At 41.8% G+C, this 57,671-nt stretch carries 52 protein-coding genes and 2 tRNA genes (2 of these 54 only partly in view); 23 read left to right on the top strand and 31 right to left on the bottom strand.

Translation table 11 applies throughout. The features are described 5' to 3' along the window. The 6 genes from J4N22_RS06475 to J4N22_RS06450 form a co-directional block, all read right to left on the bottom strand. Nucleotides 1-965: the 5' portion of a hybrid sensor histidine kinase/response regulator gene (locus tag J4N22_RS06475; RefSeq protein WP_207492983.1), read on the bottom strand. It extends 145 nt beyond the left edge of the window; the window shows 965 of its 1,110 coding nt (coding positions 1-965); it begins with the start codon at nucleotides 963-965; its stop codon lies beyond the left edge, outside the window. Further along, nucleotides 962-1,537, bottom strand: coding sequence for a chemotaxis protein CheB (locus J4N22_RS06470; protein WP_207492981.1), 576 nt, complete (start codon nucleotides 1,535-1,537; stop codon nucleotides 962-964). The genes J4N22_RS06475 and J4N22_RS06470 overlap by 4 nt, the downstream gene beginning before the upstream one ends. Next, the gene (locus tag J4N22_RS06465) at nucleotides 1,537-2,367 is read right to left on the bottom strand and encodes a CheR family methyltransferase (RefSeq protein ID WP_207492979.1); all 831 of its coding nucleotides are present in this window, start codon (nucleotides 2,365-2,367) and stop codon (nucleotides 1,537-1,539) included. The genes J4N22_RS06470 and J4N22_RS06465 overlap by 1 nt, the downstream gene beginning before the upstream one ends. A gap of 1 nt (nucleotide 2,368) precedes the next feature. Beyond that, the gene (locus tag J4N22_RS06460; RefSeq protein ID WP_207492977.1) at nucleotides 2,369-5,773 is read right to left on the bottom strand and encodes a response regulator; all 3,405 of its coding nucleotides are present in this window, start codon (nucleotides 5,771-5,773) and stop codon (nucleotides 2,369-2,371) included. Between the two features lie 125 nt (nucleotides 5,774-5,898). Next, on the bottom strand, nucleotides 5,899-6,468 hold the full coding sequence (locus tag J4N22_RS06455; RefSeq protein ID WP_207492975.1) for an RNA polymerase sigma factor: 570 nt from the start codon (nucleotides 6,466-6,468) through the stop codon (nucleotides 5,899-5,901). A 161-nt stretch (nucleotides 6,469-6,629) separates the two neighbouring features. Further along, a complete protein-coding gene (locus J4N22_RS06450) occupies nucleotides 6,630-7,655 on the bottom strand; it encodes an enolase C-terminal domain-like protein (protein WP_207492973.1) in 1,026 nt (341 codons plus the stop codon). 285 nt (nucleotides 7,656-7,940) lie between these two features. Here J4N22_RS06450 and J4N22_RS06445 point away from each other — a divergent pair, with 285 nt between their 5' ends. After that, entirely contained in the window at nucleotides 7,941-8,162 is a 222-nt protein-coding gene (locus tag J4N22_RS06445) for a YgaP family membrane protein (RefSeq protein WP_207492971.1), read from the top strand. Between the two features lie 103 nt (nucleotides 8,163-8,265). Here J4N22_RS06445 and pepE read toward each other — a convergent pair whose 3' ends face one another. Continuing rightward, on the bottom strand, nucleotides 8,266-8,970 hold the full coding sequence (gene pepE, locus J4N22_RS06440; protein WP_207492969.1) for a dipeptidase PepE: 705 nt from the start codon (nucleotides 8,968-8,970) through the stop codon (nucleotides 8,266-8,268). A gap of 101 nt (nucleotides 8,971-9,071) precedes the next feature. Further along, nucleotides 9,072-9,326: a hypothetical protein gene (locus tag J4N22_RS06435; RefSeq protein ID WP_207492967.1), complete on the bottom strand. Its 255-nt coding sequence runs from the start codon at nucleotides 9,324-9,326 to the stop codon at nucleotides 9,072-9,074. A 216-nt stretch (nucleotides 9,327-9,542) separates the two neighbouring features. Here J4N22_RS06435 and J4N22_RS06430 point away from each other — a divergent pair, with 216 nt between their 5' ends. After that, complete coding sequence (locus J4N22_RS06430) at nucleotides 9,543-10,394, top strand: DUF6089 family protein (protein ID WP_207492965.1); 852 nt, start codon at nucleotides 9,543-9,545, stop codon at nucleotides 10,392-10,394. A gap of 172 nt (nucleotides 10,395-10,566) precedes the next feature. On the opposite strand, the gene J4N22_RS06425 is transcribed toward J4N22_RS06430, so the two are convergent. Then, nucleotides 10,567-10,914, bottom strand: coding sequence for a 4Fe-4S dicluster domain-containing protein (locus J4N22_RS06425; RefSeq protein ID WP_207492963.1), 348 nt, complete (start codon nucleotides 10,912-10,914; stop codon nucleotides 10,567-10,569). Between the two features lie 62 nt (nucleotides 10,915-10,976). Here J4N22_RS06425 and J4N22_RS06420 point away from each other — a divergent pair, with 62 nt between their 5' ends. Further along, on the top strand, nucleotides 10,977-11,975 hold the full coding sequence (locus J4N22_RS06420) for an aldehyde dehydrogenase family protein (RefSeq protein ID WP_207492961.1): 999 nt from the start codon (nucleotides 10,977-10,979) through the stop codon (nucleotides 11,973-11,975). A 171-nt stretch (nucleotides 11,976-12,146) separates the two neighbouring features. Continuing rightward, nucleotides 12,147-13,664 carry a trypsin-like peptidase domain-containing protein gene (locus J4N22_RS06415; RefSeq protein WP_342450923.1) on the top strand — a complete coding sequence of 506 codons (1,518 nt, stop codon included), beginning with the start codon at nucleotides 12,147-12,149 and terminating at the stop codon, nucleotides 13,662-13,664. A gap of 62 nt (nucleotides 13,665-13,726) precedes the next feature. Here J4N22_RS06415 and J4N22_RS06410 read toward each other — a convergent pair whose 3' ends face one another. Continuing rightward, the gene (locus tag J4N22_RS06410; RefSeq protein ID WP_207492959.1) at nucleotides 13,727-15,016 is read right to left on the bottom strand and encodes an alpha-amylase family glycosyl hydrolase; all 1,290 of its coding nucleotides are present in this window, start codon (nucleotides 15,014-15,016) and stop codon (nucleotides 13,727-13,729) included. 124 nt (nucleotides 15,017-15,140) lie between these two features. On the opposite strand from J4N22_RS06410, the gene J4N22_RS06405 reads away from it, so the two are divergent. Further along, on the top strand, nucleotides 15,141-16,373 hold the full coding sequence (locus J4N22_RS06405) for a 4-hydroxy-3-methylbut-2-enyl diphosphate reductase (RefSeq protein ID WP_207492958.1): 1,233 nt from the start codon (nucleotides 15,141-15,143) through the stop codon (nucleotides 16,371-16,373). Here J4N22_RS06405 and cmk read toward each other — a convergent pair. Together cmk and J4N22_RS06395 are read right to left on the bottom strand one after the other, a co-directional pair. Beyond that, complete coding sequence (gene cmk / locus J4N22_RS06400) at nucleotides 16,366-17,067, bottom strand: (d)CMP kinase (protein ID WP_207492956.1); 702 nt, start codon at nucleotides 17,065-17,067, stop codon at nucleotides 16,366-16,368. The genes J4N22_RS06405 and cmk overlap by 8 nt on opposite strands. Nucleotides 17,068-17,388: 321 nt before the next feature. Further along, nucleotides 17,389-19,923 carry an ATP-dependent Clp protease ATP-binding subunit gene (locus J4N22_RS06395; protein WP_207492954.1) on the bottom strand — a complete coding sequence of 845 codons (2,535 nt, stop codon included), beginning with the start codon at nucleotides 19,921-19,923 and terminating at the stop codon, nucleotides 17,389-17,391. A 92-nt stretch (nucleotides 19,924-20,015) separates the two neighbouring features. On the opposite strand from J4N22_RS06395, the gene J4N22_RS06390 reads away from it, so the two are divergent. Together J4N22_RS06390 and J4N22_RS06385 are read left to right on the top strand one after the other, a co-directional pair. Further along, the gene (locus tag J4N22_RS06390; protein ID WP_207492952.1) at nucleotides 20,016-20,417 is read left to right on the top strand and encodes an STAS domain-containing protein; all 402 of its coding nucleotides are present in this window, start codon (nucleotides 20,016-20,018) and stop codon (nucleotides 20,415-20,417) included. A 124-nt stretch (nucleotides 20,418-20,541) separates the two neighbouring features. Further along, a complete protein-coding gene (locus J4N22_RS06385; protein WP_207492951.1) occupies nucleotides 20,542-21,447 on the top strand; it encodes a ribonuclease Z in 906 nt (301 codons plus the stop codon). On the opposite strand, the gene J4N22_RS06380 is transcribed toward J4N22_RS06385, so the two are convergent. From J4N22_RS06380 to J4N22_RS06365, 4 genes are all read right to left on the bottom strand, one after another. Next, nucleotides 21,444-22,598 carry a M28 family metallopeptidase gene (locus tag J4N22_RS06380; protein ID WP_242692078.1) on the bottom strand — a complete coding sequence of 385 codons (1,155 nt, stop codon included), beginning with the start codon at nucleotides 22,596-22,598 and terminating at the stop codon, nucleotides 21,444-21,446. The genes J4N22_RS06385 and J4N22_RS06380 overlap by 4 nt on opposite strands. An 80-nt stretch (nucleotides 22,599-22,678) precedes the next feature. Then, entirely contained in the window at nucleotides 22,679-23,815 is a 1,137-nt protein-coding gene (locus J4N22_RS06375) for an alpha/beta hydrolase-fold protein (protein ID WP_207492949.1), read from the bottom strand. Between the two features lie 72 nt (nucleotides 23,816-23,887). Further along, nucleotides 23,888-24,787 (bottom strand): 4-hydroxy-tetrahydrodipicolinate synthase, encoded by a 900-nt coding sequence (gene dapA / locus J4N22_RS06370; RefSeq protein WP_207492947.1) that lies wholly within the window; start codon nucleotides 24,785-24,787, stop codon nucleotides 23,888-23,890. Between the two features lie 9 nt (nucleotides 24,788-24,796). Continuing rightward, the gene (locus tag J4N22_RS06365) at nucleotides 24,797-25,786 is read right to left on the bottom strand and encodes an acetyl-CoA carboxylase carboxyltransferase subunit alpha (protein ID WP_207492944.1); all 990 of its coding nucleotides are present in this window, start codon (nucleotides 25,784-25,786) and stop codon (nucleotides 24,797-24,799) included. A gap of 137 nt (nucleotides 25,787-25,923) precedes the next feature. On the opposite strand from J4N22_RS06365, the gene J4N22_RS06360 reads away from it, so the two are divergent. Next, nucleotides 25,924-25,997: transfer RNA gene (locus J4N22_RS06360), tRNA-Asp, on the top strand. Between the two features lie 155 nt (nucleotides 25,998-26,152). Here the strand turns inward: J4N22_RS06360 and J4N22_RS06355 are convergent. The 7 genes from J4N22_RS06355 to J4N22_RS06325 all read right to left on the bottom strand — a co-directional run bounded on the left by J4N22_RS06355 (nucleotide 26,153) and on the right by J4N22_RS06325 (nucleotide 35,013). Then, nucleotides 26,153-29,290, bottom strand: a complete 3,138-nt coding sequence (locus tag J4N22_RS06355) for a DUF6298 domain-containing protein (protein WP_207492943.1) — start codon at nucleotides 29,288-29,290, stop codon at nucleotides 26,153-26,155. 151 nt (nucleotides 29,291-29,441) lie between these two features. Further along, complete coding sequence (locus J4N22_RS19915; RefSeq protein WP_242692077.1) at nucleotides 29,442-31,106, bottom strand: pectinesterase family protein; 1,665 nt, start codon at nucleotides 31,104-31,106, stop codon at nucleotides 29,442-29,444. Nucleotides 31,107-31,371: 265 nt separating this feature from the next. Beyond that, nucleotides 31,372-31,815 (bottom strand): OsmC family protein, encoded by a 444-nt coding sequence (locus J4N22_RS06345; RefSeq protein ID WP_207492941.1) that lies wholly within the window; start codon nucleotides 31,813-31,815, stop codon nucleotides 31,372-31,374. Between the two features lie 66 nt (nucleotides 31,816-31,881). Then, on the bottom strand, nucleotides 31,882-32,889 hold the full coding sequence (locus J4N22_RS06340) for a Gfo/Idh/MocA family protein (RefSeq protein WP_207492939.1): 1,008 nt from the start codon (nucleotides 32,887-32,889) through the stop codon (nucleotides 31,882-31,884). A 113-nt stretch (nucleotides 32,890-33,002) separates the two neighbouring features. After that, complete coding sequence (locus J4N22_RS06335) at nucleotides 33,003-33,701, bottom strand: DUF421 domain-containing protein (RefSeq protein ID WP_207492937.1); 699 nt, start codon at nucleotides 33,699-33,701, stop codon at nucleotides 33,003-33,005. 3 nt (nucleotides 33,702-33,704) lie between these two features. After that, on the bottom strand, nucleotides 33,705-34,400 hold the full coding sequence (locus tag J4N22_RS06330) for a DUF421 domain-containing protein (RefSeq protein WP_207492935.1): 696 nt from the start codon (nucleotides 34,398-34,400) through the stop codon (nucleotides 33,705-33,707). Between the two features lie 172 nt (nucleotides 34,401-34,572). After that, the gene (locus J4N22_RS06325; protein ID WP_207492933.1) at nucleotides 34,573-35,013 is read right to left on the bottom strand and encodes a response regulator; all 441 of its coding nucleotides are present in this window, start codon (nucleotides 35,011-35,013) and stop codon (nucleotides 34,573-34,575) included. Between the two features lie 395 nt (nucleotides 35,014-35,408). Between J4N22_RS06325 and J4N22_RS06320 the strand changes: the two genes are divergently transcribed. The 4 genes from J4N22_RS06320 (at nucleotide 35,409) to J4N22_RS06305 (ending at nucleotide 39,626) form a co-directional block, all read left to right on the top strand. After that, nucleotides 35,409-36,773, top strand: coding sequence for an erythromycin esterase family protein (locus J4N22_RS06320; RefSeq protein ID WP_207492931.1), 1,365 nt, complete (start codon nucleotides 35,409-35,411; stop codon nucleotides 36,771-36,773). Between the two features lie 131 nt (nucleotides 36,774-36,904). Next, nucleotides 36,905-37,612: a hypothetical protein gene (locus J4N22_RS06315; protein ID WP_207492929.1), complete on the top strand. Its 708-nt coding sequence runs from the start codon at nucleotides 36,905-36,907 to the stop codon at nucleotides 37,610-37,612. Between the two features lie 330 nt (nucleotides 37,613-37,942). After that, nucleotides 37,943-38,410, top strand: coding sequence for a DinB family protein (locus tag J4N22_RS06310; RefSeq protein WP_207492926.1), 468 nt, complete (start codon nucleotides 37,943-37,945; stop codon nucleotides 38,408-38,410). Between the two features lie 208 nt (nucleotides 38,411-38,618). Then, nucleotides 38,619-39,626 carry an aldo/keto reductase gene (locus J4N22_RS06305; protein WP_207492924.1) on the top strand — a complete coding sequence of 336 codons (1,008 nt, stop codon included), beginning with the start codon at nucleotides 38,619-38,621 and terminating at the stop codon, nucleotides 39,624-39,626. A gap of 278 nt (nucleotides 39,627-39,904) precedes the next feature. On the opposite strand, the gene J4N22_RS06300 is transcribed toward J4N22_RS06305, so the two are convergent. After that, a complete protein-coding gene (locus tag J4N22_RS06300) occupies nucleotides 39,905-41,857 on the bottom strand; it encodes an ABC-F family ATP-binding cassette domain-containing protein (RefSeq protein ID WP_207492922.1) in 1,953 nt (650 codons plus the stop codon). A gap of 173 nt (nucleotides 41,858-42,030) precedes the next feature. Here J4N22_RS06300 and J4N22_RS06295 point away from each other — a divergent pair, with 173 nt between their 5' ends. Continuing rightward, nucleotides 42,031-42,261 (top strand): DUF3072 domain-containing protein, encoded by a 231-nt coding sequence (locus tag J4N22_RS06295; protein WP_242692076.1) that lies wholly within the window; start codon nucleotides 42,031-42,033, stop codon nucleotides 42,259-42,261. A gap of 307 nt (nucleotides 42,262-42,568) precedes the next feature. On the opposite strand, the gene J4N22_RS06290 is transcribed toward J4N22_RS06295, so the two are convergent. Both J4N22_RS06290 and J4N22_RS06285 read right to left on the bottom strand, forming a co-directional pair. After that, complete coding sequence (locus J4N22_RS06290) at nucleotides 42,569-43,165, bottom strand: carboxymuconolactone decarboxylase family protein (RefSeq protein ID WP_207492920.1); 597 nt, start codon at nucleotides 43,163-43,165, stop codon at nucleotides 42,569-42,571. 49 nt (nucleotides 43,166-43,214) lie between these two features. Beyond that, on the bottom strand, nucleotides 43,215-43,775 hold the full coding sequence (locus tag J4N22_RS06285; protein ID WP_207492918.1) for a peroxiredoxin: 561 nt from the start codon (nucleotides 43,773-43,775) through the stop codon (nucleotides 43,215-43,217). Nucleotides 43,776-43,931: 156 nt separating this feature from the next. On the opposite strand from J4N22_RS06285, the gene J4N22_RS06280 reads away from it, so the two are divergent. Both J4N22_RS06280 and J4N22_RS06275 read left to right on the top strand, forming a co-directional pair. Continuing rightward, a complete protein-coding gene (locus J4N22_RS06280) occupies nucleotides 43,932-44,888 on the top strand; it encodes a DMT family transporter (RefSeq protein ID WP_242692075.1) in 957 nt (318 codons plus the stop codon). A 62-nt stretch (nucleotides 44,889-44,950) separates the two neighbouring features. Then, nucleotides 44,951-45,034, top strand: a tRNA-Leu gene (locus tag J4N22_RS06275). Between the two features lie 58 nt (nucleotides 45,035-45,092). Here the strand turns inward: J4N22_RS06275 and J4N22_RS06270 are convergent. The 3 genes from J4N22_RS06270 to J4N22_RS06260 all read right to left on the bottom strand — a co-directional run bounded on the left by J4N22_RS06270 (nucleotide 45,093) and on the right by J4N22_RS06260 (nucleotide 47,263). After that, nucleotides 45,093-45,710: a GNAT family N-acetyltransferase gene (locus J4N22_RS06270; RefSeq protein WP_207492916.1), complete on the bottom strand. Its 618-nt coding sequence runs from the start codon at nucleotides 45,708-45,710 to the stop codon at nucleotides 45,093-45,095. A 6-nt stretch (nucleotides 45,711-45,716) separates the two neighbouring features. Then, on the bottom strand, nucleotides 45,717-46,109 hold the full coding sequence (locus tag J4N22_RS06265) for a hypothetical protein (RefSeq protein ID WP_207492913.1): 393 nt from the start codon (nucleotides 46,107-46,109) through the stop codon (nucleotides 45,717-45,719). A 170-nt stretch (nucleotides 46,110-46,279) separates the two neighbouring features. Beyond that, nucleotides 46,280-47,263: an acyl-CoA synthetase family protein gene (locus J4N22_RS06260; RefSeq protein ID WP_207492911.1), complete on the bottom strand. Its 984-nt coding sequence runs from the start codon at nucleotides 47,261-47,263 to the stop codon at nucleotides 46,280-46,282. A 46-nt stretch (nucleotides 47,264-47,309) separates the two neighbouring features. Here J4N22_RS06260 and J4N22_RS06255 point away from each other — a divergent pair, with 46 nt between their 5' ends. From J4N22_RS06255 to J4N22_RS06235, 5 genes are all read left to right on the top strand, one after another. Continuing rightward, complete coding sequence (locus J4N22_RS06255; protein ID WP_207492909.1) at nucleotides 47,310-47,750, top strand: hypothetical protein; 441 nt, start codon at nucleotides 47,310-47,312, stop codon at nucleotides 47,748-47,750. Then, nucleotides 47,750-48,661 (top strand): UbiA prenyltransferase family protein, encoded by a 912-nt coding sequence (locus J4N22_RS06250; RefSeq protein WP_207492907.1) that lies wholly within the window; start codon nucleotides 47,750-47,752, stop codon nucleotides 48,659-48,661. The genes J4N22_RS06255 and J4N22_RS06250 overlap by 1 nt, the downstream gene beginning before the upstream one ends. A gap of 5 nt (nucleotides 48,662-48,666) precedes the next feature. After that, nucleotides 48,667-49,785 carry a M42 family metallopeptidase gene (locus J4N22_RS06245; RefSeq protein WP_207492904.1) on the top strand — a complete coding sequence of 373 codons (1,119 nt, stop codon included), beginning with the start codon at nucleotides 48,667-48,669 and terminating at the stop codon, nucleotides 49,783-49,785. 74 nt (nucleotides 49,786-49,859) lie between these two features. Continuing rightward, complete coding sequence (locus J4N22_RS06240; RefSeq protein ID WP_207492902.1) at nucleotides 49,860-50,381, top strand: hypothetical protein; 522 nt, start codon at nucleotides 49,860-49,862, stop codon at nucleotides 50,379-50,381. After that, nucleotides 50,372-51,196: a hypothetical protein gene (locus J4N22_RS06235; RefSeq protein WP_207492900.1), complete on the top strand. Its 825-nt coding sequence runs from the start codon at nucleotides 50,372-50,374 to the stop codon at nucleotides 51,194-51,196. The genes J4N22_RS06240 and J4N22_RS06235 overlap by 10 nt, the downstream gene beginning before the upstream one ends. A 42-nt stretch (nucleotides 51,197-51,238) precedes the next feature. Here the strand turns inward: J4N22_RS06235 and J4N22_RS06230 are convergent, their stop codons facing one another. Beyond that, nucleotides 51,239-52,702: a M48 family metalloprotease gene (locus J4N22_RS06230; protein WP_207492898.1), complete on the bottom strand. Its 1,464-nt coding sequence runs from the start codon at nucleotides 52,700-52,702 to the stop codon at nucleotides 51,239-51,241. A gap of 261 nt (nucleotides 52,703-52,963) precedes the next feature. Between J4N22_RS06230 and J4N22_RS06225 the strand changes: the two genes are divergently transcribed. Together J4N22_RS06225 and J4N22_RS06220 are read left to right on the top strand one after the other, a co-directional pair. Further along, nucleotides 52,964-53,332 carry a hypothetical protein gene (locus J4N22_RS06225; protein ID WP_207492895.1) on the top strand — a complete coding sequence of 123 codons (369 nt, stop codon included), beginning with the start codon at nucleotides 52,964-52,966 and terminating at the stop codon, nucleotides 53,330-53,332. A 239-nt stretch (nucleotides 53,333-53,571) separates the two neighbouring features. After that, nucleotides 53,572-55,911 (top strand): TonB-dependent receptor, encoded by a 2,340-nt coding sequence (locus J4N22_RS06220; RefSeq protein ID WP_207492893.1) that lies wholly within the window; start codon nucleotides 53,572-53,574, stop codon nucleotides 55,909-55,911. Nucleotides 55,912-55,913: 2 nt separating this feature from the next. Here the strand turns inward: J4N22_RS06220 and J4N22_RS06215 are convergent, their stop codons facing one another. Then, nucleotides 55,914-56,930: a tetratricopeptide repeat protein gene (locus J4N22_RS06215; protein ID WP_207492891.1), complete on the bottom strand. Its 1,017-nt coding sequence runs from the start codon at nucleotides 56,928-56,930 to the stop codon at nucleotides 55,914-55,916. A 221-nt stretch (nucleotides 56,931-57,151) separates the two neighbouring features. Here J4N22_RS06215 and J4N22_RS06210 point away from each other — a divergent pair, with 221 nt between their 5' ends. Further along, a protein-coding gene (locus tag J4N22_RS06210; RefSeq protein WP_207492889.1) for a hypothetical protein crosses the window boundary here: on the top strand, nucleotides 57,152-57,671 show its 5' end (the start). It continues 1,043 nt past the right edge of the window; 520 of the gene's 1,563 nt are visible here — the first part of the coding sequence; it begins with the start codon at nucleotides 57,152-57,154; the stop codon falls past the right edge of the window.

Below are 57,671 nucleotides of genomic sequence, written 5' to 3'. Positions count from 1 at the left end.
ACTTCAAATAGTTTAAATATCCTGCTCTCATCTACCTGCCTGATGCCGGGACCATTATCGCGCACATAGAACTCGTAAAAATCTTCTTTCTCAGTTGCACCTATTTCAATTTTACCAGCAGGTTTGTCATTGTATTTTATAGCATTTGAAATGAGATTTTGGATGACCTGCTGGAGCTTTTGTTTTCGTGTACGAAAAACGGGCAGGCTATCTGAAACCGTAATACTAATGTGTTTTGGAGGGAACAATAGAAAGACAACCTGGTTCACCAGTTCGTAAGTATCTACTTCTTCTATTTCTTGTTCATTCAGGCTTTGCCGGCTATAGCGCAATATACTTTCTATCATAGTGGCTAAATGAGTAGAAGACATATACACCATATCAATGCTATCCTGCAGGTCGTTATGCTGGTTTACTACCGGGTGATTTTTTAGGATAGATAAGATGGTAACCACACTTGCCAACGGAGATTTAAGATCGTGTGATGCAACTGATACAAATCTTTCCAGTTGCTTATTTACCTTTTCCAGTTCAATGAGAGATAGCTTCAGCTCTTGCTGTGAGAAATATAGTTTCTCAAATACGTTCACCTTTGCTTTGGTAACATTCACATCCAAAGGTTTCTGCAGGTAATCCACTGCACCTTCTTCAAAACCTTTTAAAATGAATTGCTCTTCTTTATTGATGGCTGTTACAAATATTACTGCTTTCTCTTTTGTTTTCGCATTGGTTTTAAGAATGCGCGCCACTTCATATCCATCCATTCCTGGCATCTGCACATCAAGCATGATCAAACCTATCTGCTCATGTTTCAGCGCAAGCTTTAGTGCATCATTACCATTGTATGCATGAAGAAAATTGCGGTTTGGTGCAGCCAGAATCTCTTCTAACGAAACAATATTCTCCGGCTTATCATCAACCAGTAAAATGGTGAATTCTTTAGGGGCAGTATTCACATTTTTCATTTGAGGTTATTAAGACTTAATAAATAATGAGTGATCTGCTCAGGCGTCATTACCATCGCCTGCTTATTAGCCGAAATAGCAGCCAGGGGCATAGCAGCGAATTCTGCAGTTGAAGGATCTTGTACTATTGCAACTCCTCCATTGCTTATAACAGATCGTAAACCTTCTGTTCCATCGTTATTCGCGCCACTTAACAGTACAGCTATCGTACCAGCTTTATAGATCATTGCAGCACTCTCAAAGGTTACATCTATCGCAGGCCTGCTAAACCTAACAACCTCTGAATAATCAAGGCTGAAGGTTTTATTATCTTCTATCAGCAGGTGATAGTTTTGCGGCGCCAGGTAAATGCAACATTTTTCCACCGGATCTTTATCATCCGGCTCACGTATCTCCTTCTGGTGAAAAGAACTAAGCACCTGCTTCATTTCGCTTACCACATTTCGTTGCCGATGTAATACCAAAACAACAGGCACCTGGAACTCCGATGGCAAAGCTTTCAATATATCAATGAGCACAGGTAAACTTCCTGCGGATCCACCAATCAATAATATCTTATCTGCTACTTCCATTACATTATTCGCCGGTAGATTTTGTTGGACCTGTCTACGTTTGCAAACTTCATTTTTAAATCAGAAAATAAAACCGACTCTTTGATGCCTAATGCAAGATAGCCCAACGGGGAAAGGCTATCGTAAAATAGATTGAGCACCCTGTTCTGCAGATCCTTATTGAAATAGATCAATACATTCCTGCAGCACACCAATTGAAATTCATTGAATACATGATCTGTTACAAGGTTGTGCTGAGAAAAGATCAACTGTTTACGCAGTTCAGCATTGAACACTACATGATCATTATCGGATTTATAATAAGAAGAAAAATCAGCAGTACCTCCCGACTTAATATAATTGGAAGTATAATCCTTTATGTAGGTGGCAGGCACAAGTCCATCTTTAGCCTTTTGAATATTATGTGGATTGATGTCTGTAGCATATATCCTGCTGCGCTGCAACAAGCCAGCTTCGTGAAGTAAAATTGCCATTGAATATACCTCCTCGCCTGAAGAACAACCCGGGTGCCATATTTTGATAACCGGGTAAGAAGCAAGCATAGGAAGAATGTTTTGTCGCAATGAAAGATAAAAGGTTGGATCCCTGAACATCTCCGTTACATTCACCGTTATACGCTGCAACAGGTAATCAAAGAATGTGCGGTCGTTTACAAGCCTGTGCTTTAGATCGAACACCTGACTAATGCCCACATCGCTCATAAACTTTACGATACGCCTGTACATAGATGCTCTTGCATAATTCCTGAAATCGTAGCCATACACGCTATTCAATAGTTCGAGGACATCCTCTACATCCTTTAATGTTATATCTACGGTTTCTTTGTCCATATTATGCAAGCCATACACGCATGAGTGAGATCAACTTTTGTACATCTACAGGTTTGGTTATATAATCGGATGCACCTGCCTGTATACATTTTTCTTTATCCTCGGCCATTGCTTTTGCAGTTAAAGCAATGATCGGAAGATCGTTCAGGTGCAACTGGTTCCTTATTATTCTTGTAGCTTCATAACCATCCATTTCAGGCATCATTACATCCATTAGAACAAGATCTATATTGGCATCTTCCTGTAAACACCTGATAGCTTCTTTACCATCATTTGCTACCATCACTTGCATATCGTGCTGTTCTAATGCGGCATTCAGTGCAAATACGTTTCGCATATCATCATCTACCAATAAGATCTTCTTACCAGCAAGTATGTTTTCAGAAATACCATGAACTACTTCCTGGTTGTTAGCTGGAACTACTGTCTCGTTTACTTTATTCAAGAACAATTCAATTTCATCAATCAACCGCTTCTGGCTATACAACGATTTACGAACAACAACGTCGGCTAGTTTTTTCAGCTCGAGCTCCTTAGCCTGCTGAATATCTTCATCTATATAAACGATAATAGGCACCTGCTGTGGTTGCACCTGTTTATGTAGCCAGTCTAGTTGGTTTATACCTTCTTTGATATTGTTCGAAAGATCAGCTATGATAGTATCATACTTGGTGGCAGAAAGTTTAGCCGCTGCTTGCTGCATAGTGGCCACTATATCGCATTGAACTTTCAGTTTCTTCGATTGCAATAATTGAACGAGCTCTTTACGATTGGCTTCATCTGCAGAAATAAGCAGTACATGTTTTACAGCTTCAGATAGATATTTACCTATATCTGCAAATGCCTTATCTAGATCTGCTGTATTAAAAGGCTTCTTTAAAAATGAGAATGCACCTGTTGCATTTCTTCCATCTTCTAACGAGGAGATTATATGCACCGGGATGTGATGCAGGTCAGGATCGTTCTTAAGCATTCGCAGAACGGTTGCGCCATCCATACCTGGCAATTTCATATCAAGAATGATCACATCCGGCTGATACACTTTCGCATAGTATAAACCTTCATCACCCTGCATGGCCACTATTGCTTTATAATTATTGGCATGTGCATATTCAAATATCATCCTTGCCAATGAAGCATCATCTTCTATAATAAGCATACGCTTATCTCCCTCCATTAGGTGCGCCCTATCGTCTGCTACTTGCTTTTGCTCTGGTATAGCTGCAGGCAGTTGTGGTTTAGCAATAGAAGTGGATGATTGGGCTGTTTCTGCTTTACCAGTTACTGGTATTGTAACAGTAAATGTACTTCCCTCATTTTCGGCACTCTTCAATTCTATTGTACCACCCAAAAGTTCTACCAGCCTGCTTATGATAGACAGACCAAGCCCGGTACCACCAAACTTTCTACTGGTAGAAGAATCTGCTTGTTGAAATGCCTGGAAGATCAATTGTTGTTTGGGTGCAGGAATACCTATACCAGTATCGCTGACAATAAATTTTATAGCTGGCTTATCACCAATTTTACCTGTAGTAGTATGTAAAGAAACAGTTCCTTTTGCAGGTGTGAATTTGAAAGCATTGGATAAAAGGTTGATCAATATTTGCTCTACCTTCTGCTTATCTGTTGTTATCTGTACTGGAACAGATGGATCAGCTTTGATTTCAAATTTCATCTGCTTTTCCTCTGCCACCACATGGAAGAGCTGTTGCATATTAGTGGTGATAGTACTTACATTAACTGGTTCATAAACCAGTTCCATTTTACCTGATTCTATTTTAGAAAGATCTAAAATATCATTAATGAGTTGTAGCAGATCGCTACCTGATTTATGGATGATCTTAGCATGCGAAACTTGTTTTTCAGTAAGATTATTTGCTGCATTTTCAGCTAACAATTTTGCCAGTATCAGTATGCTGTTCAATGGTGTTCGTAACTCATGCGACATATTCGCAAGGAAGTCCGTTTTGTACCTGCTGATGCTTTCCAGCTCTTTGGCCTTCACTGCAAGCGATTGCCGCGCTGTTTCAACTGCATGATTCTTTGCTTCCAGTTCAGCATTTATTTGTCGTAGTTCTTCTTCCTGCACACGCAGTTCCTCTTCAGATGCCTGCAGTACTTCTGCCTGCTGATTTAGCTCTTCATTTATTTGTCGCAGTTCTTCTTGCTGGTGTTCGAGTTCTTTCTTTTGCTTTTGTACCTGCTCAAGCAACTTAAGTACATGATCGCGGGCTTGCGAAGAATCTATAGCTACGGCTATATTCTTCTTCACCACATCCAGCAGCTTGTATTCGTTCTTGGAAACGTGATTAAACCAACAAAGCTCAACTATAGCTTTAGTTTCTCCGTCTAAGATAACAGGTACAAAAGCTGCGACTGATGGAGTGACTTTTAAAGTACCTGCTTCAACCACCAACTGTAGTTCTGAGGCATCTTTAATGATCAAAGGCACATCGGCTGCAGCAGCTTGCCCCACTAATCCCTCATGCAAAGCATAGCTTTCTTTTGCCCCGGCTGGTAATGCATACGCTGCTGTAAGTGTTAATTGATGGTCGTCTGCATTATAAACATAGATAGCACCTGAATCAACCTGCAGGTACGACTGTAAAGCATTAAGTATAGACTCAGAAAGTTCTTTTAAACTATTGGTGCCATGTAATGAATTATTCACTTCTGCTACCCCTGCAAGTAACCAGTTCTGGTTGGCAATCTCCTGGTTTACGATCAACAGGTCTTCGTTGTTTTTTTGCGTTTGCGCCTCTGCCTTTCGCCTTGTTCTAAACTCGTGAACGATCTTAAAGATCAGGGAAACAACAATGAGAAGAATAAGGAAGATACAAACGATCAAAGTTGCTGTTGATCGATCAATCCTTTTATGGGAAAGCTTTTCGTGGTATTCAAGTTCTTGTTTTTGCTCACGCAAAATGGTAGAAACAGCAGCACGTACATCATCCATCAATATCTTCTCCCGGTTCATTGTTTGTACAATGTCTTCTTTCGTATACTTACTGGCATCTCCACTTAATGAAGCCCAGAAGTTCAAGAGTGTATCCACCTCTTGTTTTAAACCTTTTACCCTTGCAAGTAAAGCCTGGTCAGCTGAGGCCAAAATCTTCAATGTATCAAAAGCGGGATCTATATTTTGTATGCCTTGAAAATATGACTGAAGAAACTTGCGGTCATTTGTACTTCTAAAACCTCTTCTACCGGTTTCCATATCAATTAGAAGCGTTTGTATATAAGCGGCCTGGTTTACTATGTCGTACTTATGATTCACCAGTTGTGCCTGTTGTTCCTGGTGCCTGAATGTTAGCAGAGAAATGACACCTACTCCTAACACCAATATGATCGCTAATGCAAATCCAGCTTTCAAACTTCTACCTAAAGAAAAACTATCTAATCTCATGAATATATCTTCTACTGAATATAAAAGTACAACCCTCTGCTCCAGTAATTTTTAAGAACTTCTACATATGCAAAAATGGCTTCCTCTAGGGAAGCCATTTCAACAAATTATTATTATCAGTAAGATTAGCTCGCAGCTACCTGTAAAGGTTTTCTATGCGTGTTCTGCAGCATATTGCGCAGGATAGCTTTAGCCCTTGAAAACTGTGATTTACTGGTACTTTCTGTGATACCTAATTGAGCCGCTATTTCTTTATGAGAGAACCCCTCCACTGCATAAAGATTGAATACGGTACGGTAGCCATCGCTTAAAGTCCTTGCTGTTTTCAGGATATCTTTTTCGTAAAGATTATCAAGAGCGTTCTTATGCTTATCAACTACTGTGTTTTCTAATCCTTCACTTACAGTAGTATTTAAGTTCTTACGGCGAATGTGCTCAATAGCGGTGTTCACAAAAATTCTTCTAACCCATCCGTCAAAAGAGCCTTCACCACGAAAACGGTGCAGGTTGTTAAAAAGTTTTACGAAACCATCTTGAAGGATGTCTTCGGCATCCATTTGGTTTTTCGCGTAGCGAAGACAAACAGCAAACATCTTAGGAGCGTATTGATCGTAAAGCTCTTTTTGGCTTTTACGATTTCCTGAAATACAACTCTCAAGCAGTTGGTTTTGGGTGAGTGTAAAGGTTCCATTCATACAATATAGTAGTTTAAGTTGCATTTCCGTTATAGCCAGATTAGTGCCAAAACGTAAGTGATTGATTATCAGGAATAATGACAATAGTCATCTTTCACAACATCCACCGTTAGGAAACCCGTTCCCAATCTTGGAAAACAAAAATAAAGCTATATCTAAATTTAATGAAAATCAGCAGCATTAGGTGCAATACCTAGTCCTGGAGATGAAGAAATTGTTACCTGACCATTATCATATTGTAATCCTGTAGCTAAATCGTGCGCCAACAGCAAAGGACCATCAACATCAACATATTTTAGTTGTGGAAGAAAATGTACAATTGCTGCAGATCCAATAGAAGTTTCATTCATAGAACCCATCATTATTTGCAGCCTTTTTGCCTGAGCGGATGCTATCATTCTGCGTGCAGGTGTAATCCCACTGCACTTGGTTAATTTGATGTTGATGCCATGAAAGTGGCCTACGCATTTTTCTACATCACTTTCAAAAACACAACTTTCATCAGCTATAAGCGGCACTTGAGAAACCTCCATCAATTTTTTCATGCCTTCCCAGTTGTCTTTATGTAATGGCTGCTCTACCAGTTCTACATCCATATCTGCAAGAAGAGGCAGTTTTCTTAATGCTTCATCTGTTGTCCAACCTCCATTAACATCTACTCTAATTTTGGAAGAAGTATGTTTTCGTATAGCATGCAGCAAATCAATATCGTTCTCAATTCCCATTTTGATCTTATAGATAGGCCAAGGCTTTTCATCGATCTTCGCCAACATGTTTTCAATGGTATCTATTCCTATGGTATAATCTGTTGCAGGAAGATTATCCATCGGTGTCTGAAACATCTTGTAGATAGGCAATCCCTTCATCTTGCCCCACAAGTCCCACCCCGCCATATCAAGTGCACATACAAGAAAAGGATTAGCAGGAAACAAATGATGTAAATAGTGCCAATATCGCTCAGGATCAGTGAGCGCAAACTTTTCGACAAACTTCTGCTTGGCATTAAGATCAGCTATCATTTGTTCTACTGTGATGTTATAGTAGTTGATAGCAGGTGCCTCACCAAAGCCAACATAAGATCCTAGTTGGAGTGCTACAATAAGTGTAGGCTGGTGAGTTTTTGTACCGGATGAAATAGTAAATGGATGTTTGAAAGGCAGGTTGTGTGACCAAAAATATAGATTCACGGTAGCTGTAATTTTTACAAAGATACAACCCACTACACCCCCTCCACTTGCAGTTGATTAAAGCATTTACCTCTCTTTAAAAGCGGCTTTATAATAGGCTAAGTTCCTTGAAGTTATCTCCCTGATGAAGATCAGCTACATAAGTCTTTCTACTTGATATCAATCATCACCTAACGCATACGTTTCCGTTTATTTTGCTATAGTTAAAGCATCACCAGGAGGATGCAATGCAGAAAGCATCAAGACTTGCAACAGGCATCGCATCCTTCTTTTAAAACAATTGTTATGAAAAAAAATATTGGAACCAATGACAAAATTGTACGACTAATGATGGCCTGCCTGATTGTTATCTTGTACTACACAAATGCAATTGAAGGCAATCTTGCAACAGCATTACTTTTTATTTCAGGTTCGTTTGTAGGAACTGCTTTTCTCGGCGTATGTCCAGTCTACACCATCTTCGGTATTAATACATGTGAACATGCCGAACACGAACATGAAAATTGAAAGGGCTAACAAAAAATTTAAAATCCACGCATTCTATAATAACCAATGTAACAACGGGTATCCCCTTCACAACCGGAGGGGTTTTTCTTTTTTACCTATCAAGCTAATAGGTAAGATCTGTTCCAGGCTGCACTTCTTTTTTTGTAACATTCCCATCTGCATCTGCTGATAAGATCATTCCTGTAAAGTCTCCTTTATATAACAGTTTACCTGCATTAAAAGAAAGGGCTGTTCCTTCAGGCAAACATACCACAGGCACCTGCCGGTTCACAACGGCAAACTCCGTTAATCGCTGGTCCCGGGTTTCACCATTATGTCCTTCAAGTATTATGTTGATGTAGTGAGGGTTTATCTGGAACGGAAAAAAAGAAAATGCTTTGAATGACTGCGGTTCAAGAATAGGCATATCATTGGTGGTACAGATACTGAGCCCGGTTATGTTTGAGCCTGCACTCCAACCAACATAAGGTGTTCCCGATCTCACTTTTGATTTAATCAGTTCCAGGACATTGTAATGGTATAAGTGGTGCAACAACTTGAAAGTATTTCCACCCCCAACCATTATGATATCTGCATTCTCTATTTGTTCGAAAGCAGTTTCGGGTAGTACAACTTGTATCTGATATTCTGTACTGGCAAATGCATCCGCTACCATCTGCCTGTAATCGTTGTAGCTACCTACTGAGGCGAAAGGTATAAAGGCCACCTTGTAAGATTTGTTTCCCAGGCTGTTGATCACCTCAGGAACCACCGTTTCTAAATAAGTTGATTTCCCTAACCTGGAACTACTAAAAGCTAGTACTTGCATATCTCTTCTTCAAAAAATGAATTGCAAAGAAAGTAGATAATTGACATCTAAACGTGCACTTGAAATACAGAACAACTGATGATGCAGAAGTGCGGCAAGTTCTATATCCGGTTCTCACTCCTATTGGATAGATCACTTACAAATTCATATGTCTCTTCAAATACTTCCTTATCACAAGGATACATTTCTCCCTTTACACCAACCATCAGGTAATCTCCAGCCTTACCCATGTAAGGCCCTTCCATAGTCTCTACTTTAAATGGTTCATTGATCTGGATGCAACGGATAGGAATAGGTTTCTTTACTGCGTATTGAAACTCAAGTGGTGGAACTTCAAAGCTTTTAAATGTGGTCATGCTGCAGTGTTATTACATGAAGAATAGATAAAGCCAAATTACTATCTATCTACTATTACCAACTGTAATTGTTAGATAAATACTCAAGCTCTTAAAGTCATGTAGAAGATAACTTTTGATAAAAGTGGTATGAAGTACAATAAAACAACTTGTTTTACGTTCGTGGTTTGTTCATAGTCCTACCCTCCATTATCCTTCACCACAACCAATATTTTTATGAGAACCACTTTCATGGTTTCACTACTATTATGTGCGACCAATGCTATGAGCCAATCGTTCCAGTTTCATATTGGAGCAGGTCTTGCTAACTACAGCGGAGACATACAACAAAGAGCCATCACAACCAACCAGGCACGAGGAGTTTTATCTTTAGGAGCCACCTACCAATTCTCAGAAAGATTTTCAGTCAGAACCGATTTCTCCCATGGACAAATTGGTGCTGATGATAAACTAGTTAATAGTATAGAAACAATTGGACGTAATCTTAATTTCGAGTCTAATATTTCTGAACTGAAACTTGTTGCTGAGTATAATGTGCTGGATATTTCAAGCACCAACTGGACTCCTTATGCTTTTGCAGGTATAGGCGCTTTTTCTTTCAATCCCTATACCTATGATATAAATGGAACCAAAGTCTTTCTTCAACCACTTCGTACCGAAGGCCAGGGTTTAGCACAGTTTCCGGATAGGAGGCCGTATAAAACTACTCAACTTAATATTCCTTTAGGATTTGGTGTTAAATATGCACTTTCTGAAGATGTACATGTGGGAGCTGAATTAGGGTTTCGCAAAATCTTTACCGATTACCTGGATGATGTAAGCAAAACTTATGCTGATAGAGATGCTCTATTAGCTGCATATGGTCCCCGGTCAGTACAATTTGCATTTAGAGGTGATGAAAGACAGCATAATCCACTTGAATACCCACAAGAAGGAGAAAAGCGTGGAGGTTCGGTTTATAAAGACTACTACTATTTCGGACAGATCAGGTTGATATTCCGCTTAAATTGGTTTGAGGCATCCGGAGGAGGATATAAAGGACTAGGCTGCCCTTCAAGGCTTTGGTAAAAAGAAACTCTACATAAACAAGGGTGGAGGTACGCCCTCCACCCTCTAACGGGAAATATCACCCGCTTGTTACAGTGTTGCCGTTCCCAGCAACAAGTATTTTGAATTCTTCTTCTAAAATAAAACTTCCTGCTGCAGAGTGCAAGTAAAGCTGTCTGAAGTTTTGCACAAATTAAATGTGCAGTTTCTCTTTTTTCGCCATTAGCTCTTCTACTGTTTCCTGGTACATTTCATCAGGAACACAACAATCTACCGGGCATACAGCGGCACATTGAGGCTCTTCGTGAAAGCCCTGGCACTCTGTACATTTATTGGGAGTAATGTAATAAGTATCAACTGCTATTGGTGACAATCTTTCACCTGCCTCTACTACTGTTCCATCCATTAAAGTAAAAGTTCCTTTTACTGCGGTGCCATCGCTCATTGCCCATTCTACCCCACCTTCATATATTGCATTATTAGGGCATTCTGGTTCACAAGCTCCGCAGTTAATACATTCTTCTGTTATTTTTATCGCCATAGTGTTTCGGTTTATTCGGTTTAAATCAATGTACTTTTGCTCGCAAAAATACAGCTTGGATAATGACTCTACAACAACGAATTGAGCTGCTGGTTGAACTTGGGAAATATATAAAAGATAATACCGAAGATTGGCAGCATGCTAAAGAGCTGGCCACACGTTCCAATCCATGGTTCATCCCTGAATTTATCGATACAGCGGCTGAAAATATAGCAACAGAATTTTTAGATAGAAGTAAACTTGAGGCATGGGCCACCGAGTATAAAGTGCCGGAAGAAAATGACAATCCCCGAACAGTGGGTTTGGTAATGGCTGGCAACATTCCAATGGTTGGCTTTCATGATATGCTATGCATTTTTATAAGTGGGCACTACCAGGTCATCAAGCTTTCGGCTAAAGACGATGTTTTGATCCGCCACCTGGTAAAGAAGATGTACCAAATGGAAATAGTGGTGCAGAACTATATCTCTTTTGCCGAAACACTGAAAGGATGTGATGCATACATAGCAACAGGAAGCAATAACACAGGCCGCTACTTCGATTATTATTTTGGAAAGTACCCGAACATAATAAGGCGAAACCGCACCAGTGTGGCAGTGCTGCAAGGCAATGAAAGACCTGAAGAACTGGACCTGCTTGCAACAGATATTCAAATGTACTTTGGCCTGGGATGCAGGAATGTAACCAAACTGTATGTGCCTGAAGGTTACAATTTCGAGCCTCTCCTACAGGCGCTGAATAAGTATGACTACTACAACGACTTTCATAAGTACAAGAATAATTACGATTACCAGCTAGCCCTGCTGATGATGGGTAGGAAGTTCTACATGACCAATGGCAGCATCTTGCTTAATGAAGCCACCTCTATTTTTACGGCCGTCAGCCAGGTAAATTTTGAGTTCTACCAATCAAAAGAAACTGTACTCCATGAACTTCAACAAAATAATGATGTACAGTGTATAGTAGGTAAAAATGCAATTCCATTTGGCCTGGCTCAAAAACCTACACTAAAGGATTATGCAGATGGTGTTGATACTATGCAATTCCTGATGAACATGTAGCTATATATCGCTGCAATTTGTGATTGAGAAATCTTATACGGGAACAACTCTTCTACGAGAAGCTTCGTCAATTTTTTGTTAAATGGAAATAATGATTATCAAATGATTGTACGCAATGTTTAGTTTGCTTCATAAGGCATATTATTTGACTACTAATTCTAAAAGCAATACATGATGAAACTCAAAAACCTTTTACTCATTGTGCTAATTAGCTCTGCTACAGCATTCTTGAGTGTTTGGAGCTACAACAATTGGTTTGGACATGAAACCTCAAGCATCCAGGATGGTGGTAAGCTTCCTGTCAATTATGCAGGATTTTTTGACAATAACCGTGTACCCGGAGCTGTAGATTTTACAGCCGCTTCTGTTGCTGCCACTCCTGCGGTAGTACACATCAAAACAAAAACGAAAGCGCGCCAGGTAACAAACCCCAACAATTTACCACGGCGCAGAAGCCCATTCTCTGATCTTTTCGGAGATGATATGTTTGACGAATTCTTCAATGGCCCAAGCACAAGGGTAATACCTGAACAGCGTGCAAGTGGCAGTGGTGTATTTGTTAGCGACGACGGATATATTGTTACCAACAACCACGTAATTGATGGAGCCGATGAAATCAATATTACACTCAGTAACAAACGCTCATACAAAGCAACACTAGTAGGCGCAGATCCAAGTAGCGATCTTGCTGTTTTGAAAGTGGAAGGAAAGAATTTCCCTTACCTGGTGTATGGCAATAGTGATGAAGTAAAACTTGGACAATGGGTGCTTGCCGTGGGTTATCCTCTTACGCTTGATGTAACGGTAACTGCAGGTATCATCAGTGCAAAAGCAAGATCAATTGGTATAAATCGCCGCCAAAGCAATAGCCCTATTGAAAGTTTCCTACAAACTGACGCAGCAGTTAATCCAGGTAATAGTGGTGGTGCTCTTATAAATACCGATGGTCATTTGATAGGCATAAATTCAGCCATTGCTTCTCCTACCGGTAGTTATGCCGGATATAGCTATGCTATTCCAGTGAACATCGTAAAAAAGATCGTAAATGACCTGGTTAAGTTTGGTACGGTTCAACGTGCTTTCCTTGGTATAGAATATAGCGCTGAAGGAATAAGTGAAGAACAGAAAAAAGAATACGGTATAAGAGATACGGAAGGTGTATTTGTATCTGATGCACCTGCGGGAGGATCAGCGTCTGCTGCGGGCATCAAAAAAGGCGACTTTGTAACAAAGGTTAACGGCGTAAGAGTTACTTCAGGCCCTGAAATGGTAGAGCAGGTAACTCGCTACAAGCCAGGTGATAAGATCACTGTCACTTTCTTACGTAATGGAAAAGAAATGACGGCAAATCTTACGCTTAAAAACCGCGCAGGTAATACCAATCTTGTAAAAACAGAAACTGTATTAGAAAAACTTGGTGCTGAACTAGCAGAGCTAGATAAGAAGACAGCTGCCGCTTACGATGTACCTGGTGGAGTTGTTATCAAAAAGATCAACGAAGGTGGTTTGCTTAGCCGAACCAAGATCCAGGAAGGTTATGCTATCACCAGCGTGAACGGTGTTCTTATAAAAAATATTGATGATCTGAGAGTAGCGCTAGAAAGATTTAAAGGATCAACAGTTAAGCTGGAAGGAGTATATCCTGGCTATGAATCAAGCTATGGCTACCAGTTGAACTTAAGCGAATAATCAAGTAGTTGATATCAATAAAAAAGACCAGGCAACTGGTCTTTTTTATTATCCATATTTTCTTAATCCTGTTTTTCATACACCAGGTATTCCCAGGCCTGCAATTCAAATTGCGTATCTTCATCTATTTCTAGTTCAAGGCCTGACCATACACTTCTATACCTTCCTGTTTCTACCAGGTTGGTAAGCTTGAATTTGATCATTGAAGAATGAGAAAGATTGAGTAAAACAAGCACTGAGTCTTTATGATTGGTCCTGAGATATGCAAGTATATTTTTGCCTTCCAGTGTAGTTTCCACCAGCACCATTTGGTTATTTTGATCACCAGCAGCCAAAGCAGAGTTTCTTTTTCTTAAATCGTATAAGGTCTTGTAGAAATCTGCTAGCATACACTGGCCTGACCAATCAATTGGATCTTTTTCAAAAAACAATAGCCTGCGTTTGTTGGGAATTTCCTGGCCACTATACATCAATGGAATGCTGTTAAGAGATGTTGCGCACAAAATCCAGATAGCTCTTACAGCGTTACCTAATCTCTCGTATTCGCTTCCGCTGTGCGAGTTCTCATCATGATTGGTAATGAAATACAGTCTGTAAGCATCAGCAGGAAAATTAGCTGCATAATCATCTATCATTTGCAGGAGGTCCGGAATAAACTTATTCCCGCGGTACATATCCTCCACCAGGTGCAGGAAGTTCCATGTGAAAGAAGCATCGAATACCTCGTGATAGGATGCATCTTCTGTTTCTGCTAACCAAAAGAGAGGCTTGATAGTATCAAGCTCAGTGCGTGCAGATTGCCAGAATTCCAGCGGCACCAGGTGAGCCATATCACATCTAAAGCCATCCACATCAAATTCCTGAACCCAAAACTTCATCACGTCAACCATGGCAGTGTGCACCTCTTCATTATCATAATCCAGGTCAATAACATCTACCCAACCGTGGCTGTCAAAGAATTCACCTTCTTCGTTCTTTTTATAAAATTCAGGATGCTCCTTTGTCCAAACATGATCATACCCGGTATGATTGGCCACAATATCCACCAGCACCTTCATTCCCAGTTCGTGCGCCTGGTTTACCAGCTGAAGGAAATCTTCATTGGTACCATAATCCGGATTTAAAGATGTATAGTCGCTGCAGGCATAATAACTACCCAAACTCCCCTGTCGCTTCTCCAGGCTCACAGGTGTCAGCGGCATGAACCACAAAATTTCTACCCCCATTTGCTGCAACCGCGGTAGGTGCCTCGCAAAAGCCTGCAACGTTCCTTCAGGTGTGTATTGGCGAATGTTGACTTCGTAAATATTTGAACTTGCGGCCCAGCCTGGCGTGGAGAATTTTCCTGACATAATGTAAAGGTCTAAGTGAAGGTGTTTGGTTTAGCGGCAGCAATCGTATGCTTAAAAATAGGCTATTACAGCTTAACATATCTATTCCTGCTCCAGTTTGTATCTTCGCAGCCGTTATACATCTATGAAGCAGTTCAACGTTCCCACCAACTACCGCAGCAAGCTTATAAGTGCTATAAAGCATAACCGGAAAAAAGCAGATAAACTAAAAAAAGACTTCACTCCCACCCTGCTTGATTTTGGCCCGGTGCAGGTTTACCTTGCCCGACACTTTGGTTTTTGTTATGGGGTAGAAAATGCCATTGAGATTGCTTTCAGAACAGTAGATGAAAATCCGGGAAGACGCATTTTTCTTTTAAGCGAAATGATACACAACCCGCAGGTAAATGCTGACCTGCAAGAGCGTGGGGTTCGTTTTTTACAAGATACCAAAGGCAACCAGCTGGTTGATATGGATGAGCTGACAGGAGATGACATTGTTCTTATTCCCGCATTTGGAACCACGTTAGCCATTGAAGAAAGATTGAACGCAATTGGAATTCAAACAGAAAAATATAACACCACCTGCCCGTTTGTAGAAAAGGTTTGGAACAGGGGCGAACAGATTGCACAGAAAGGCTATTCTATAGTAGTGCACGGCAAACCTTCACACGAAGAAACAAGGGCTACCTTTAGCCATAGCGCGGCCAATACTCCTACCGTTGTGGTAAATGATATGAATGAGACGCAGGAGCTTGCCAAATACATCACTGGTGAAAAGCCTGCAGCAAATTTCTACGAAGAATTCAGAGGTCGTTATTCAGAAGGATTTGATGTAGAGAAGGACCTGCAGCGAATTGGCGTCATCAATCAAACCACTATGCTCGCCAGCGATACGCAGGCTATAAGTGACTACCTGAAACAGGTGATGATAAACCACTACCAACTGGATGAAACGAATGTAGAGCAACATTTTGCTGATACCCGCGATACACTATGCTATGCAACTAATGATAATCAAAGTGCAGTGTATGGTTTATTAGAAACGGATGCTCATCTTGCTATAGTTGTAGGTGGATATAATAGTAGCAATACAAGCCACCTGGTAGAACTTTGCGAAGAAAAACTGCCAACTTATTACATCAGCAGTGCAGATAAGATCTTGTCTTCAACAGAAATTCTTCATTTCAATTTTCATACGAAGCAGGAACTGCATTCGGTAGATTATTTACCTAAAGAAGAACCGGTAAAAGTTCTAATAACTAGTGGTGCTAGTTGCCCTGATGCTGTTGTAGAAGATGTGATAGCTAAACTGGTATCGTATTTTTCAACAGAAAAATCAATGGAGGAAATAACAGCAACGATGGTAGCTAATTAGCTGCCGCTGTTGTAAGATCCTGTATTTTTTCCTTAGCTAACTTCAGGGCGGTCTTCAATTGTTCTTTAGCTGTAAGATTAGAATTATCCAACACAATAGCATCCTTAGCCTGGCGCAGTGGACTAAACTCGCGATTGCTGTCAATATAATCACGCATTTCAAGGTTGGCTTTCACTTCATCAATGGTGATATTTGGATTGCGTTCGTACAATTCTTTAAATCTCCTTTCCACCCTTACTGAAGGATCAGCAGTTAAAAAGATCTTTAATTCCGCTTTTGGGAATACAGTAGTACCGATGTCTCTTCCATCCATAACTATCCCTTTCCCATTGCCCATCTTTCTTTGTTGAGCTACTGCAAACTCACGCACTTCACGAACTGCAGCAACCTCACTAACATTCTCAGCAACCAGCATATCTCTTATCAACCATTCCACGTTCTCGTCATTCAAAAACATCTCGCAGGCATTCGTTTCCCTATTGTACATAAACTCCATGGAAATGTTCTGAAGCGCCTCAACTACTGCGTCCTTATCATTCCAATCAATATGATTTCGTAAAAAGTACAATGTGATAGCACGATACATAGCACCACTATCAAGGAATACATAATTCAGCTCTTTCGCCAATTCTTTGGCCAAGGTACTTTTTCCACAAGATGAATAACCGTCGATGGTAATGATGATCTTTTTCATGGGGTGTGCCATATACACTGCAAAAGTGCCAACAATTACCTGAAAAAAAAAGTAATAAAAAGGGGCTGCCGTAATGGCAAACCCCTTATTATTAACTAAACACAACTGACTAGCCTTACTTGTGTACTTCTACCTTTGGTAACCCAACTTTCACCTTCTTATCTCAAGAAACGTAATATATGTGCCAACTGCACCCATAGTTATGAAGAAGAATGAAGAAGCTGCTGCTGTAGAAGAACTTTCCCAGCGAATGATGGTGGAATGTGCTTTAAATAAAAAAACCACCCGGTGTGGGTGGTTTCTATTTCAATAAATGAACAATTATGGTTTTGTCTCTTCTACTTCCTGCTTTGCCTTTAGCGTAAAGAAAATTTTCATATTCTCTTTATCTAAATCAGCAACTAAAAGATCGCCATGTTTCACGTTCATGTTTAGTATTTCTTCAGCTAACGGATCTTCCAGGTATTTCTGGATGGCCCTGTGCAAAGGACGAGCACCAAACTGTACATCGTATCCTTTATCAGCAATGAAGTCTTTAGCTTCTGATGTGATTTCTAAATGGAAACCTAATCCTGCCAAACGCTTCATTACTCCTTTCATCAGGATGTCGATGATCTCGAAGATGTTCTCTTTTGTCAGAGAGTTGAAAATCACCACATCATCAATACGGTTCAGGAACTCTGGAGAGAAAGTACGTTTCAAAGCTTTTTCAATAACTGCTTTGTTGTTTTCTTCAGCATTCTGAACTCTGCTTGCTGTTGCAAATCCAACTCCATCACCGAACTCCTTCAACTGGCGTACACCAATGTTAGAGGTCATGATGATCAACGTATTCTTGAAGTCGATCTTTCTACCCAGACCATCTGTCAGTTGACCATCGTCAAGCACCTGTAGCAGGATGTTGTAAATATCCGGGTGAGCTTTCTCAATCTCATCCAACAGTACCACACTATAAGGCTTACGGCGAACTTTTTCAGTAAGCTGTCCACCTTCTTCGTATCCAACATAACCCGGAGGCGCACCTACTAAGCGGCTAACGGTAAACTTCTCCATGTACTCACTCATGTCAATACGGATAAGCGCATCTTCACTGTCGAACATGTAACGGGCAAGTGCACGTGCCAACTCAGTTTTACCAACACCTGTAGGACCAAGGAAGATGAAGGTACCAATTGGCTTCTTTGGATCTTTTAGACCTACCCTGTTACGTTGAATAGCTTTGGTAACTTTTTCAATGGCTTCAGGTTGTCCTACCACCATACCTTTCATGTCATCACCCATACGGCGAAGCTTTTCAGTTTCGGCTTCCACCATACGCTTAACAGGTATACCTGTCATCATGCTTACTACTTCGGCAATGGCTTCATCATCTATCGGGTAGCGCTTGTTCTTGCTTTCTTCTTCCCACTGGAGTTTTGCTTTTTCCAAAGCTTCACCCAATCGCTTTTCTGTATCGCGAAGGGCAGCAGCTTCTTCAAAACGCTGGCTTTTTACAACCTTGTTTTTCTCCAGTTTTATATCTTCTATTTTCTTCTCTAATTCCAGGATTTCTTCCGGCACATTGATGTTCTTCAAATGCACTCTTGCACCTACTTCATCCAACACATCAATTGCTTTGTCTGGCAGCAACCTGTCAGTCATATAGCGGTCACTCAACTTCACACATGCTTCAATAGCATCTGGTGAGTAAGATACGCTGTGGTAATCCTCGTATTTGCTCTGGATATTTGTAAGAATTTGAATGGTCTCATCTACACTAGGCGGATCTACCATCACCTTTTGGAAACGACGATCCAACGCACCATCCTTTTCAATGTACATGCGATACTCATCCAAAGTAGAAGCACCAATGCATTGCAGTTCTCCACGAGCCAGTGCTGGCTTAAAGATGTTCGAAGCATCGAGTGAACCACTCGCTCCACCGGCACCTACAATTGTGTGTATCTCATCGATGAAAAGAATTACGTCGCGGTTCTTCTCCAATTCGTTCATGATAGCTTTCATCCTTTCTTCAAACTGGCCACGGTACTTGGTACCGGCTACCAGCGCAGCAAGGTCAAGGCTAATTACACGCTTGTCGAAAAGTACACGGCTTACCTTACGCTGAACGATGCGAAGGGCCAAACCTTCAACGATCGCTGTTTTACCCACACCAGGTTCTCCAATAAGAATAGGGTTATTCTTTTTACGACGACTTAATATCTGGCTTACACGCTCAATCTCTTTTTCGCGACCTACAATTGGGTCAAGAGATCCGCTTTCTGCCAATTTGGTTATATCACGTCCAAAATTGTCAAGCACAGGCGTTTTGCTTTTTGCATTGCTTTGTTGCTTGCTTTTCTGTTGTTGAGAGTAACCTCTTCTTTCTTCATCAAAGTCATCATCGTTGTCTTCAGTGTACTCGCTGCGCGGGTCATTGCTTCTTACCATACCTAATTCATTTCTAAAGATGTCGTAGTCTACATCAAATTGATTTAAAATTTGTGTTGCGATGTTTTCTTTGTTCTTTAGGATTGAAAGCATAAGGTGCTCAGTTTCTACCAGCGGGCTTTTAAGAGCTTTAGCTTCGAGTACTGTAACACGTATAACTTTTTCAGCCTGCTTAGTAAGCGGCAAGCTGTTTATGTTTGCTATGTTTTTGCCCGTTTTATCTTTAACTGCCAGTTCTACTTCTTTGCGTAATTCATACAGGTCTACATTCAATGTTTTTAGTATGCGGATAGCTGTATTCTCACCCTCACGAATCAAACCAAGCAGTAAGTGTTCGGTTCCAATGAAATCATTTCCCAGCCGGAGCGCTTCCTCCCTGCTGAACGAAATGATCTCCTTTACCTGGGCCGAAAAATTATTATCCATAAGGTTTAAATTGCGTTGATACAATAATAACGAATAAATTTGAAGCCTTAGGTGTAGCATTTATACACACCTGTTAATCAAACTTTAATCTAATGCAGGTCAAAATTGATACCAAAGAGAAATTTCATGTTATAACAGTAATCGATCAAAATATAGCTGCCAATATAGCAGCAGACCTTGCCCAAGTAGTTACGAAATTTCTACATGAAGAGATCTCCAACGTGGTATTGAAACTAGACGAGGTGACAGCTATTGATGATGATGCGGCAGAGCAACTTGCACGTTTGCAACAAAGCTTCTATGAAAACAATGCTTCCTTTGTTATATGTGGTCTCCAGGATCCAGTAGAACAAAAACTTGAAGAATTAGAATTGCTGGAAGTAATGAACATTACACCCACTGAAAGCGAAGCCTGGGATATCGTTCAAATGGAAGAAATAGAACGGGAACTACTGGATGGCACCGATGGTGAATTTCCTGCGAAAAACGATTAACCGTTCTTTTTCGCCGAATGGTTTTTGGTTTTTTTATTTGATATTGCAACAAGGTAATGTTGTTGCATAAATCTCAACAACCAATTCCTAAGATTTACTTTAGCAAGAAAAAAGATTTCAATTAATGTTTGGCGTAACCATCCTAGGCAATAACTCAGCGCTTCCAGCATATGACAGGCACCCTACGTCGCAGGTGGTTACATTAGATCAGTTCCAGTTTTTAGTAGATTGTGGTGAAGGCACGCAAATGCAGTTATCTCGTTATAAGATCAAAAGGAGCCGCATTAATCACATCTTTATTTCGCACATGCACGGCGACCATTATTTTGGTTTGCCTGGCCTCATCACCAGCATGGGGTTACTAGGCAGAGAAAATGATCTTTACTTGTTTGCACCTCCTGCTATGAAAGGTATACTTGATGCTATACTAGTAGCTGCCGATACTACACTTCCATACAAACTGCATTTCCATCCGCTTACTAAAGAAGAATTATTGGTGGATGATCCCCGGTATACGGTAGAGACGTTTAAAGTAAATCATAGGATAGAATGTTGGGGTTTTGTTTTCAGGGAAAAGAAAACACCACGGAAGATTAACAAAGACAGCATCAAGAAATACCACCTGGAGTCTGAAGCATTTGAACGTTTGAAACTTGGAGAAGACGTTGTTTCCAATGAAGGTGCTGTTATAAAAAATGAAGAAGTAACCTTACAGAATGCACCAGCACGTAGCTATGCTTATGCTGCAGATACTGCCTATACACCTGCCATAGCTGAAAAAATAAAAGATGTAAGCTTACTCTATCATGAAACCACTTACCTAAAGGAACTGGAAGACAGAGCTTACTTGAGGTTTCATTCTACTACAACACAAGCTGCCGACATAGCCATAAAAGCAAACGCTAAGAAACTCTTGATAGGACACTTTAGCAGCAAATATGAAAATCTTGACCAATTTGCCAAAGAAGCACAAGCTGTATTTCCTAATACAGAACTAGCACTGGAGGGCGTTAGCTACAGGATCGACTAGTGCTTACCCATTAGCCATTCATTGAACTTTATTACCAATTTCATTACATCAATAAACTCTGTAAGAGGAAGTGTTGCTCCTTTATCATGTACATCATGGTAAGCTGCTATTCCTCCAAGCGTATACAGAAAGAAAGCGGGTACGCCTTTCTCTGAAAACCAGTAATGATCGCTGTTGGCAGCCTTACCACGTGCATTTATTTTTTGAAGCAACTTATACTCATCATTGATCTTATTCAACTGAGCGAACTCCTGAACATATTCTGTGGCATTCACTACAGTGATGCCTTCTTCACCTGTTCCAACCAAATCAACATTTATTAAGAACCTGATGGAATTCAAAGGAACCAAAGGATTGTTGGTGAAAAACTTTGAACCCACCAGCCCTGCTTCTTCACCAGCAAAAGCAATGAAAGCCATACTGTATGGTTGAGGATTAGCAGCATAATATTTGGCCAGGTTTAGTAAAAGCGAAATACCACTGGCATTGTCGTTTGCACCTGGGAAATAAGTATCGGAACCAAGGCCACCTAAATGATCGTAATGTGCCGTAAAAACAATAAGTGAATCAGGCTGAGTAGTGCCTTTTACCAGCCCACATACATTGGATGCAGAGAAGCTGTTAAACAACTTTGCATCTACATTTATAGAAATATTCTCCGGCTTTTGATCCAGCACCTTCTTAGCAATCATCACATGCGTGAAATCTGCCTGTGCAGGCGCTACTGACCATGTTAGTTTATCTTCTAAAGTAACAAGAAGGCGATCTGCAGCTGCTAAAAAAGTAACGGAGTCATTTTGCTGAAGTGCAGTTTTTGTGCGCACACTTCTGCTATCTGGTGATACAATAAAATCTTTCCCGGGTGTCAGAAGTTTTCCATTAATGGATACTTCCATTTTACCAGGAAATGCATTGACGGGAAAAGAAAATTCCTGGAGGTAGCCTTTATTGCTCATTGGTTTCAATCCAAGTTCTTTCATCTCAGCAGCTATGAATTCAGCTGCCTTTGCCATGCCATTTTTGGTATATCCTCTTCCCCAGAAGTAGGGCGAGGTGAGTGTATCAACGAGTTTTCTTGCATACACCATTTCCTGTGCTTGCGACAGGGTAAAGCTGAATAGGGAAAGCAGGAAGAGAAGAAACTTCTTCATGAGATGGGTTAGGTAGTTGGTTATAAAAAAGGTGATTGTAATAACAACCACCTACTAATATTTCGTTTGTTGAATATCGCCTAATTGCTGGAAATAAACGTAAAGAATTCAGGGAATTCGCTGCGCCAGGTTGGCTCATTATGTTTACCTAAAGGTGCCATCACCCTCCTAATGTTGTAGTTTCCTTTTTGCTGAATAAGTTTGATCATCTTATCCATATCAGGCACCATCTGGTCGCTCTCTTTTCCTCCGGCGTAAAAAAACAACTTTGGTTTTGCCTTCTGCCAATCAGCATTTTTTACTTCATCATAAATTGCCGGAGCCGTCCAAAAAGCTGGTGAAAAGATACCTGCCCCACCAAACACATGCGGATATTTAGCAATGGCATACATGCTTATCAAGCCACCCATACTGCTACCTGCTATATAAGTGCCTACAGCATCACGTTGAGTGCGGTATTTATTATCAATAAAAGGTTTCAGCGTATTGGTGATGAACTCGACATATTGACCTCCTTCACCTTTACCAAATTCCTGGTGATCGTATGGATTGTATTCCTGCAAACGTTTGTCGCCGCCATTGTCTATACCAACAATGATTACTTCTTTTCGTGTGCGGGCAATAAGAGTGTCCATTGCTTCATCCACACCCCATTCGCCAAAAGATGCTGTATGCTCGCTGAAAAGATTTTGACCATCGTGCATATACAACACAGGGTATGTCTTCTTGCTGGTTTCGTAGCCTTTGGGCAAATAAACCCAGATCCGTCGCGTACGATTAAGTTGCGGAATGGCAAAAGCATTATCCAATATTTTAACCTGCGAGGTAGCTGTGTTTGGTTTTGCTCTTTCAGGATAGTCGTCTTGCCAACCATCAATATCATGGTTTTGCGAAACATCTCCTGTTACATCAACTTCTAAGTTTTGCATATCTTCTCCTTTAGCTGTGGTTTGTACTTTATCCCAACCACCCCTGGTAAATTTGTATTGATACTTTCCTGGAGCCAGCTCTTTGATGACAATTGCTTTTCTACTTGTTCCAAAAGGCTTCAGTTTATACTTCTCATCTTTCGGGTTCCAATTGTTGAAAGATCCAGCTACATAAATATCATCCTGTTTTTTAGTAGCTACTTCATTTACTACCAGGCGTAGGGTGTATTGACTAAAAGCCGGCAGGTTCATTACCGCCAGCAATAGCAATAGAAAAATATTCTTCATGGGTTGAAGTTAATGTTCCTCAAAGTAAAACCATGCCACCAGAAGATGCTGTTAAAAAAGAAAACCGTATCACTACAATTTCTGTTGGTTAAAATTCTCTATGAATATTTTGATCTTCTGATGTACCCCATCTGACAATGGAGTGAGAGGTAATCGCAAGTGATTTTTAATAACACCTAGTTCTGCTAAGAATGCTTTTACACCTGCAGGATTGTTCTCTGCAAAAAGCAGGTCGAAACATTCCAACAATTTGTAATGAAATCCTCGTGCTTCCCTGTATTCATTGTTGAGGCTAGAGCGAACCATTTGCGAAAATTCTTTAGGATAGCAATTGGCTGCAACGCTAATAACACCATCCATTCCCGCAGCAATCAGCGGAAGCGTAAGGTGATCATCGCCACTTGTAACTAAGAATTCAGAAGGTTTGTTGCGCAGTATATGCATGCACTGAACCATGTTACCGCTTGCTTCTTTTATACCTTGAATATTATCAGAAGCATGAGCAAGACGCAGTGTGGTTTCTGCAGAAATATTACTTCCTGTGCGGCCGGGAACATTGTACAATATAACTGGCTTAGGCGAAGCTTCAGCAAACAGCTGGTAATGCTCAAACAATCCCTGCTGCGATGGTTTATTGTAATATGGACTTGCACTTAAAACTGCGGTAGCCTTATCTATCGGAAGCACCTCAAGATCTTTGATGATCTCATTGGTATTATTACCCCCAATACCAACAACTACAGGAACAGTTTGCTGTACTTTATTGTAAACAAATTGAAGTATATCTACCTTCTCCTGTTTAGTAAGGGTTGGTGTTTCGCCGGTCGTTCCCAATACCACCAGGTATTCAACGCCACCGTGCAAAACGAAATCTATTAAATTATTAAGTGCGTCAAAATCTACTTCTTTAGATTCTGTAAAAGGCGTAACAAGGGCCACACCTGTTCCTCTTAATGTATCTTTTAATGACATGGTTATGTATTAGAGCTGTTGTGCCGGAACTTCTTCCCAGAAGCCCATTTTTCCAAATTTTTCAATACGATCATTTACGCGCTGCTGCGGATCAACACCCTTAAGTTCGGAAAGCGTTTTTATCAAGTAAGATTTTAATACCTGTGCAGCTTCTGCATAATCCCAATGAGCGCCACCTAATGGCTCAGGGATGATATCATCTACCAAACCGAAACGCTTCATGTCGATAGCTGTTAGTCGCAGTTGCTCAGCGGCCACTTCTTTCTTATCCCAGCTACGCCACAATATAGAACTACAGCTTTCAGGTGAGATAACGGTGTACCAGGTATTCTCCATCATAAATACCCTATCACCAACGCCTATGCCTAATGCTCCACCACTGGCGCCCTCTCCTATTATCACTACTATCACCGGCACTTTCAGGCGGATCATTTCATATATATTCCTTGCAATGGCTTCACCCTGGCCTCTTTCTTCTGCCTCAAGACCCGGGAAAGCACCTGGCGTATCAACCAAAGCAATAACCGGCTTATTGAACTTCTCTGCCAGTTTCATTAGCCTAAGTGCCTTGCGATAACCTTCGGGATTGGCCATACCAAAATTCCTTAGCTGGCGCATTTTAGTATTGATACCTTTTTGTTGCCCGATGATCATCACGGTTTCACCTTCTAGTTGAGCAAAGCCGCCCACCATTGCTTTATCATCCTTCACATTTCTATCGCCATGTAATTCTACAAAGTCAGTACACATTTTCTCAATGTACTTAAGCGTGTAGGGTCTATCCGGGTGACGACTAAGTTGTACTCTTTGCCATGCAGAAAGCTGTTCGGTTATTTCTTTACGCTTGTCAACAATGGCGTCTTGCAATTGTTGAAGAGTAGAAGAATAATCAACTTTCGGATTTTTATCTGCCAGCTTCTTCGTTATATCTATCTGTTCGTATAAGTCCTTGATAGGTTGTTCAAAATCCAGGAACTGTCTATTTGGATATTCAGGCATAGCGTTTTGTTAAGCGGGTAAAATTAAGTGTAGAAATTTTTTAAAGAAAGTTTTGTTTGTAAAAATCATTTCCCTTTATATTTGCACTCCCGAAAACGAGGTAACGCTTCAGAAACGGGGAAGTTCTTAAAGACTTTGGATCGGTAGTTCAGTTGGTTAGAATGCCGCCCTGTCACGGCGGAGGTCGCGGGTTCGAGTCCCGTCCGGTCCGCAAAAAGCCTCAACGAAAGTTGAGGCTTTTTTGTTTCCTGAACTTTCTCTTGATACAAGTACAAGAATTTACTACGGTTTAGAAAAATGCTTCCTTCACTTTGTACTTCAATTTTTCTATCTAGTTATTGCTACCTGGCCATCACCTTGTACTTCTTACCTGGTTTTTTGAAGCCATGCTACCACAGCTCCTTCAAAAGGCGCATCAATGAGATGTCTTTTTCCTCCAATCAATCGATTACTTCCAGTTATTATTTCTCCTGTTGAAGGGTTGATCCACTTCAAGCTATAGCGGTTGTTATCTCCTGCCAAATCAACTTCCAATTTTCGTCCATGATTAAAGATGATATAACCCACTCCTGCTTTACCTAAAACATATTTTACATCATCCACTTGTTGCGCAGATATTCTTTTCATTTGAGTGGCGTCTGTATAAAACTTCTTATCAATAATTTTTGGCAGACCAGCCAGCGAACCGCCTGCCATAAAAATTGCCCACTCCGCATACTTAGGTCTATTCCTGGAATAAATTACAGCCTTTGCAGGATGGGCTTCTTTTATTTCACTCACTGCGCGATATACTTGGCCAAAAGAAGTTTCACCTTCGTTCATTATACGCGCATATTGACGGGCTGCAAGGCTATGTCCTCCTTCAGGCGCGTAAAGGCTGCTATCCTTCCTATAATGCCACTGAAGCACATCTATTACCTCTACCAGCTTAGATCTTTCCTTATCAGCAAGTATGGCGTCCTGCACATCTTTTGTTCCCGGCAGCATCACCATTACATCCTGGTTGTTTTCCTTTTCCCATTCGCTTATTACATCCAGCCAAAACTGAACAAAATGTAATGGACCAGTATACTCTATACCAAGGTGATGAATGACATTTGTGTTTCCCTTAAACTCATCCAGGCTTTTGCGAATGTAGTTGCGGTGTAAAACCTTCCTTACAGCATGTGCTGTATCATAGAATTCTTCAGCCATGTATACGCGCTTATCCCCCGCATATGCTGTATTTTCTGCAAAGCCTGTGTTATTGATGTTGTTGGCTGTACGCCACGGATAATCCGTCCAATGAGCGCCCTCTTCAATTATGTTGTGCTGCAGGTAATGCTCCTGGATAAACAACAATCCATTTTGATCAGTCAGGTCAGCAAACTTTTTCAAGCGCAACCAATACCACGTGTTCCATTTTGTAAGATCATATTTACTTAAGCGATCAAATGCTTCGCCCTCGCCACTGCGGCTAAAAGGCTGCTCATAAAATGGCGCCCATACATCGGCATCGGCTCTTCGAGTACGTGCATGATCGTCGCGGCGGCGTTCGTACCATAGCGCAGGAAAACTTTGCAAGGACACAACATTCTGCCGCAACATATCTGCAACCACAGTATCCAGGTTATCTGTTAATCCTCTTCCATACCGGCCGGGTACATAGCGGACAAGATTAGCCGTTGGCCTTGCCAGTTCAGAAGGGCGGGTTGAACCACGCCACATGGAGGTCCGGCTTTTTCTTCCGGCCAATACACTACCACCTCCTACTATCCATCCATTTTTTATTGATATAGCTGGTGCTTTCTGCACCAATACAGGCTTAGGTTTTAGATTCAGTTCATGCAAAGTTTTTGCACCCGTTACATTTGAATGTATGGGATACTTTTCAATCATCTGATCTATCCACGCATCCATGGTAAGATCAGGGTCCCTTGCACGTTCACTCAGCTTAGCTGTTAATGCGGGTAAAGGAGCGGTGGTTCTATCTGTATCATATACCAGTATCTTTTCCTGCTCTATTGACTTTTTGCCTGTACGTGCTTCTAACTGGGCATAGAATATACTTTCGGGTTTTAAGAAGCTATGCGGCATTTCATGATGTCCATTGCCATAGCCTTGCGCCCAGCTACCATAAGCCCAATTGTTTGCAGTAGGTGGATTGGCCAAATGAATTTGTGCAGCCCTGCTCTGCCAGCTAAGCGAATTAGCTGCCGACCAACCGCCACCTTGCGCATCTACATCGCGAAAAGCAAAGCTTATATTACCGCCATCCACGGTCGTTTTATCAAATAAAATTCCTGTAGCCCAACCACCAATAGCTCCACTAAAATTGATGGGCAGGTACGAGTAACATTGTACAAAAGCATTAGGCCCTGGTGTAGTAAAACCAACAGAAAAAGCATGGTAAGCATACTCAGCATAACACCGTTGAAAAAGCACTTGCTGACCTAATGTATGGAAAGCATAACGGCGGTGGTTTCCTGTCTCTCCTATTGGCTCAAGCGACTTACAATCTTCAATGGTTATCCGTCTTGCTGTTTCCCATACGGCTACTGTGGAACTAACAAAGTTCTTTGCTACAACCCTACGCACCCATGCATCCACCACATTGTCCATGGTGATAGCCATCCACCGATGGTTTTCATCTTTATCATTTGTGGAATCGAAAGTTGAAACGCAACGAAAGTTCTCTACACCCACATTCCTTATCTGTCCCTCCCATGTATAACGTGCTACATTGCCACCACCAAACTGCGGGTCAAGCGAGTTTGTAATGGGTGCATCGAGTGTAATAGAGGTTGGCGTAACTGCCACTATTTTCCTGTACCAATTTTGGTCAAAATCACCCGGCCCCCAATGCGTAAGATGGTAGTTGACATGAACACCAATTTTATCAGCACCTATTTTTTCTATCCATGCTTTTGTAGATGGTCGATTTACAATAACATGATCACCTACTTTGAAAGTATGATCATTGGGTAGTGTTAGCGTAACCGTATTCACAGGGAAATAAACGTTATCCAACTGTACCGGCTTTTCTTTTTTGATATCATTGATCCCGGTAATCCTGATAAGCGTTTCCCTGTCAAAACCACTTCCTAATAAGGTTGTTCCACTGCTGTCTGATCCGCTACCGCGAAATACTACCCCAGAAGCACGTATGGTTAATCCACCAGCTAATTCGTATTGTCCTTTTTGTAAAAGCACAGCACCACGAAAACCTTGTTTATCTAAGGGCAAAGAAGATACATGATCAATAGCAGCCTGTATGGTTGCGGTAGCATCCCCTGTCATAGCAAGAACAATAACCTTTACCGGAACATCCGGAATGGGCACTTCCGAAAGCATATACCCAGCATAAGAGAAATCAGGAACACGATCGCCGTTAGCATCCGGATTATAAGAGAGCTTACCACCTTCTATTTGAATAGGCAAACTGTCTTTATTCTTCTGCGCATTGATACGTGCTGATGTTGAAAAAATGAAAACAGCGAAAATGACCAGGCGATATAAGGGCATGTAAAACTTAATATTTAAAATGTAATTGAGTAATCAAAGTATAACAGCAGAAAAAAAGTAATTCTAAATATTTTACCTCTTAATGCTCATTTTAGAAAATGGAATTAAATCATTAAGCAGTATATCATTACCAATAACATACAGCATCAAATCATTTTGAGCTATTGGGATTCCAACCCGCTAAAATATTTTCCAGGGTATATTCTTTTGCTTCTGCATCCGTCAGCTGGTGCGACCATGCCACTCTTTTACCTGTTGCAGCTCCCGGACCACTGTTTTTATATTCTGCATAAAAAGCTGTCTTTTCATTTGAACGGTTACTCCAATTGTTCCATCCTTCAGGTGCTACCTGTTTATCTAAATTACAATTAATGAAAACGGTTTTTGCAAAAGGCCTCCATGGCCTGCCTAAATAGAAACTGTTTTCAGGAGCGTCACCCGTGATCTTACAGTTTATAAAAACGTACCCATACTTTTTATTTTCAGGAGTAGAAGCGGCAGTAAAAAATCCTCCTCTTTTACCGAAAATGGTACAGCTGTCAAATACAGCAGTTGAAGAACCAAATATAAAATCAACGGTTCCTTCAATATAGCAATTGCTGTAGTACTGCCGGCTCTCACGCCCATAGGTATACAGCGTATCCTGGAATCCTAAGAACCTGCAGTTTTTAAATTTTGCTTTATCACCAGCAACCAGCACAGCTACCGCCTGTCCTACTGCACCTGCGGTATTAGAAAATGTGATATTCTCAGCTGAGAAGCCGGGGCCATAAATATAAAATCCTGAAGAGCCTGACGTACCCTTATCTTCTTCAAAGATGTTTTTCTTTTGGTTGTAGTCGTCATAGGTAATGATGGTGCTGTCTACACTTTCACCTATGAAACTTATAAGACTTTTCGACTCTGCCAGCACAAGCTTCTCTTTGTACGTACCGTTCTTTATGTAGATGGTTGTTTCCTTCTTGCGGTAATCAGGCACGGCATTGATAGCTTCCTGTACAGTTTTAAAATCACCCGTACCATCCTTCGCTACTACAAAATCGTAAGCAAGATTTTCAGGATGTATTTGAGTAGTGATGCGTTTAGCAAGGCCAAGTTTTAACTCCTTGATTCCTGAAACGACCAATGCAGCCATTTTCTTTGCACCTACCGGGCTAAAGTGAGTGTTATCTACTATGCCCTTTGGATAATTTACGTGTCCAGAATCAAGATGATTGAAAAGTATCTTAGACCTTGCCTCTCCCAACTGAAGGATCAGTTTTTCACTCATCCGGTGCATATCAATGAAAGGCACTTTAAGTGAATCGGCTAGCTGTCTTACTACATCGGGATAACCACCATGCGTATCGGTAAAAACGCCATTGACAAAGCTCCGTCTCATGATAGGTGTAAGCAGAACTGGTATTGCTTTCTTTCTCCTGGATTCATTTACAAACTTCGCAAGGTTATTCTTATATAATTCCAATGAAGTTCCTACACCAGGTTTATCTATTTTCTCATCATTGTGTCCAAACTGGATGAATACATAATCACCTTTTTTTAGCGCATCAACCACCGGCTGCCACCTGTTTTCATTAATAAAAGAAAGGGTACTTCTACCATTCTGAGCCCTGTTATCGATCTTCACCTCATGATCGAAAAACTGACTAAAAGCCATGCCCCATCCCATCTCAGGGTAAGCCTTTTCTTGCTTGTTTGCCATTGTAGAGTCACCAATCATGTAGATGGTAACAGGTTTAGGCTTAACCCAAAAAATGAATACTATACAACCAGCTAGTGCTAATGAGCGCAAGAAAACGGAAGAGATGTTTTTCATAAAAGATAATCTATAGCGTAAAGTAAATGCCATTCTTGAAGAAAGGTAGAACTCCTGCACTTTTATATAAAAATGATTTTCTTAAAACAAAGGCGTAAGCAGGAAAACGCATTAAAGAATGATAGCTGTTGAAAAAAATAAAGCTGCCCTGGAGCAGCCTTAGTATTAGATTAATAGGTGTGCCTGTTTATCTCTCAATTCGTAATAAACAAGGAAATTTAATAGAAACCATTCAACTAAATATTATCAAGAATGATAACGCTGGTTATACTGCCTGAACTTCCACCACAGGCTCCATGATGATCTTTGACTTTACTGAATTTGATATCAAACAAGCTGCTTCAGATTTTTCAAGCACACGCAATGCTTTTTCACTGTCTGCATTTTCGTGTATGATAACATGAGGTTTTAAAATCACTTCTGTCATCATGTATTTCCTATCTACCATTTCTAATTTACCTACAGCCTTCGATTGGAAACTGGCATAGCTGAGCTTCATGTTTTCTGCTATTGCTAAAAATGTAGTCATAAGACAGCTGTTGATTGCTGCAACAAACAAATGCTCCGGTGACCATATGCCTTCTATCCCCTTTGGAAATTCAGGAGGTGTAGCTACTTCAATAGTATCGGGAAGACAATCAGAATGCATGGTTCCTTTCCGGTCGCCTTGCCATGTTACGGACACATCGTAGTAATGTTCTTGTTGCATAGAGGATGTTTTTGGAAGTAAAGCTATCCTAAATGCCTGCAGTGTTTTCTGACATCGATCATAACATCAACTGATCTCAACACGCTCACCCGTTTCCATAGCTTTATAAATAGCTTGCAAGATCTTTACATCCTGCCTGCCCATTTCACCGGGTACAGGTGTAGGACGATTTTCTTTTACTGCCATTGCAAAATCATCCATCTGCAATGCCTGCTGATTCACTTCAGGAAACTTCAATTCACCCTCCGAGGTTTTACCTTGTATACCATCATAATTATAACCAGGAGACAATTCAAACCAACCATTTTCAGCTTCGGCTCGCAGTACATTTGCAACCTGCGTATAGCTCGACATACAATCGGCTTTAGCACCATTAGGAAATTCCAACTCCCAATAAATCGTTTCTTCTACTTCTTTAAATTTTGCCGTATCTGTTTTATTGCCTTCTCTTGCTGTTACGGCTACTGGTTCCATACCTGTAGTATACCTGCAACCTTGCAAACAGTATATACCTACATCCATCAATGGGCCGCCACCAGCAAGTTTTTTATCCAACCGCCAGCCGCTGGTATTGCTCATTCCGTTATAGGCTTTTAATGAACGTATCTCACCAAACACCTTCTGCTGGCCCAGTCGCATCATTTCTTTGTTGTAAGGCTCAAAATGCAGCCTGTAACCAATTGACAACATTACACCTGCTTCTTTGCAGGCCGCAATCATCTTGTCGCACTCTTCCACTGTAACGGCCATTGGTTTTTCGCAAATAATATGCTTGCCTGTTTTGGCTGCACGAACCACGTATTCGGCATGCAGGCCATTGGGCAAAACAATGTATATGATATCTATGTCCGGGTTGTCGCATATGCTATCGAAATTCTCATAGTTATATACGTTGCTATTCGCAATGTTGTATTTACGCTTCCACTCATCAACTTTACCCGGAGAGCCTGTTACTATACCTGCAAGGTAGCAATGGTTCGTTTCCTGGAGTGCCGGCGCTAATTGGCCAGTGCTATATTCCCCAAGACCAACGAGGGCTACCCCCAGTTTTTGTTTATGTTTTTCCTCGGCCATTTTCAATACTGTTTATTACAAGTATTTCCACAAGCAAAAATTCAACCTGCACCAGCCATAGATGTAATCTTGTGTGAATAAATATTCTACTTAAACAAGAGTAAGCAATAAAATCATTTTCCTTTTTCTATAACAGCTTCTGTCCATTCTTTTGAGCCGCAGTTATTGCATTTACTATGTTTAGTGTTCTCATCTTTTTTCGTTCCACAGTGTTTGCATACAACTTTATTGGTTCGATCTACTACTTCGTCAATAAATTCCGGATCATTTTCAGGAAGTATCAATAATCCAGGTCTCACTTCATCATCCAGCACTACAGAAAAAGATCCGGTAGCTTCTATATACATCCGTTTTACAGAACCTAGATGATATACATGATGACTTCTCAATTGAGCAAATATGCGTTCGCGGGTTATTTGTGTTTTGCTCATCATATCGTAGCACAAAACAGCATCCTGTATAAGTACCCCTACATTTCCTTGTGTGATCTCTTCAAACCTTTCGCTCTTCAGGCTGCAGTATAAGATCAATTTGTTGACGCCTACTACTACCATTGCAATGATGAAAGCAGGAAGAATTCCGCGATCGGGAGCCAGCATAGGAACACCAATAGCAGCTGCCAGCGATACCAATCCTGCTAACTCCAGCCTGCTGATCTGTGACGTCATCCTCTTGCCTAGTAAGCGCATGCTTACCATAAGTAGCAGGTATACAAGTGCGGCGCGTATCACCAGTTCTATATAAAAGGTAGCAGGAACATTTCCTGCAAATATTCTTGCCCAATCGTACAGTGATATTTCTTCTGGTTTCATTTACTAAAACGTTAGATAGGAATTTGACCAATCGTTTGAATTACATATTTCACATTGAGTATCATCGCTCTTCACATATTGCACATGGCCACAGTTGCAGCATGCTTTCTGTGTATCATCGGCCTTTATTTGCGCAGGATGTATCTCTTCATCAAATTTTGGAAGCAGTGAAAGACCGGCCCTCGTGTAATCGTATTTGTATACCGTTAAGATGCCACATGCTTCAAGGTAACCACGTTTCACTTTTCCCAGGTTTGTTATCTGCTGTCCCCTAAGCATGGCATATAACTGCTGCTTTGTTATTCCTGTATTCCCCATCTCAGGAAGGTTAAGCTGCCCATCTTTTATTACACATTGCACCTGTCCTTGTGTTGCCCTTTCTACTTTTTCATGTTTAAATTCCAGGTAATTGAGGCCACGCTGAAAGCCAAGCGCACAGCCTAGTACAGTGATAGCAAATAAGATCCCTCGATCGGGCAACTGCATGGCTGGTGAAACGATAGCTCCTAGTGTTATCATCACTGCTAGTTCAGTGATGCTTATTTGCCCTGACATCCGCTGTCCCATTAAGCGGACCACAAGTAGTAGAAAAATGTAAATGAGTAAGGTCCTGATCAATACTTCGACCATGAATTCAGGAGGATTATCTCCAAAGATCCATCTGCTATAATCGGTAAAGTGGATTTCTTCTTTCTTCATGCATCTGTAGAACAAAAAACTGTTCCATAACGGCGGAAGAAATCATTTTCATTTGAAGTATTTAGATGGATAATATACAGCCCTTTTTCAAACCGTTGATTTCCATATATACAAAAGGCAGGAAATTACTCCTGCCGATTGAATTTATAACCCCCAGAAAAAAACTCTCTTTTTAAACAACCGCTAATTGCTGTTGACGAATTACAAAGTGCGACTTGTCAGGTTGACCAATTGTTGAATGTAATTGACCCAACAGCCTCTCAAGCAGGTACTTTAACTCATAAGAACTACCTGGTTTTACTATATAAAATTTTGCTCCATGCATAAAGGCTGCAGCAATGTTGCGCATCATATGCGAGCAGCTATAAATCATTATTGGGCAGTCTTCCAATAGGTTGATGGCTCTTATGTCACGGATACATTCCAAGCCATTTTTTAACGGCATATCCAGGTCAATAAAAACCATGTCTGGCCGATAACCTTGCTTCAATAATCGCATGCAGGCATAACCGTCTGATAATTTCAACACCTCACATCCATCTACTAATTCAGTCAATGCTTCTTCTAAAAAAAGCGCATCATCTGAACAGTCGTCCACAATTAAAATCCGCATTATTGATGATTAGGATAAACATGTAAGAGTTGTTGATTAAGCAACTCATTTTGATAAGCTGCAGCAAATGTAATTACCGAACACGTTGAAGAAAAACAAAATATGTAGTGTAAAAACTTAAGGTGTTTTTTATTAAACAAGAAAAACAGTAAATACTTAAGGTGTTTTTTATAATAGGTTCAAAAGAAACACATTAAGGAAAAACGGATTTAAAAACAGCTTAAGCAACTTGCATATCATATAGAATTTTTAATGATTTTTTATTGCCCCTTCAGTTTCATTTTATGCGCATAAAAACAAAAGAGCCTGTAGAATATATGGCGCAGTAGGATCAGGTACAGCTTTAGCATGTACTATAATTAGAATTAGCAGTACAATACAACCACTACCATGTTATGTATAAAGCAATAAAACTTCTCTCCTTCAGCGTCTTGATTACCTGTATAGCAGCATTTAGTTGCCGCAACAAAACCACCGCATTAGCCATACAAGAAGGGTTAACCCATCATCCGTTACAAAGCGAGCAGGACCTTGATGTTATTATAAATAATATTGGCAATGCGCGGGTTGTACTGTTGGGCGAGGCATCGCACGGCACTGCAGAATATTATACCTGGCGTGCTGCTATTACAAGGCGATTGATCAATGAAAAAGGCTTCAACTTTATAGCTATTGAGGGAGAATGGGCTGACTCCTACAGGGTTAATAATTTCATCAAAGGCGGTCCGCAAGACAGTATAGCTGCTGTAAACCTGCTGAAACAATACAACAGGTGGCCAACATGGATGTGGGCTAATTATGAAGTGGCTTCCCTGGTGACGTGGTTAAACCGGCACAACCAGGCAAAAGCAGCCAATGAAAAAGTGGGCTTCTTTGGGTTGGACGTGTACTGCCTTTGGGAGTCGATGGAGGAATTAAAGCCTTACCTGCAAAACCTGCCGGATTCCATCAAGCAGTTGGCTAACCAGGTACACCAATGTTTTCAACCATTTAACAGCGATGCGCAGGAATACGCCGTAGCAGTGGCCAGATCTGAAAGCATTTGCAGAGCGCAGGTAGAAAAACTATGGAGCGCCATTTACCAATATACAGGCAGTAAAACAGCTACCACAGAAGATCAGTTTGTGATGCAGCAAAACGCGCTTGTGGCGCTTAATGCAGAAAAGTATTATCGCATGATGGTATCCAGCGGTGCCGGTTCGTGGAATGTACGTGATGGACATATGTCGCAAACGCTGCAGCGGCTGCTGGACCTGCATGGACCAAACTCGAAGGTGATTGTATGGGAACATAACACACATGTAGGCGATGCTCGCTACACTGATATGGTGGATGAAGGAATGATAAACGTAGGACAAATAGCAAGGGAAACCTTTGGACGAGAAAATGTTTTCATTGTAGGCTTTGGTTCTTACACAGGTTCGGTAATAGCGGCCGAAGCCTGGGATGCACCATATAAGCGAATGCATGTACCCGCAGCTATGCCTGGCAGTTGGGAGCATATGCTGCACAGGATTGGTAAAGGAGATAAAATATTGCTGAGCAATGAGATCAGGAATAACAAGAGCCTGCAAGGCCGGATTGGTCATCGTGCAATAGGTGTAGTTTATCATCCCAACCGCGAAGCGGGTAATTATGTACCGTCCATTATACCAGAACGTTATGATGCTTTCATTTACTTTGAACGGTCCAATGCTTTGCGCCCAATACCGGTAACACCTAAAAATGAACCACCTGACACCTATCCATCAGGCTACTGATAAAGTATATAATTAGGAAAAGAACCACAGGAAAATGCTGTTGTAAAGCCGCTGTAATGCTTTACTGGCATAGTTATTTATCTATTCTGACGATTAATTACGGCAAGTGCCGGTTTTAAAAACATTAAACTATGAAAACTAAATTTTTTGCAATGGCAGTGGCTGCACTCGGCTTTGGAGCAGCAAAAGCTGATGCGCAATTTGTAGATCTTACTACAGGCCAACAGGTGAAGGTGGTAAAGCACTTTGGTACAGGCATGATTTACAACACCCAGACACAGCGTCCTCTGTACCTGTACGTAAATACTCAAACAGGTGACACATTGTATGGTCGTACAGGTATAGTGGTGAATGGCCGGCTTACCCGCGATGAAAATGGTCGTTTTGTATACAACGGTGATGGCGACTACATATTTGACAATGGCGAGTATCGAATGCTGACTGAAGCAGACTCCTCTGGCTACAAAAGAAAAATGCGTGCAGATGGTGTAGAAAAGGTGAAGTATGACGACTACAAAAGAAAAGTACAGGGATCAGGTGATGTAAAAGTGAAAGCAGGTGAAGCGAAAGTAAAAGATTACGAAGATGGGCGCCTGAAAGTAAAGGAAGGAGATTACCGCAAGAAGATAGATGGTGAAGGAAACTATCGTGAAGGTGATGACAGCCTGAAGCTAAAAGCTAAAACAGACGGTAGTGTAAAGCTGAAAGACAAGCGCAACAACTACAAAGGAAAGATAGATGATGATGGAACCTTCAAAGAAAAAACTGAAAACACGAAAAGGAAAATAAAGAAGGATAAGGTAAAAGTGAAAAGGGACGAAACAGAAGGACAAGAATAACAAAACTAAAGCACATGGCCGGGAGTATCTTCCCGGCTTTTTTATTGGTGTCGAATTGGGAGATGTGGGATATTGAATCTGGATGCTGGATCCTGGATGTGGGATGCTGTATATTAGTTGGTAGTTGTTAGTTGGATGTAGGATGCTGGATGTTAGTTGGATGTTAGATGTTGGATGTTAGTTGGTAGATGCTAGACTTTTGACTTTTGACTTTGATTGATATTAAGTTTTGATGACTAGCAGTAACCAGTTTGAAAAAATCGGGAGCTATAACTTTCCTTTGTAAGCAAAACCAACAACTATGGACATCATTCCACTACTGCAAAAGAGATGGAGCAGGAAGCTGCTATTACACGCAAAATGCTGAAGCTGGTGCCGGCAGATAAGTTTGACTGGAAACCGCACGAAAAAAGCATGAGCATGCAAAATCTTGCTGTTCATATTGCTGAGCTTCCATCGTGGGTACAGATGGGGCTTAATACTGAAGGCATTGACTTCGCTACCATGGATTATAAACCAACTGAAGTAAGCAGCAACGAAGAACTGCTTGAGCTGTTTGAAAAATCTTTTAGTGCAGGTGATGCCGCATTGACAGCTGCTAAAGAAGATGACCTGTGGCCATCGTGGACCATGAGGCAAGGTGAGCATGTGATAGCAGTAATGACTAAGTATGAAGTGATCCGGCATGCATTTGCACAAACCACACATCACCGTGCGCAGTTGGGCGTATACCTGCGACTGCTGAACATTCCAATCCCCGGCAGTTATGGACCTAGCGCTGATGAGATGAACTTTTGATGAGGTGAAACTCTACAGCTAACACAGCTGCATAGCGTACCAACCGTACAAGTGAGTGACACAACAAAAGCTGGTGGCTGCACTGTAGCCCGCACCATAAAAAACAAAAAGAAGTTGACCGCAAGATCAGCTTCTTTTTGTTTATCCCCATTTCGTAAACCCGCTTTTGAGGGTTGCTTCTACCTTTGCCACACAAAAGATAGTAACGATGGAAAAAAGAAAATTAGGCAACTCGGATGTGATGGTAACGCCGATGGCTTTTGGCGCATGGGCAATAGGCGGATGGATGTGGGGCGGCGCCGAAGAAACAGCCGCCATACGTGCCATACAAGCAGCCTACGATGTGGGCATCACCACCATAGACACTGCACCTGTGTATGGCTTTGGCCGCAGCGAAGAGCTGGTAGGTAAAGCAATGGAAGGTAAGCCTAGAGACAGTTACCAGGTACTTACCAAGTTTGGACTGAACTGGGAGACAGAAGAGGGTGAATTCTTCTTTGACTCAGTTGACAACAACGGCAAGCCGATTAAGATCTACAAATTCGCAGGTAAGAAGAAAGTGATACAGGAATGTGAGAACAGCCTGAGGCTGCTGAAGACGGATTATATTGACCTGCTGCAGATACATTGGCCGGATGCTACTACACCTATCAGTGAAACTTTTGAGGCGGTGCAACAACTGATAGACCAGGGAAAGGTACGTGCAGCTGGCGTGTGCAACTACAGCGTGGAGCAGGTAGAGGAAGCACTTCAAACAATTCAGCTGGTAAGCAACCAGGTGCCCTACTCAATGATCAACCGCGGTATAGAATCTTGTGTGGTGCCACAGGCACTGGAGAAAGGATTGGGTATTATTCCATACAGCCCGCTGCAGCGTGGATTGCTGACTGGTAAGATAAAACCAGATCATCAATTTGGTGAAGGTGATACAAGAGAAGGTAACCGTTTTTATACTGCTGAAAATATTCGTCGTACCAATGCAATGCTGGATGAGATACGTCCTATAGCTGAAGCGCATAATGCTTCTCTTGCCCAGGTTGTAATCAACTGGACCATTAACCGTCCCGGTGTGGCTTGTGTACTGGTAGGCGCAAGAGATGATAAACAAGTAGCTGACAATGCTAAGGCATTGGGTTTTACTTTATCGCAAGATGAATTGGACGCTATTACTGCAGCCGCTGATAAGTTTTCCTTGGAAGAAGTGAAAACTGTATAAGTACGAAATACGAATTCGAAGTACGAAGTACGGAATACGAAGTACGGAATACGAAGTACAAAGCCGAAGTACGAATGCAGCATTTAGCTGTGGTCGGACTTCGGCTTTCTATTTTAGGTTGAAGATTTGATTGAAATTTGGGGGAAGCAACAGCTACCTCTCATTCTCTTTATAAAAAGATTATCAAAGTTTAAGATTGCGATTTATAGATTGAAGATTTGGTTTTAGCCTTAGAACCTCCAAATCTTAAATCTTCAATCTAAAATCTAAAATCAAACTTACATTATCTCGCTCAGCTCCAGCCAGCGCATTTCTTTTTCTGCAAGTTGGTTGGTTATCTCTCCTATTCGCACGCTGGCTTTTTGCATCTCTTCAAAAGGCATAGTACCTATCTGTTCTTCCAGTTTAGCTTTTTCAGCTTCAAGTGCGGCTATTTCTTTTTCCAGGGTTTCAAATTCCCGCTTCTCATTGAAGGATGGTTTGCGTTTGGCTGCAGCTGGCTGAGCAACTGTCGATAACTTTGCGGTCTCATTTGTGGCGGCTGCTTCTGTGCTGAGGCCTTTGCGCTTATCTTTTTCCAGTACCGTCCACTTATCCTGTTTCTTTTCCTGTGTCTTTACCCACTCCCTGTACAGCGTATAGTTGCCCGGGAAATCATGTATCTCGCCATCGCCTTCAAAAACAAATAGGTGATCTACCAGCCTGTCCATAAAATACCTGTCGTGGCTCACGATCAGCACACACCCCTGGAAGTCTACCAGGAAGTTCTCCAGCACTGCCAGCGTAGGAAGATCGAGGTCGTTTGTAGGCTCATCTAGTATAAGGAAATTCGGATTCTGAAACAGGATCACCAGCAACTGCAGTCGCTTCTTTTCGCCTCCGCTCAGGCTGCTCAGGTAAGTGTATTGTTTGTCGCCCGGGAAAAGGAATAGCTCAAGGAACTGCGATGCGCTGATGCTTCCACCTTTGGCCAGCGGGAAACTTTCAGCAAATGTTTTTACATACTCAATCACACGCATGTCTTCTTTGTACACCAGCCCCTGCTGGCTGAAGTTGCCGAAGACAACTGTATCGCCAATGTTCACCTTACCACTATCCGGCTGCTCCAGGCCTTGCAGGATATTCAGGAAAGTACTTTTACCAACACCATTCTTACCTACCACTCCTATCCTTTCGCCTTTCGAAAAAGTATATTCAAAGCCTTTCATGATCACTTTGTCACCATAGCTCTTGTACACTTTCTTCAGCTCAGCTATCTTACCTCCCAACCTCGTCATTTTTACTTCCAGTTGCAGTTGCGCATCTTCTATTCGCTTCTTTGCCTGCGCCTCTACTTCGTAAAAATTGTCCTGGCGACTTTTGCTTTTTGTTGTACGTGCTTTGGGCTGCTTCCGCATCCACTCCAGCTCTTTTCTGTAGGTATTTTTTGCTTTATCAATTGTAGCTTGTTCACTATCTATACGTGCTGCTTTTTTCTCCAGGTAGTTAGCATAATCACCCTTATGAACATACAGCTCGCTGCGTTCCATTTCCCAAATTTCATCGCATACAGCATCTAAGAAATAGCGATCGTGCGTAACAAGTAACAGCGTTACATGCTCACCGTTAAGGTAATGCTCCAGCCACTCAATCATCTCCACATCAAGGTGGTTGGTAGGCTCATCCATAATAAGCAGTGTATGCTGGTGCTCGAAGCCGATATCGATGAGTGTTTGAGCAAGGGCCACACGCTTACGCTGTCCACCACTAAGCTTAGCCACAGGCTGGCGCAGGTGATGAATATTCAGCTTATCCATGATCTCTTTCACCTTGCTCTCGAAGCTCCATGCATTCAGGTCGTCCATACGGGCCAATGCATCGCTGATTGCTTGACCGTCATCTTCTTTTCCTTCGGCCGCCGCATCTTCGGCAGCGTCTACTGCAGCTTCATAATCCCGTATGGCTGCTATGGTAGGATTATCGGTATGAAATATATTTTCAAGTACTGTTTTGCTTTCATCAAACTGCGGGTCCTGTTCAAACAGCGCCACCGTTACACCTTTGTGGATCCATACTGTGCCGCTATCGGCTGTTTCTTTGCCAGAGAGAATGCGGAGCAAAGTACTCTTACCCACACCATTGCGCGCCACCAGCGCTATTTTATCACCTTCAGAAATATGAAATGAAATATTGTTGAAAAGAGGATTAATGCCGTAGCTCTTGCTTAAACCTTCTACAGATACATAATGCATAGGGCGCAAAGGTAAGCGGTAGAGTTGGTGATGGTTGTTTTAGAAACCCGAAATTGCTGTGGCACTTCGGTTCGGCAGGAGCTTCAGATACTACAGGCTTCTCAATCATCATCTTTTGCTAAAACTTTTAGCATCTGGTACAATAGTTGAATAACTTCCAGAAAACAGAAGATATGAGTACTAATATGGAGAATAAGCAAAATGAACAGGATAATTCGAACACAGTAAAAAATCCTGATGAATGGACAACCGGCGGCGAGGCTATGACAGGTGCACAGAAGTCGTACCTGAAGACACTATCTGATGAAGCCGGGGAAGAAATGGATGAGAATTTAACGAAGGCAGATGCATCAAAGAAGATAGACGAGCTGCAGCAGAAGACAGGCAGAGGCGTGGATCATTAGAAGAATGGTTTCGGGTTTGAGGTTTTGGGTTTGGGGTTCCTTGTTTCGGGTTTTTGATTCCTTGTTGCTAATTCGATGGAGTTTTTGTCATGCCGACGAAGGAGGCATCCGCTAGTAGTTTCTGGTTGCTGGTTTTGAAGGATACTTCATTATTTGAAGGGGATCCCTCGTACCTCGGGATGACATAGCTTTTTGTCATGCTGACGAAAAAGGTATCCCTATATGTTTCTAAACTAAAAAGCGAAGTGCGAACAGGTCCTGTCCGCACTTTGCTTTTATCTCGTACTTCGAAAATCGTACTTCTAACTTATATAACCACACTCAAACTTTTTACCACTGCACCAAGGCGTACTGCATCGTGGATGCGCTGCTTGTTAGTTCCATGGGCTACCAGGTTCTTTTCGTGGGAGGTAACACACATTTCGCAACCATTGATAGCGCTTACTACTATGCTCACCAGCTCGAATAATTCTTTACCCAAAACAGGGTTAGCCATTATGCTCATGCGGATACCAGCCTGTGCTTTATCATAAAACTCTTCATGCATAAAGTGGCGGAAACGGTAGTATACATTGTTCGCACTCATCAGGCTTGTACAGCTGATCACTTCAGCAATCTCTGCATCAGTAGCGCCATTGGCACGTGCAGATGTTTCAAATGCTGATTGTAGTACATTATTCTTTTCATTTACTGCTACAGAAAGCGCTAAAAGAAAAGCATCTTTTTTGCCTAATGATTCTGCGTTTAGCGCTGTGTTAATGTTCAGCTTCAGGTCTTTCAGGTAACGGCTGTTAGCTGCAGACAAAGCTTTCAATTGAGCAGGGACTTCTATTTGCTCTAATCCAAGATCGGTTAATAAAGCCACTGCACCATCTACCGCAGGGGCTGCTGCACCAAATAACATAGTTGATATTTTTAAAAAAGTCCCGCTGGTGTAGCGGGACCGGAATTAATTATTCAGCATTTGAAAGTGTTGCTTCACCTTTTTGCCAGTTGCAAGGGCAAAGCTCATCTGTTTGCAGAGCATCCAGAACACGCAATACTTCTTTTACATTACGTCCCACATTCAGATCGTACAAAGACACCCAACGGATGGTTCCTTGTGGATCTACGATGAATGTAGCGCGGTAAGCAATTTTTTCTTCAGCTTCCAGGATACCTAGTTCTTCAGCAAGGGATTTAGAAGTATCAGCCAGCATTGGGAATTGCAGGTTGCGAAGGTCTTCATGATCTCTTCTCCAAGCTACGTGTACAAACTCGCTGTCAGTAGAAGCACCAATCAGAACTGCATCACGATCTTCGAAATCCTGGTAGTGGTTGTTGAACTCAGCGATCTCTGTAGGGCATACAAACGTGAAGTCTTTAGGCCACCAGAACATCACCATCCATTTGCCAGCGGTTTTGATCTCTTCGTAAGAAAGATCGTAAAACTCTTTTCCTTTCTCTGTAGATACGACTGCCTTTTTCTTGAACGCAGGGAACTGAGCGCCAAGCGATAAAGTAACATTTTTCATATATATCCTTTTGCTTTGTTTTTTCGAGGTGCAAAGGTGAGCGTTGAAACATTGAAAACAAAATGAAAGATGTTAAAGAGCCATTAACATACAATTAAAAGCAGCCCCACCCCCAGCAAAGTTTGTAGCAGCTCATGAAGAATATTACGCTGATATTTGCCAAACACAATTGAGCACCGGCAGGAAATGGAGAAACAGCGCGTTCAACAACTATCATTAGCAGGTTTTATCATCACCTTTATTGGCTCCATCCTCTTTTCTACCAAAGCCATCATTGTAAAACTGGCTTTTGCAGCCACGCATGCAGATGCTATCAGCCTGTTGGCGCTACGCATGATCTTTTCTTTGCCGTTCTTCCTGGCAGCAGCATTTTTTATCAGCAGCCAGTCGGGCAATGTAAGGATGACCAACAGGCAATGGCTGACGGTTTCGCTGATAGGTTTGTGTGGTTACTATATCAGCAGCCTGTTCGATTTTGTAGGGCTACAATATATTTCTGCAGGCCTTGAAAGATTGATCTTATTCCTATATCCCACTTTCGCAGTACTTATTAATGCTTACCTGTTTAAGCAAAGAATAGCACGCAATCAAAAGTGGGCATTGCTGCTTACGTATACGGGAATTGCAATTGCTTATATAGGTGAACTGCAGGTAGACAATAGCAATCCGAATTTCCTGTACGGCAGTTTTATGGTATTTATGTGTGCCGTTACATTTTCGATTTACCTGGTTGGTAGCGGCAGGATCATTCCATCTGTTGGATCTACCAAGTTTACTGCCTATGCTATGCTGGCTGCAACGGTTGGGGTGTTCACACATTATCTTTTAGCTGGTACGCACACTACCCTTGCAGGTGGCACCGATATCTGGTTTTATGGTATTTTGCTGGCAGTGGTGGCTACTGTGGTCCCTTCATTTATGATAGCAAATGGCATGAAGCGGATAGGATCGAATAACGTGGCCATCATTAGTAGCATCGGCCCAGTATCAACTATTCTGCAGGCGCATTTCATTTTAGATGAACCCATGTTTGCAGCACAGATAGCCGGTACATTACTAGTGATAGCAGGTGTTCTACTTACTGGTTGGAAGCCACGACAAACGGTAGAATAAGAATGTTTGGGATGTGTTTTGGAAATTCAATAGCTGTTGCCCTATATTTGCAGCCCCTGAATGCCCAGGTGGCGAAATTGGTAGACGCACTGTGTTCAGGTCGCAGCGTTCGCAAGGATGTGCTGGTTCGAATCCAGTCCTGGGCACTTCAAAATTAGAAGCCTTGATAGCAGTAGCTTTCAAGGCTTTTTCTTTTAGGGGTCATCACAGGGAACGGTTTACTACTATCTGCAGGTGATCCAATTGCTTACCCAACAATGTTTTTATGCCTACAGGTTTAAAGCCCAATCTTTCAAATAATTTCTTTGCTCTTACATTACCAGGCTCTACCAACAAACCAACTGTTTTTTTGCGGGTGGTTACAAATTCATCAATAACCAACTGCAGCATTTTGGCACCCACACCTCTTCCCTGCATATGTGGACTTACACCTAAAGTGTCTATATAAAATTCTCCTGGACCAGTTTCGTCTTCAGGCTGTAGCTGCCTGTTGTAATGAAGCTTTAAATAATTGAGAACAGGTTGTCGCAATGCATGTAGTTCTGCTCCATTATAAATATTGACGGTTGCTATAACATCGTTGTCTATTTGCCCAACCCAACAGTTCTCGTATGAGTACTGGTTGTTTTCTTGTTGGGTAAAATGCAGCAGAAAGTTTTTAGCCTTAGCGCTGTCTGCTTCACCTATGAGACGGAAAATAATATCCTCCATTGCCAGTAACAGGTGAGTAGCTATAGCCTCTGCGTCAGCTGGTGTTGCTTTTCTAATGATCATAAGATAACCTAGAGCTGGTAATGGAAGTTTTTTGAAGGGCAATTTCATAGAATTCTATTCACCCTGGTGGATCCATTTATACTTGTTTCCATTCCAATAAATGATACCACCAGCGATTGCTGCGCCATCTTCATAATCCTCTATCAAAATGCCGGGGCGCAACAGTTTAATGGTTCTACTGCCTTTGATATCGCCAGTTACTTTATCAAATATTGTTTCATCGGCTGACTTCTTTTTGTACAGCGCCCACTTGTCCAGCCAGCTAAAGTCTTTGCCGCCGTTGCCGAAATCTTTTCCTGCACCCATTACAAAATGCTCCGCAGTAGAATTGTGAATGATCAGGATCCCTTTTCTACTTGTGGATTTATGAACTACTAAAACAGCTACATCCTCTTTATTATCTCCATTGAAATCTGCAGATAAAAAGTCAGGTTTTATAAAAGGCATTACCTGGAATTCCTGGTCAAGCTTTTTGCTTTTAAATGTCTCTGTGAACCATGCCGGAAGAGATGCCGTTTGACTATAAGCGCTTGCGGTAAATAATGAAAAAATGATAAGTAGGATAAATCTAATAAATATTATTTCTAATTGTTAGCAGTGTTTATCACCCTCACCCACTACACCACCATCAAACTACAACCCCTGATGTCACTGGTGTCGGTCCTTCCATGTATTTCAAAACTCCCATCATCATAAATGATACCTGCATCATCGGTAGCAATAAAACTGCAGCTATAGATGTTTGCCAGGTCAATTACATTTACGACACCCCTGCCTGTTCCTTTTATTGCCAAAGGATCGTCTTCGTCACGCAACAGCAACTTCATCCATGGTACCGACTTGAAGATACCGTTGCCTTTAGAGTAAGCCTGCGACAACAACTCGGTCATCCCATATTCAGAATGTACTTTATCAACTCCTAATCCTTCCTGCAGTTTTTCATGTACCTGTGGCCGTATCAACTCTTCCCGCCTACCCTTCATACCTCCCGTTTCCATAACTATAGTATGCTGCAGCTTCATAGGAAATTGCTCAGCAAGATCAAGCAATGCAAAGGTGACACCTATGACCATAGTGCGCTTTCCAGCACTTTCAAGTTGTGTTAGTGTTTCTTTCAATTGCGGGTAATCGTATAAATAAAACCCGGATCGCGGATGACCTGACTGCTTCACCAGCTCATCCACCATCACTACCAGCGATGAACCTTGCCTTTCTAAATAAGAGGGTAACAGTCCAATGATACACCAATCCTTCACGTCACCATAAAACATGCGAAAGCCTTCAAGGAAACTCCTTTTATACAGTTCTATATCTTTTACGTAGTGCTTACTGTTAATGGTTGTAGTAGTTCCACTGCTTTCAAATATTGCCTCCGGCTCAAACTGCCCCGCTACCACCTGATGAGTTTTGAAAAAGCTTACCGGCAGAAATGGCACCTGCTTGAGCTGTGTAACCTGCTTTGGATGAACACCTAAAGCATCCACCCATTGTTTATAAACCTGGTTGTTGCTGTACTGGAATTGAAAAACCTGTAACGCCACAGCCTCGAAGCTTTGAGCAGTAACAGAGAAAATATTGTTAACAATGTCAGTGACAATCATTTAGTGATAGAGGCTTTTAACTAAATTTGAAAGCATAATGAATATCATGAAGACAAAGATATTAGTTGGCTTGCTTGCTCTGGTTGTTTTGATTGCATGTAAAAAAGATAAATACAATACTGCTCCTACACTTACACTTAAATCAAGCAGTGGCAAAGTGGTAGCTAGCGGTGGCGGCATGAACTTGACCTTTGAAGTGACCGACAAAGAAGGTGATATCAGCAATACGCTTTTCATAAAAAAAACACGCACCAACAAGCGTCCACCAACACCCAACCAGGATCTTGGAAGAGATTCTCTCACCTACCAGATACCCAATATTACCAACACACGCACAGTGCTAATGGAGCTTAATCTTTCTCATGCACAGCTGATTTCTACATCAAGAGCAGAGCCAGATAGTCTTACAGTTGAATTTTGGATACTAGACAAAGCGCTTAACAAAAGCAATGTTCACCGCATAGAGGAGGTTGTTATCCTGAAGTAATGATCCGCCAGTTACAAGACCTGGTACGGCTCATCTTTTACGGGAATATTTTCTATGGACTTTGTGCAGTTGCCATGTGCATAGAAACCAACGTTGTGATGGGCCTTGGCCTCAACCATTTTCCATTTTACCTGCTTATCTTCTTCGGATCATGGATCTACTATACCATGATCTATGTTCGCAGTACTTCCGCCAATGCTAATAAAGAGATTAATGCCTGGTACCGGCAAAATCTTAACCGTATAAAAAATGTTCTTTCCGCGGTTTTACTTGTTGAAGTATTGTTAGCCTGTTATTTCGTCTCTTTTCATTTTAATGCAATAAAGCAATTGAGTTTGCTTCATTGGCTATTGCTGGCATCTGTGCCTGCAGGCGGCGCATTGTACACTTTTCATATGCCTGCACCTTTCAAGAAATTCAGGCAGATCGGCTGGCTGAAGCCTATAGTTATTGGAGCAACATGGACCGGGTGGGTCACCATTTTTCCTGTAGTGGCGTGGCAGGTACAGTATGGTATACCAGGAGAACATATTTACCCGCAACCTTTGTTCTGGCTCATCAATCTCATCTTCATCACGGCGCTAGCTATCATTTTTGATGTAAAAGATTATAAGACCGACATACAGAAAGACCTGATGACTTATCCGGCACAGTATGGCATCAAGAACACTTATCGCTACATCCTTTTACCCCTAACGGTTTTTTCTATTATCCTTGTTGTACTGTTTCAAATAAACAACGGCTTTACCTTTGCGCAATCCATCATTCAGCAGCTCCCGTTCTTATTGCTGTTGTATATAATTAACAAGCGCCCGGGCAGCCTCAATACGCTGTACTACCTGTTTTATATAGATGGCCTGATGTTGTTGAAAGCATTGTGCAACATCGTAAGCATTGAATTTTTTAAATGAGCAATATGTCAAAAAGCAAAAAGAATAAGGAAACAAACACTCCTCTCCTGGACCAACAGTCACACGATTTTTTACGTAATTATCTCAACAATCCTTCACCGGTAGGTTTTGAATACAGCGGCCAGCGCATCTGGCTCGATTACCTAAAGCCATACATCGATGAACATATGGTAGATCCTTACGGTACTGCTGTTGGTATCATCAACCCGGGTCAGCCGTTCAAAGTAGTGATAGAAGCTCATGCTGATGAGATCAGTTGGTTTGTGAACTACATCAACGACCAAGGGCTTATTTACCTAAAGAGAAATGGTGGCGTTGATCACCAGGTGGCACCGAGCCAACGTGTATTTATTCATGGTAAAAAAGGATTGGTAAAAGCTGTGTTTGGGTGGCCGGCTATACATACACGCCTGGGCAACCCGGAACAAAAAGAACCACAACCAAAAGTAGATAACTTATGGTTGGATTGTGGCGCTCGCAGCAAACAGGAAGTAGAGGACCTTGGTATTCATATTGGGTCGGTAGTTACCTACCAGGATGGCTTTGATGAACTGGCGAATGACTACTATATCTGCCGTGCAATGGATAACCGAATTGGTGGTTTTATGATAGCCCAGGTAGCACGTTTACTGAAAGAGAACAAGCAGAAACTTCCGTATACCCTTTATGTTGTGAATGCTGTACAGGAAGAAATAGGATTACGTGGTGCAGAGATGATAGCCCGTAGGATAAAACCGAATGTTGCCATCATCACCGATGTAACACACGATAGTACCACACCGCTCATTAACAAACAAATAGAAGGTGACTGCAGCTGCGGCAAAGGACCAGCACTTTGCTATGGACCGGCTGTGCACAACAAGCTATTGCATTTTGTAGAAGACGTAGCACAACAACAAAACATCAGCTACCAGATGCGCACCGTAAGCCGCAGTACAGGCACCGACACCGATAGCTTTGCCTATGCAAACGATGGCTGTCCTTCTGTGCTTATTTCTATACCACTTCGGTATATGCACACCACAGTAGAAATGCTGCACAAAAGTGACATTGAGAATACGATCAAGCTAATGTATGCATCGCTGGTGGCGCTAACACCCGATACCAATCTTCGTTACTTGTAAGCGTGCTATACAACAGCAGCAGTTCATCTAACTGCTATTAATTTAGTAACTATGCGGAGATAACCTCTCCGCATTTGTTTTTAAAGAAAGTATACCGATACAACAAGTGGCTGTTTGCAGCTATGGTGCTTTTTGCAGCAGGCCAGTTGTTCATCAACTACAAGCATGGTGTGGTCTTCTCTCCGTTCTACCACTATGGTATGTATAGCGACGTGATAAAAGTGTACGAACATTATGGTGTGTTTGAAGTAAAAGCAAATGGAGAACTATTGGCAGGAAAAGATTATTCACCGCAGCAATGGGATAAGATCATCACACCATTGTATTACTACAAGAACATTAGGGAGAACAGCAATAAGATGTATGAGAATGACATCGAACGATTGATGAAAGCCCTGCACCTGTCGCCGGATGAAAAGCATTACGTGCAGACTTGTGATGAGGCAAGCTTTATAAGTTGGTACAAGCGCAACCTTGAAAACATCACAGGTAAAACCATACAGGATGTTCATGTAAAATTCAGGACCTATAGCTATAGCAATGCTGTGCTACAACCTACCGACACTGTTTATTCATTAAACCAACTATGTCCCTAACCCTCGAGCATCGCAAAAAGATCGTACTGCTGTACTGCGGCATCTTCTATTTGTTGGCCATTCTCAAATGGTGGAATGGGTTGTTTTTATACCAGGCACAACCACATCTTTTCAACAACCGATACGATGTCTTCACATGGATTTTTATGAAGACAGGGATACATCAATGGCTGCTTGATAATCCTGCATGCTGGAAGTTTTTTGATGTAGTTTTTTACGCGATGCCTGCTTTGTTTTTCTTGCTTAACTCGTGGAAGATAAGTGCGGGCAGGTTAGCTGCAGTAGCCATGCTTATCATCAATTGGATCTATATACAATGCTTTACACTCTACCCTACTAACAGCATTGAAAGCTATACAGCCTGGTTGTTGTTTCCACTGTTGTTTATGATGGCAAGCGTTCAAAGTTTTTATTATGTGTTCCATGGTCTACGCTACTTCTTTCTTTATTTTTTTGCCTCAGCAGGTGTTTGGAAGATTACCCAGATGGCCATTTTCAATGGTGAACAAATGAGCGGAGTACTGTTGTTTCAACATGCAGAATACCTGGTGTCGTCGCCGGGTTATTGGTATACCAACTTTATCTATTGGCTTGCCAGGAACCCATCGATCAGCTACTGCCTCTACCTGGCAGGATTGCTGCTAGAACTATGCTTCTTCATTGGCTTTTTTACCCGTCGGTACGACAGGCTGCTGATCGTGCTTTTCATTGTATTTTTATTAGCGGATATCTTATTGATGCGCATCCACTACTGGGAGGTGGCGCCTTTCCTTATCACACTCTGGTATAGCAAACTGAAGCTGGCAGAAAAATAAAAGCCCGGTTGTCCGGGTTCATTAGTATTTCTTAATAGTCACTTATTCAATAACCTTAATTAACGTCCCCTGCTCTACCCTGTCAGTCAATTTCATTCCATTCAGCACTGCCAGTTCCTCCAGCCTGTTTGCAGGTACACGATTGCCACGAAGCACCTGGTCTAGCGTACTTGCTTGCGCAACAGTTCTTAAACGTATCCGCTCAGGTTGCCTGTTTAGTTTAGCGGCATCAGTCAGCTGCCTGAAGTTTTGCATGGTATTGCTAAAAGTAGGTTGATAGGCAGCAAAATCATTGGCAGCACTTACTCCCACTATATGGTACATGATGTTGCCATACTGAATGATGTAATTTAAAGTTCGGACAACTTGTTGTTGTTGCTGCTGTTGTTGCCCTTGTTGCGGTACCTGGTCGGCAACCATAGCTATTGCGCGTAATCCATTCACTGTTACTTCACGTGATTCTATTGCTGTTAACCCATATTGTTTTAAAACATTATTGGCTGCATCCTGTAGTGTTGCCCCCTGTGCCAGCGTTAGCATCATCATTGCCTTACCATCCTGTGGTGCCATCTGGAAAGACTGCGGGCTGTTTTGGTGACGCCAGCCAGCTGGTATAGGAAATTGAAACTTCAGCTCAGGATGGTAAAAAACATTTCCTTCTACAAAACCTTGCTTTGGATCGGCGCCATAGATCATGCCTTCGATCCTGCGCAGGTAAGCATTCCTGTTTACCTGCGGGTTGGTAAGATTTAGATCCCGCTTCCATTGCTGTGCAAGTTGGGCAACGGTAGCATTTCTATCGCCGGGATTGGGGTGTGTGCTTAAAAAAGTAGGTATTTCACCTGCACCAGCTTCCTGCGACTTACGCTCCAATGTATTAAAGAAGCCAGCCATTTCAGTAGCATCATAACCGATCTTGCTGGAATACTCTACGCCTAACCTATCAGATTCACGTTCAGCATCGCGGCCAAATTTCAATAATAACAAGCCCATACCCTGCGATGCGGTCTCAGCAAAGCGACCAAATTCAGGAGAAATAACAGCCCCTGCTATAATGCCTATTTGGCCAAGTATCTGGTTTCGCTGTTGAGCAACTGTATGCCTGGCGGTGATATGACCAATCTCGTGACCAAGAACGCCGGCGAATTCTGCTTCATTATTGAAATGTGCCATTATGCCTCTTGTGAAATACACATAACCACCCGGCACGGCAAAGGCATTCAAGACATCCGAGTCTACAATTTTAAACTCGTATTGCAGGTTTGGCCGATGCGATATTGCAGCCATTTGCCTTCCTTTTTCTGTAATAAAACGTTGTAGTGCAGTATCATTATAAAGTCCAAAATGTGCTACGATCTGTGGATCAGCTTCCTTTCCCATGGCTATTTCCTGTTCTTCCGACATAAAGACCAATTGCCTTTTACCTGTAACAGGATTGCGGGAACAAGCGTGAAGGGTAAATAAAAAGAGCAAAGAATAACAACTAATACCAATGTATTTTTTCATGAAATGAATTTTAAAGCGAGTACATGTATGCAACACCAATGCCAATGGCAACCAGTTAGCTCCTGCTATTTGTATAATAAGGAACAGACCCATTTTCTGCTGCCGATTGAATTTTTTAAGCAGAATATTTGATGACAATATAGTTCCCAAATTGCCATCACCTCTTCAAACACATTGATAATCAAGCAGTAGCCATTCTGGTAAAATTATTGATTACATTCTTAAGACGAACGAAAGGCTATTAATCAAAATGCGAGAATTATGAAACGTTATCTGACATTGCTTGCAGCCATTTTCTTTACAGTTTGCGCAAATGCACAAACCAAAGTAACAGTACAGGATGCATCGAAACATATAGGTGACACAGTGAAAATCTGTGATAAAGTTGTTAGCGGCAGTTTTATGCAAACTGCAGAAGGCAGACCTACTTACCTGGTTCTTGGCAACCAACCTGAGGCGCAGGTAACACTTTTGATCAAAGGAGAATCAAGGCGCCGCTTCGACTATAAACCTGAAAAGGACCTGCTCAACCGGCATATTTGCATTGCAGGAAAACTTGAAAGTGTAGATGGCAAACTGCTAATAGTTGTCAACAGGCAAGACGAGATCAACATCATTAACAGCCCATAAATATGAATGCGATGGTGAATGCTGGCTATTGATGTTTGGAGCTTAATAAAAATTTGAAAAAATACAGGTATAAAAAACAGGTGACCACTTTTGAATAGTGGGAAGATGTTTCAGCTCATAAGCAAAATTTTTGCTTCCGTAAAATATTTTGAAACTGTCTCTTCCTGTTTTTCAGTTTACATTTTTCAGATTTCAGTTTTGCTTATAGTAGTTTTACTCCCTCAATACCAGCGGACTGCATGAAACGCTTCTTCCTGTTAATGATCTTATTGTTGCCTTGTTTTGCTATAGGCCAGGTACTGGTGCAAAATGTACGAGGCATTGTGATAGATAAGGTTACTAAAAAGCCTTTGGCCGGCGCAACAGTCACTACAGGAACCAGCATAAAGGTTTTTGCAATTTCTGACTCTGTGGGTGTTTTCGTTTTAAAGAATGTACCTGTTGGAAGACAGATCATCAATGCCAGTTATGTTGGCTACGCTCCCCATTCAAGTGATAATATCATCATTTCTGCTGCCAAACAAACTGGTATAACTATAGAGTTGGAGGAAGACAAAACTAAAGGTCATGAAGTGATTGTAACAGGCATCAGGAACCCGAAACTCCCGGAGAACCCTTATGCCATTGTTAGCGGCCGATCATTTTCTCCTGAAGAAACACAACGATATGCTGCCAGTGCCAACGATCCCAGTCGGATGGCTTTGGCTTTTCCTGGTGTACAAGCTACCCGCGATACACGCAGCGATATCATCATACGTGGCAACAATCCTATGGGTATGCAATGGCGGATGGAAGGCGTAGATATTCCCAATCCTAATCATTTTGCCCGAAGGGGAAGCAGCGGCGGAGGTATTACCATTTTTAGCCTGAGCATGTTGGCAAATTCAGATTTTCTTACCGGCGCCATGCCTGCAGAATATGGCGATGTGCTAAGTGGCGTATTCGATATGCACCTGCGAAAAGGTAATAATCAAAAAGCTGAACACACGCTAAAAGCAGGCATGATAGGACTTGATTATGCAACAGAAGGTCCTATACAAAAAGGCCGCAGTTCTTACCTTGTCAACTACCGTTATTCTACCTTAGGACTTTTGAATTCATTAGGATTTAATCTTGTTGGCGAAAGAGAAAGCAACACCTTCCAGGATCTTGCTTTCAATATTGCTTTTAATAATAAGAAGAACACATCGCAATGGAACTTCTGGGGCATCGGTGGTATTAGCAAGGAAAATCAACGGGCAGTAGAAAATGTGAATGACTGGAAGCAGTATGATGATTATGCTATTTATGATTTCAGAACTAAAATGGGTGCCCTGGGTATAGGCCACCAACTTACCCTTAATGAACGTTCTTTTGTAAGTACATCTCTTGTGGCTACAGGCCAGCAGGTATTGTTCGCCGATGACACATTAAATCCCCGGCTACAAGCTGCCCGCATCAACGATGAAAACTATAACAACAGCCGCATTTCGTTTACCAGTTCATACAATTATAAATTTGGAGCGGCGGCCAATATGAAAGCAGGCTTTTATGCCAACAACCTGCATTTTTCTTTTCGCCAGCGAAAGTTCGATTTCCTTTTCTGGTCGTATCGCAACATGGTATTAGGCAATGGAAGCACATGGCTGGTGCAACCATACTGGCAGATGAGCCTGAAACCCGGAAGCCGTTTTACCATCAACCCCGGCATCCACATGATGTATTTCGGGTTGAACAAAAAGACCACCATTGATCCCCGGCTTACGGTGCAGTTTAGGCTAAAAAGCAATGAATCTTTCAGTATTGCTTATGGACTGCATAGTAAAATTCTGCCGCTAGGTTCGTATTTCTTTAAAGACAATCCATCCAATCCAAATCCGAATATCAACCTGGATATGATGCGATCACATCATTTTGTAGCAGCTTATGATCATTTGTTCCCTAAAGGATGGCGGTTTCATGCAGAGGCTTATTACCAGCGGTTATTCAAGGTACCGGTAGTGAATGAAGTAAACAGAACTTACTGGCTGCTGAATGACCTGGAAGGATATGCCAAAGAGCAATTGGTAAGTAAAGGAAAAGGTACTAATGTGGGGATTGATCTTTCTGCTGAGAAGTTTTTTTCAAAGGGATTTTTCCTGATCGGATCATTCTCAATTTTCAATTCCACTTACCAGCCGCTGGATGGAAGAACGTATAACACCCGTTTCAATTCAAACACTTCCGGCTCTTTTACAGGCGCAAAAGAATGGAAGCTAAAAAACAACAAGACCTTGCAAGCAGGCTGGAAAATGCTCTACAATGGAGGATTGCCACTTACACCTTTAGCTGCTTTTCCGAGTACTTCACGCGAACCCGTACTTGATGAAACAAGACCTTATACGGAAAAAGTGCCTGCCTACTTCAGAACCGACGGCCGCCTTGCTTTAAGAAAAGAAAAAACCAAAGTGGCGTGGCAGCTGGCACTAGACATTCAAAATGTATTTGGAACAAGAAACATCGATGGACTTGCACGCCGATATGATCCTTCAGTGAACCAGTGGATCTTCAGGCAACAAGCGGGGCTTGTGCCTGTGCTGAGTTATCAGATAGATTTTTAGCATTATTTGGCGTAGCCTAAAATTTTATGCTCCGCCAATGAATGATCCAATTGCAGCGCCTTCTCACATATGTTGATACCTTTTGCTTTTTCTCCTTTCTTTTGGTAAGCCATGCCCATCATGTATAATGCGCGGATGTTATTAGGATCGTGCAGGTACATGTTATAATACCGCTCTGCCGCATGGTCGTATTTCTTACTCTTGTAAAATGCGTGCGCTATCTGCAACTGGATATCAGGATTGTTCGGTTTCCGCTTTAGCACATTCGATAATACCTCTATTCCTTTATCAATATCAAAATTCAAATAAGCCATGCCCAGGTTTTCCAGGTAGTCAAGATCTGCTTTATATCCTTTTTCTGCAGCTACTTCCATATAGGTAACAGCTTCCTTTGGATTATTCAGAACAAACAGCACCAGGCCATATTCGTACAGCAGGTTAGCATCGGAAGGTTGATGAATGAGCGCCTGGCTATAAAAGTTCTGTGCTTTTCTATAATCCGAAAGCTCTACATATACCCTCGCCAGCATGGCCAGCCCTTCATGGTGAACTGGGTTCTTTTTTACCAGCTTGTTCAGTATCTGTTGCGCCAGGTCGTATTCTTCTTCGTAATAATAGGCTTTGCCTAGCAGGTAATACACCGATGCATCATTCGTCTCCTGCACCTTAGATCCATACTCCATCACATCACTCCAATGGTTCAATGCAGCACTGGCCACACATATCTTCATCAGTGCCACTGTGTTTGTTTCATCTTTTTGCAAAACCAGCTTGAATTGTTCTTTTGCAGCAGAATATCTTTTTTGCTCGAGCAACATGCTACCATATTGCAACCGGATAGCTACATCATTGGTAGTGAAAGCTAAAGCCTGTTGGATAGAAAGATTGGCTTCACGGGTTTTACCGGTTTGCTGGTAATGCAGTGCTTTTTGAAGAAAATAGGTACTGCTATCGGCAGTGGCTAAAGAAGTAGTACTGTAGAAGATACAGCATACGAGCAAAAGGCTGAAGAGTCTCATAAGCCTGGTTTTTTAGATATTGGATAAACGCGAAAGGCAACCGCAGCAGCCTTTCACATTTACACATGAAGCTAAAAGCTGCGCTGGTGTTGCATGTTGTCAAAACTTTAATTGCATCCTTCTATTCAAAAAAACTGTCTACACAGCAGCGCCGCCATCATTGATGGTGCAGATCCAATACCCCCATTCCAATACTCAGTATTAACCTTTAACCTTACTGCATGTTTAAGTCCCTCTTCCAAGTAGCAGCCATTGCTCTACTGGCTTCTATTCTTCCTGCAAAAGGATATGCGCAAACGCCCGGCTGCCGGGATCCTTTAGCTAATAATTACAACGCATCTGCTACCGTGAATGATGGCAGTTGTACCTATAACCAAACATCGTACACGCCACCTATAAAAGTTGATCCAATCAGTGCTTTGCTGGAAGAGAACAGCGGCTTGCAGTGGGCGGCAGGTCACTTGTGGACCTTTAATGACGGTGGTGGCGCAGCAGCCATTTACCGTATCGACACATTGAGCAACGCCATCCTGCAAACGGTAAATATTGCTGGCGCAACCAATGTAGATTGGGAGGACATAGCTTTTGATGGTTCGCATTTCTACATAGGCGACTTTGGAAACAATGCCAATGGTGCACGAACCGATCTGAAAATCTACAAGTTTCCTCTGAGCGCAATTCCGGAGCATAACATAAATCCTGTTGTCACCATACCTGCTTCTGAAGTGCAGGTCATCAATT

It is taken from the genome of Aridibaculum aurantiacum (genome assembly GCF_017355875.1).
In the GTDB taxonomy this organism is placed as follows: domain Bacteria; phylum Bacteroidota; class Bacteroidia; order Chitinophagales; family Chitinophagaceae; genus Segetibacter; species Segetibacter aurantiacus.
Note: the sequence above shows the minus strand (reverse complement) of the source record. Positions and strands in the feature narration are given on the sequence as shown.

Coding starts and splice junctions, on each gene's coding strand:
- J4N22_RS06335 (WP_207492937.1), bottom strand. CDS start 33,701: ATGAAACCAGAAGAAATATCACTGTACGATTGGGCAAGAATATTTGCA.
- pepE (WP_207492969.1), bottom strand. CDS start 8,970: ATGCAAGTACTAGCTTTTAGTAGTTCCAGGTTAGGGAAATCAACTTAT.
- J4N22_RS06395 (WP_207492954.1), bottom strand. CDS start 19,923: ATGGATAATAATTTTTCGGCCCAGGTAAAGGAGATCATTTCGTTCAGC.
- cmk (WP_207492956.1), bottom strand. CDS start 17,067: ATGAAAAAGATCATCATTACCATCGACGGTTATTCATCTTGTGGAAAA.
- J4N22_RS06230 (WP_207492898.1), bottom strand. CDS start 52,702: ATGAAAAAATACATTGGTATTAGTTGTTATTCTTTGCTCTTTTTATTT.
- J4N22_RS06235 (WP_207492900.1), top strand. CDS start 50,372: ATGTCCCTAACCCTCGAGCATCGCAAAAAGATCGTACTGCTGTACTGC.
- J4N22_RS06415 (WP_342450923.1), top strand. CDS start 12,147: ATGATGAAACTCAAAAACCTTTTACTCATTGTGCTAATTAGCTCTGCT.
- J4N22_RS06380 (WP_242692078.1), bottom strand. CDS start 22,598: ATGAAGAAGTTTCTTCTCTTCCTGCTTTCCCTATTCAGCTTTACCCTG.
- J4N22_RS06270 (WP_207492916.1), bottom strand. CDS start 45,710: ATGAAATTGCCCTTCAAAAAACTTCCATTACCAGCTCTAGGTTATCTT.
- J4N22_RS06365 (WP_207492944.1), bottom strand. CDS start 25,786: ATGCCTGAATATCCAAATAGACAGTTCCTGGATTTTGAACAACCTATC.
- J4N22_RS06215 (WP_207492891.1), bottom strand. CDS start 56,930: ATGAGACTCTTCAGCCTTTTGCTCGTATGCTGTATCTTCTACAGTACT.
- J4N22_RS06320 (WP_207492931.1), top strand. CDS start 35,409: ATGTATAAAGCAATAAAACTTCTCTCCTTCAGCGTCTTGATTACCTGT.
- J4N22_RS19915 (WP_242692077.1), bottom strand. CDS start 31,106: ATGAAAAACATCTCTTCCGTTTTCTTGCGCTCATTAGCACTAGCTGGT.
- J4N22_RS06330 (WP_207492935.1), bottom strand. CDS start 34,400: ATGAAGAAAGAAGAAATCCACTTTACCGATTATAGCAGATGGATCTTT.
- J4N22_RS06465 (WP_207492979.1), bottom strand. CDS start 2,367: ATGGACAAAGAAACCGTAGATATAACATTAAAGGATGTAGAGGATGTC.
- J4N22_RS06310 (WP_207492926.1), top strand. CDS start 37,943: ATGGAGCAGGAAGCTGCTATTACACGCAAAATGCTGAAGCTGGTGCCG.
- J4N22_RS06430 (WP_207492965.1), top strand. CDS start 9,543: ATGAGAACCACTTTCATGGTTTCACTACTATTATGTGCGACCAATGCT.
- J4N22_RS06455 (WP_207492975.1), bottom strand. CDS start 6,468: ATGAATGGAACCTTTACACTCACCCAAAACCAACTGCTTGAGAGTTGT.
- J4N22_RS06390 (WP_207492952.1), top strand. CDS start 20,016: ATGCAGGTCAAAATTGATACCAAAGAGAAATTTCATGTTATAACAGTA.
- J4N22_RS06410 (WP_207492959.1), bottom strand. CDS start 15,016: ATGTCAGGAAAATTCTCCACGCCAGGCTGGGCCGCAAGTTCAAATATT.
- J4N22_RS06245 (WP_207492904.1), top strand. CDS start 48,667: ATGTCAAAAAGCAAAAAGAATAAGGAAACAAACACTCCTCTCCTGGAC.
- J4N22_RS06345 (WP_207492941.1), bottom strand. CDS start 31,815: ATGCAACAAGAACATTACTACGATGTGTCCGTAACATGGCAAGGCGAC.
- J4N22_RS06385 (WP_207492951.1), top strand. CDS start 20,542: ATGTTTGGCGTAACCATCCTAGGCAATAACTCAGCGCTTCCAGCATAT.
- J4N22_RS06315 (WP_207492929.1), top strand. CDS start 36,905: ATGAAAACTAAATTTTTTGCAATGGCAGTGGCTGCACTCGGCTTTGGA.
- J4N22_RS06255 (WP_207492909.1), top strand. CDS start 47,310: ATGAAGACAAAGATATTAGTTGGCTTGCTTGCTCTGGTTGTTTTGATT.
- J4N22_RS06445 (WP_207492971.1), top strand. CDS start 7,941: ATGAAAAAAAATATTGGAACCAATGACAAAATTGTACGACTAATGATG.
- J4N22_RS06420 (WP_207492961.1), top strand. CDS start 10,977: ATGACTCTACAACAACGAATTGAGCTGCTGGTTGAACTTGGGAAATAT.
- J4N22_RS06295 (WP_242692076.1), top strand. CDS start 42,031: ATGAGTACTAATATGGAGAATAAGCAAAATGAACAGGATAATTCGAAC.
- J4N22_RS06300 (WP_207492922.1), bottom strand. CDS start 41,857: ATGCATTATGTATCTGTAGAAGGTTTAAGCAAGAGCTACGGCATTAAT.
- J4N22_RS06260 (WP_207492911.1), bottom strand. CDS start 47,263: ATGATTGTCACTGACATTGTTAACAATATTTTCTCTGTTACTGCTCAA.
- J4N22_RS06425 (WP_207492963.1), bottom strand. CDS start 10,914: ATGGCGATAAAAATAACAGAAGAATGTATTAACTGCGGAGCTTGTGAA.
- J4N22_RS06435 (WP_207492967.1), bottom strand. CDS start 9,326: ATGACCACATTTAAAAGCTTTGAAGTTCCACCACTTGAGTTTCAATAC.
- J4N22_RS06340 (WP_207492939.1), bottom strand. CDS start 32,889: ATGGCCGAGGAAAAACATAAACAAAAACTGGGGGTAGCCCTCGTTGGT.
- J4N22_RS06290 (WP_207492920.1), bottom strand. CDS start 43,165: ATGTTATTTGGTGCAGCAGCCCCTGCGGTAGATGGTGCAGTGGCTTTA.
- J4N22_RS06285 (WP_207492918.1), bottom strand. CDS start 43,775: ATGAAAAATGTTACTTTATCGCTTGGCGCTCAGTTCCCTGCGTTCAAG.
- J4N22_RS06220 (WP_207492893.1), top strand. CDS start 53,572: ATGAAACGCTTCTTCCTGTTAATGATCTTATTGTTGCCTTGTTTTGCT.
- J4N22_RS06325 (WP_207492933.1), bottom strand. CDS start 35,013: ATGCGGATTTTAATTGTGGACGACTGTTCAGATGATGCGCTTTTTTTA.
- J4N22_RS06470 (WP_207492981.1), bottom strand. CDS start 1,537: ATGGAAGTAGCAGATAAGATATTATTGATTGGTGGATCCGCAGGAAGT.
- J4N22_RS06265 (WP_207492913.1), bottom strand. CDS start 46,109: ATGCCTTTTATAAAACCTGACTTTTTATCTGCAGATTTCAATGGAGAT.
- J4N22_RS06460 (WP_207492977.1), bottom strand. CDS start 5,773: ATGAGATTAGATAGTTTTTCTTTAGGTAGAAGTTTGAAAGCTGGATTT.
- J4N22_RS06225 (WP_207492895.1), top strand. CDS start 52,964: ATGAAACGTTATCTGACATTGCTTGCAGCCATTTTCTTTACAGTTTGC.
- J4N22_RS06250 (WP_207492907.1), top strand. CDS start 47,750: ATGATCCGCCAGTTACAAGACCTGGTACGGCTCATCTTTTACGGGAAT.
- J4N22_RS06405 (WP_207492958.1), top strand. CDS start 15,141: ATGAAGCAGTTCAACGTTCCCACCAACTACCGCAGCAAGCTTATAAGT.
- J4N22_RS06305 (WP_207492924.1), top strand. CDS start 38,619: ATGGAAAAAAGAAAATTAGGCAACTCGGATGTGATGGTAACGCCGATG.
- J4N22_RS06355 (WP_207492943.1), bottom strand. CDS start 29,290: ATGCCCTTATATCGCCTGGTCATTTTCGCTGTTTTCATTTTTTCAACA.
- dapA (WP_207492947.1), bottom strand. CDS start 24,787: ATGTCATTAAAAGATACATTAAGAGGAACAGGTGTGGCCCTTGTTACG.
- J4N22_RS06375 (WP_207492949.1), bottom strand. CDS start 23,815: ATGAAGAATATTTTTCTATTGCTATTGCTGGCGGTAATGAACCTGCCG.